Source organism: Phyllobacterium sp. YR531, assembly GCF_000282595.1.
In the GTDB taxonomy this organism is placed as follows: Bacteria; Pseudomonadota; Alphaproteobacteria; order Rhizobiales; family Rhizobiaceae; genus Phyllobacterium.
The window spans coordinates 461,188-518,858 of sequence record NZ_AKIZ01000022.1 but is presented as its reverse complement, the minus strand read 5'-3'; the positions used below and the strand labels follow the sequence as shown (position 1 = coordinate 518,858).

The following is a 57,671-nucleotide window of genomic DNA, read 5'->3' as shown; positions in this document are numbered from 1 at the left end:
TGGCTGTTGGCGAACTCCGAGATCTTCGGGACCACGTCGGATGCCATCGACTGCTCGACAATCGACAGCTTCATCTGAACGAAAACCTTGTCGAGACCCGGCTCCTTCTTTCTGCTTGCAGCATGGATCGATGCGGTGGTCTGTCCCCCGTTGACGATCTGAAGGTTGCTGATCGAGGCGATTGACAGGGTCCCGGCATCCTGCGTAAGCTTCACGCTCTCGGCGGTGGCCGTTATCCCATTGTTGAACGCAAAGAACATTTCCGGGTCGCGTTCTATGGTTGTCCGGATTCCCTTGTTGACGCTGCCTCTGGCTTGAAGAAATACGCGAACATTCTGCTCCAACAGCTGGGCACCCCATCGCTCGTAGATGGCGGCGAGTGTGGTTCCTGGGATGACGACAAGGTAGGCCTCGTAGCCCGCCTCCGAAAGGTGCGCCGGGAGTGCTGGGATTGAGCCCCCGAAGTCTTCGGCGAGATCGATCTCGATCTCCTCTCGCCCATGTCCGGAAGAAACGAAACGGTGCAGTCGTGCGATGTCCCATACCGAGTATGCGACGGGAATGTCCCGAAGCTCGTCCGATTCCCTCCCTTCCACCCTGCTGCTCAGCTGCCGATTGGTAATGAGGACGAGCTTGATCTTGTCAATGGTGTGCCAGCGCTTCGCAATCATGTCCGCGACACCGAAGCCAGGTGAAGTCTCTTCCAGGCCCTGCCTGAACGTCGGGTCGAGCGCCTTCAAGATGAAGTTCGTAAGCCTCTTGAACGCGGCGTCCATCTCCGCACGGGAAAGCGACCTGATCTCCGAAGCCTGCGAAAAGTCCACGATGATGAGCGTGAGCTCACCTTCATTCGAGTTCGGATCGCCTGCATAGCCATCAACACGCATGCCGCGCGCCGACTGATAGAGAGCGCGATCTGCAGTGTCGAGTTCACCCGCATCGATCAGTTGCTTGCAGAAGAGATCGAAGAACGCATCTTCCGTAAACTGGCCCTCGGCATCGGCAGATGCCAGCACTTCCTGGAAAAACTCGTGGTTGAACTCTGCCAGCTCCTCGGACACCCTCACCCCCCGCTGAGACATGATCTTATCGACTCTTCCGCCAGAGCATATTCCTGACACTCCGACAACGCTACCGTGTATTTCACGCGCGCAACCCCCGGGACGCAGGAACTCGCCGTCAGTCGCGGAAAGCCATCGCGCACCTGAAAGATTTCGAACTGACCCTCGACCCATAGCGACGTCGAATAGTTGTCTTCCCATCGAAATCCTGCAGCCTGCAGCCGTTCGTCGAGCAGAAGCAGGGCGCCCTGATCAAGATTCTCGATCCTGGTGCGGATACCGTTGGCGTAGTCGTTAAGGCTTCTCGCCCCCGGATGGCCAGACTGCGCTTCGGAAAGATGCACGACATGGAGAAACAGCTGTTCGAGGCCGGCATCATCCAGCTGATGCTCCGAGGAGATGACGACGGCAGAGATGGCACCGGCGCGGCGCGTCTTCACCTCGACCGCTGTCAGGCCGATCTCGAAATCCTTTGGTGCATCCTTGGGGCCGATCCAGGCGAGCAGCGCATCGCTCGCGCTCATGACGGGAAGAAAATGCCTGTCCAGAGTTATCAGTTCACCGATGAGACCCTTCTGTTCCTCCGGGGACAGAAGTATGGATGAACCTCCACGAAGCAGGTGATGCCAGCGCCATGTTCTGGCCACCGCTCGACCAAGGGCGTCGGTCTCGCTGATCGCCTGGGACGTGGATGCGAGGATACTGTTGCACAGCTCGAGGAAGATGTCCCTCAGGGAAGCGTCGAGCAGGCGGATGAGAAGACGCCCCCCGTTCCCGTCTTCGCGCGACTGGGTTGCTACCTCGATCCCGTGTAGCCGCGGGAGCGACACGACAGTTTCAAGAGCGTGTTGATGCTCTAGGAGAAGCATATACCTCCCCGCCAAATCCTTGGCCCAGAAGAAGTCCCATCGACCACTGGCATCGACGCGCCGGGCACTGGCTGTTTCCGTTCCAACGGGGGTGCTCAGATCTTTCCATGGATCACTGATCGTCACCCGCCATCTCCTCCTCGTCGCCCTCGTCACGGAAGTGCTCCCTGATCCAAGTGGTGTTCACGATGTACTCCACGGTGTCCTCCTCCTTTGCCGTTCTCGGGAAGCTGATGCTGTAGGCAACCACGGGCTGCGGATCGTCGGCCACCTTGGCAGTTTCCGGATCAACTCGCAGGAGGTGTACGATCAGCAGGGGGCGCCGCCGAACAGCTCGGTAGATCTTGTCCGGGAAGTTTACGCGCTCGCCTGCAGCCGGCAGCTTTCCGTCCCGCTTGAGCTTGGCAAGATGATCATCGCGCGCCGATGCGATCTCGTCGACGTCAAGACCTGTCGCTTCGACGCCGCGGGAGGCAACACGCTGCTTGTTCGTTATATGCAGCGTCTTCTGGTTGCTCTGCTTCCCGGCGGTTCGGCGCTGCCGGTTCAGCGATATTCCGAGATTTTCATCAACCGTGTCGTCGGTACCCCGCTCAACCCCGGCAAAGAGAATATCCCAGCGCTCGAGCTCGTCGTCAGCGCGAGCAAGGATATACCGCCGGAGAGGATCTCCGTCCGTCAGCAAGGCACCCTCGTGGTTCTGGAATTCCTTCAGAAACTGCAGAACCGGGGCAACGGGCGCTCCGGTCAGCAGCCTTCCCCCGGTGACGGTCGCGGCTCCCGACAACGGATGCCCCCCTTCCTGCAGGCCGGCCGCGAGATTCTTCGCAGCATCAAGGTTGCGCTTCAGCTTGTCGTTGGTTCGATGGAGAATTGCGGTTTCGACGAAACTGTTGGCAAGACCGACAGAGACAACCAGCCGTTCCCCCGAGCCCATCTTGTTCTTTGCCGTGACAAGCAGCGTGTCCGGGTGGCTTCTCACCTTGAGACCGAACTGCTCGGGGGTGGCATTCGCGGCCTCCATCCGCCTCAGTTCGTCCCTGAGCTCGTCGATCGACTCAGCTACATGGGCATACCAACCCTCTGCCTCTTCCGGCATCCAGACCCGGCAAAGATCATCGTAGCCCGGTCTATAGCCGAACCACCGGCCCATCTGCATGAGCGTGTCGTACATCATGGAATTGCGAAGAAAATAGCTGACCGTGAGGCCCTCGAGGGTGAGCCCGCGCGAAAGGGAAAACCCGCCGACGGCAATGACGTTCAGACCGGAGCCCTCATGATCGGCATAGGCGAGGTTGCCGGCGGAACGGCTGTTCACCTCGACGACGCTGATCGGCGCAGCAGACGAATGAAGAGCCATCTGTACTTCGCTCCACTCGGTCCCCGACGTGAGTGAATACTCCTCCTGCCAGACCGCGTGAAGCGCACGGATTTCCGGGTCTCTCAAGGCGTTCCGCTCGGATTGAGCTCCGTTGACGCTGATACTCGCCTTGATGGCTTCAAGAGTGTCATGGATCTCGTTGCGAAGCTGCTGCTGAACGTCCGTGAACCGCGATGCATTCACGAGCATTGAGTTGTGCGCCGATTGCTGACCCCGAACGAGGCGAATCGCTCGCGCGACGATGAAGGTTCGGATAGCCTTGAGCAGGCTGTCGGGCAGCACGGTGATCACCGTATCCCTGGGATGCTTGAGAGGAAGGATTTCGTCGTGATCCTCGATGTGGCGAATGATCTGCTGTGGTTCGTCGAGGAACACCCTGTTTGCACCGAAATAGTTGGACGGTGGATCAAGACTGACGATGAAGTTCTTCGGGAACAGGTCCTCGCCCCTCATCTCGTCGAAGGAATCGGGATCGATGAAGATGTTGGCGAACGGTGTTGCGGTATAGCCGATATAGCAGCTGCGGTCGAAAAGCTTTAGAAGCGACCGGATCTGCCCGTTGATGTTGGAGACTGCACCTTTTCCGTGCTTGATGTTGATGGACGCATTATCGGCTTCGTCATCGATGACGAGCATCGGAGCCGAGATTGTCCTGGCGCCACGCTTGCGATTGTAGTTTCCCAGCCACTCGAGGAGAATGCCAAGCGTACTGCTGTTCTTCTTTATTACGAAGACCGCTGGTACGGAGAGGGAGTCGAGATTGCCGCCACCCTGGCCGGCGCCGATCGAATTGAAATCGCGGACGGAGGTGGTGAATGTCCACGGATGGCGTGAGCTGTCATAGCGCCCGACGCCAATGATGCGGTCACCCTTGGTTGAGCCGAGACGGGCGCTGTCCCTGCCGACGAAGCCCTCGTCAATTCGCAGCTGCGTTTGGTTGCGCAGGTTGTTGTGTATCCCGGCTATGACGATGATGAGCTTGTAACCTGCGTCGGCGGCCTTGCAGATGAGACCCGTGTAATTGGCGGTCTTTCCCGATTGGACATGGCCTACGACCATTCCCCGGCGGTCCCATTCACCTTCCTTCCGGGGATTTTCCATCAGGCCGAGGATACGATCGGTCACCGCATCAAGTGTCGCCAGAACCTGCCCTGAAAATCTTTTTTCGACGAGGAGCCGCCGATATCTCATCCAGTAGTAACGGTCCATCGTCGGCTTTTCGCTCTCGAGCCACGGCGTCCATTCCCTGTCGACAAGCACCGAACCAATCTTCATCGATACGCCGTGCTGGGCTTCGAGCTCGCGAGCGAGCCTTTCGGCGTCTGCGTCATCGACCTGGCAGTCAGGTACCAGCCTGAACTGGGTGATCCACGATCTTATCGTTTCCGGAGTTGGCATCGCCGCCCTCGCGATGAACGGCTCGACGGCCATCCGCAGATTTTCGTAGTTCTCAGTCATCTCCCCTGCCCCCAAATCTCTCGTTCAGAATGTCTTCCGTTGCAGCCCAGTGCGATCGGAACGGCTCGGTCACCTGCATCATCAGCCTCACCTCTTCGGCGGAGGTGCCTGAACTGATCAGATTCTCTGCTGTGAAGTCGATGATCCTGCGCAGGGTATCATCCGGGATTCCGACGTTTCGCACGTTCTCGGGCTCGCTGCCCATGTCTGCGTAGAGGCTCTCCATCGGGATCGTTGCTTCGATGAGGACTGTCAGGCGATCGAACGCTGCCTTCTGCTCCTCGCTGAGAGTGCCGACGAAACCCGAGATCAGCGGATGCTCTGGATTCAGCCGATAGGAAATCTCATTCTTGTCCTGGTGCCGGTTCCATACCGGAAGGCGGGCATCGGAAACCAGCTTCCTGCCGCGGGCGGTGTATATTCGCTTCGAAGTCGCACCGATCGTTTCAATGATGCGACGAAGTCTCTCGCGAACATTGAACGGAGGCTGGGCCGATGCCTTCTTGACGTCGATCTTCCACTCGGCATCGAGGCCCGTGGGAATATCGATCTTCACACGAGCCAGCTTGGTCAGTTCCGTCTGCCGCGCGAGCCCGAACCATGTTCCGTGAATGATGAGGCGACGTGCCCGGTAGACGTAGAAGCCTTGGTTCTTGAGGTAGCCGGCGCGACCTGCATTGCGTTCCCAGTCCGTCGCAGCAAGCTTCTTGTGGTGGGGAAGCGTGAAGCTCTGGATGGTGACGTGCCTGCCGGAACGGAATTCCTCTGTCGGGCCGACTATTGTCGCCGTATTGCTCTGATCGAACGGATCAAAGGCCCTGAGTTCGCGATTGTTGAGCCGCATCTGCACACGGGAAAGGCCGCGCTCTCCCGAAATATATCGATGGAACACCAGCTCGAGGTGTTCGCGTGCCAGTTCGAGTGCACGGACGAGATCGCCTTTCGGGGCAAGCCGGTCCAAGGCTTCCCAGATCACGAGGGTTCCCTGGCTTCCAAGCTGATCACTCCATGGCTGGGCCTCGCTCTGGTCAGGTAGCTGCAGGAGCCATTCATTCTGCTCCGCCACGAAGTCGAGGTCCCAGATCGCTGCAGATCGCACGCCGTCCTTGGCAGTGATCACCGTCAGACGCCTGCATTGTGAAAACGATGCAGTCTTCAGTCCCAGACCGAATCTTCCGAGATCCGTGCCTGTACGCTCCTCCAGGGGATTTCTGCTTCCGGGCCGCATCGCTGCCATCAGCTCGTCCGGGGACATGCCGCTCCCATTGTCCAGAATGGCAATCTTCGGATCATCGCCCGCGGTGTCCGCAAGAATATCAATCAGGTTGGCGCCGCTTGCGAGCGAATTGTCGATGATGTCTGCGAGGGCTGTTTCGAGCGAGTAGCCAATGTCCCGCAAGCTCTCGATGAGGGTCGCAGCAATTGGTGCAGCCGGAAAGGTCCTCGCCTTTTTTTTCACGACGCCGCCTGCCCCGATCGTATCATATGGTGATGGCCGGCTCGGTCCCCGCCTGGAAGCGGGGCTCGCAGGGACTCGAAGAGTTCCCCTGCTCCCGGACTGGCAATGTCGTGATCAGGCGACATTCGACAGTCTGGCCCTTTCGACTGGTTCCTCTGCAGCGTCGGTATGTGCTGTGAGAATGGAAAACAGCGCCTCGCCGATCCAGCGGGCGAGAAGGGGCGGAACCGCGTTGCCGACCTGGATGTACTGCTCCGTCCGGTTTCCTTTGAAGAAGTAGTTGTCGGGAAAGGTCTGAAGTCTGGCAGCTTCTCGTACCGAAAGGCTGCGACACTGAAGCGGATCCGGATGGATAAAATAGTGCCCATCCTTGGAGATGTGACTTGTCACCGTTGTCGACGGTCCACCGGCAAGCTGGACACGGAAGCGATCGGCGAACTTGCCGGTATTCCAGTTCTGATGGTTCGGAGATAGCTCCTCGGGGAAATCGGTCGCCTTGGGTGATCGACCTACCACCTGAGCAAAAACCGCCGCGAAGAAATAGCGTGCAAGGTCGCTTGGCATGTGGCTTCGCGTTGCATGGTTTGGAAGGTTGGACAGTTTTTCATCAACAAGCCAGCGCCGCAGTTCGGCGGGGCATTCGGCGGAAATCCCGTTTCCCCAGGCTTCACGACCCGGAAGCCGGTTCATCCCCCTTAAGGCGGCGAGACATTCTCGTGCCCGGTCAGTGAAGGACAGCTGCAGGTCGTCGCACTGACGGATGTCGAGATCTGCCACGAGGGCCATGGCATCTTCAACCACGACACGCCATTCGCCGTCGCCATCGATGCCACGGCTCAGCCCGCTCCTGAGCTTCGGCATGCCGTCGAGGACATGCTCAACAGTCGTCTTCAGAGTGTGGCGCACCATGAGGTCAGCCAAGGCCGCTGTCGGCAGACCTTCTGCGACATCGGCGCGCAGTCCCACAACAATGACCCTGTGACGGGCCTGCGGAACGCCGAAATCCTCCGCACGCACGATGAAATCGGCAGCGCGTGGTTCGAAGGCCGACAGATCCAGCTGGCGGCGCGATCTCGGATCAAGCGCAACGAGCCTGTATTCGTTAGCCCGCGGCCTTTCTCCGCGAAGGTCGCGAAGGACCTGATCGAAGATCCGGTTCTCGCCATCCACGGATGACGACAGCATGCCCTTGACGTTCTCCATGACGAAGGCAGCCGGCTGCAGTCGATCGAGAATGCGGATGTATTCCTTGTAGAGGAAGTGTTTCTCATCATCGCTGGCGATGTAATCCTTCTTCCCCTGATTGCGAGCTCGGCCCACGAGCGAATAGGCTTGGCACGGAGGACCGCCGATCAGGATGGAATTGCCACCGCTTTGCTTGCGGATCTCGTCGATGCGCCCATTGAGCCGCTGCTCGGGATCTTCCTTGCCCAGCTCCAACTGCCATGCTTCATCCACGGCCCTAGTCCATTCCCGCGGATATTCGGTCGCCCAATCCGGTTCATCACCGCCGCGCATCAGGAAGTTATAGTACTGCGCAGGGAGCGCGCCATTGAACTGACGCAGGAAACTTCTTAGACGCAGGGTGGAATGTGCAGCCCTTTCCTTCTCGATGGAAAGAGCAACGTCAAAGGCGCGCTCATTCCCGATGCCGGGAACGCTCGAAAAGCCTTCCGCCAGCCCCCCTGGCCCAGCAAAGATGTCGACGACTGAATATGACGGCAAGAATCACGCACTTCGGAGTTGTAGACAATATCTGCAATGAATATCATCTTCGTGTGGAAATGATAGGCAAAACGTCATGATCGACGTAGTGAGTTCAGAAAAACGGTCGCAGATGATGGCTGGTATCCGCGGCAAGAATACGAAGCCGGAACTGACACTTAGACGTCATCTTCACGCCGCTGGTCTTAGATTTCGTCTCCACGATCCGGATGTAACTGGTCGGCCTGACCTTCTGTTCAAATCGAGAAGGGCAGCCGTGTTTGTCCACGGGTGCTTCTGGCATCGGCACGAGGGCTGTCACTGGTGCACCACGCCGGCATCGAACCCCGAGTTCTGGGCCGCAAAGTTCGCTCGCAACATAGCTCGCGACCTCGAGGTTCGTATTGCCCTGAACGCATCCGGCTGGCGGGTGGGTACTGTCTGGGAATGCGGCCTGCGCTCCCCATGGCTCGCGCTGACGCTGGAAGAGGTCACCTGCTGGATCAGGGACGGAGCGGAAAATTTCGAGAGTGCTCTGGTGCGGCAGCGACGCGAGACAGAGAGTCCACAGTGGACAGAAATGTTACCTATCCTGGGTGAAAAATGCAATTACACCCAGGATAAGTAACAAATAATGTGTTACCTATCCTGGGTCCAGATTCGAACTGCACCCAGGATAGGTAACAAGTGGCCGCATTAACACAGCAGGAAAGACTGCGCGATTATATCGCCGAACACCCGATTGTAAGGTTCTATGAGCTGCGAAAGGCTGGCATATTCGCGATGACAATCGCCCGAGCCGTAGAAGCCGGAGAGCTTGTCCGACTGTCGCGCGGGCTGTACCAGCGTCCGGATGCCGATACGGATACGCTACAGGCTCTGGCTGAAGCAGCAAAACTGGTCCCACAGGGCGTCGTTGCTCTGACTTCAGCGCTGGCCTTTCACGGTTTGACGGATCAGATTCCCCGCGAGGTGTGGATGGCGGTAAGCCAGAAGGACTGGGCGGTTGCGCCCACGTATCCGCCTATAAGGATTACGGAATTCCAGGACGCTTACATGAAGCAGGGCGTGGAGCATCATCAGATCTCCGGAATCGCAGTACCAGTCTTCTCAGTCCCGAAGTCGCTTGCCGATGCCTTCCGGAGCAGGCTCGTTGATCGATCGGTTTCTATAGAAGCGCTGCGTGCAGCGCTCCAACAGAGAAAGGCGAGCCCCGCGGCCATAACCGAGACCGCCATGGCGAACGGCGCTTGGAGGAAGATGAAACCGTATCTGGAGGCGCTGACCTCGAATGGCTAGGGAAATCAGAAACAGGGCGACTTCCATCAAGCAGAAGCTCAGCAACCTTGCCCGTCGTGAGGGACGGGTCTTTGAAATTGTCATGGTCCGATATGCCCTCGAGCGACTGCTCTTTCGGCTATCGGTGTCCGACAAGGCCGATCGTTTCATCCTCAAGGGTGGCATGCTTGTCACTCTCTGGCTGGATGGAGACAATCGCGAGACCCGCGACGTCGATTTCCTTGGATACGGTCAGGCCGACGGAGACACGCTGAAATCGATCTTCGCAGACATAATGGCAGCTCAATCCGATGACGGGCTCGTCTTCGATATCGATGGGCTGCAAGCGGAGGTCATCCGGGAGGAGATGGAGTACAACGGAGTGCGACTTCGCACGATGGCCCTGCTGGAGCGCACGCGAATACCTGTCACGATTGACATCGGCTTCGGCGATGCTCTGACGGGAACCGAGATGACCACCTACCCGTCCCTGCTCGGCATGGAATCTCCACGCATCCGCAGCTATCCTCCCGCAGTCGTCATTGCCGAGAAATTCCAGGCAATAGTGCAGCTCGGCGTCATCAACGGCCGGATGAAGGACTATTTCGACCTCTGGGCCATCCCTCAGGTCGCGAGCATCCCGGATCTGGAGCTCGATGCAGCGATCAGTGCGACGTTCGAGCGCAGACGAACGCCAATCCCGTCGGCACGACCACCGGGTCTGTCCAGTATGTTCTTTGAGGATATCGGCAAGCAGGCTCAGTGGCGAAACTATGCCCGGTCGATCCAGGTCACTGACTTGGCGCTTGGCGAAGTCACAGACGCGATCTGGACCCTGGTCGGCCCATGCTGCGCCCGCCTGCTTGCCGAACCGGACGTCGACAAGGAGCCCTGATCGCTAGAAGCGAAGTGTCCCCGGTCGCATCGCATGCGAAGCAACGTGAACAAGGATCGTCGTCAGCAGCTGTTCGCGCAGCCGAAGCGTGGCTATCGGCCAGTTCTGAAGCTCCTGTGCCACGGTCGTCGTGCTGAAACGCGCATGGATCAGAAGACTGACCGGCTCCTGATAGCCGTCGAGCTCGAACTTCTCGTCGCAGACGTGGATCGCCGGCGACCGCTTGTTCTGGGAAAGCGCCGTGCTCGGGACCAGAAGACCAAGAAGCAATGGAATGGGTCCGCTCTGACTCTGGGCCTGGTCGCAGGCAGCACCGGCGCGCACAACAACCAGTTGTCCCTCCGTCCGACGTTCAGCTCTCAGCTTGAATTCCCGATCACGGAGATGGTCTGCCGCGACGCCGAACCTTGCATTCATGGCGGCGTCGCTCAGCTGATCGTTCCCGAGAGGAACGATCGCACCCCAGTCGTGCCGGTTGACGGGCTCCGCCGGTGACACGGCGAGATGGAGCATTCTGTTCATTCGCGCCTTCTGGGCAGCCTGAAGTTCCGGTCCCTGAGGGAAGGTCACCGCCTGCTCCCACAGGGCGTTTGCATCTGCATCCTGGGGGCGGTTCGCTATTCGATCTGAAAGCAGCGGCGCGAGGGCAGCGGTTACCGCGCCTTTCCTGTCATTCCGGGCATTGGCATTGCCCGCCGAGGCGACGGCAATATGACTGAGGACTCCATCCAGCGCGCCGGCATATTGCGCAACGGTTCGCTGTTCGGCGGGCACCAGGCCGCCGATGACCGCCAGGGTCTCATTCGCTGCCGCGAGAACATCGCGTTCCCAATTTAGAAGCGCCTGGAGCTGAGGCATGGAACCGACGCGCGCCTCGATTGCTTCCTGCAAACCCGCCGCATCCCATACTGCTCCGTGTCGAAACTGAACCTTGTCGAGTGCAAGCACAGCGATAGGTTTCTTGGATGCGGGCAGTATTTCTTCGAGACGCGCTGCGAGCGCCGCCCTCTCGTGCTCATGCGATGTCCACAGGACAAGCAGGTAAGGGCCATGGCTTTCTGGGACACAACGATCAAGAAGCCCTGCAAGAGTGTTGTAATGCTGCACTCCGGCTGGCTGAGCCTTCACAAGATGCAGATCACTGAAAAGGACGCGCAGCCCCTTGAAATGCGCCGGCTTCGGAAGATCAAGCGGATCGAAACGAATTCCGATGCAGGGCGCACCCAGAACATGAAGGGCATCAACAAGAGTTGCGAGTTCAGAGAGTTCATCGTCCAGAACGATATAGCGTGCAGGCGTAAACAATCAGGCTCTCCCGAAAACGAGCGCTGCGACTGCCCCATCATAGCCGTTAGGTACCTCCGCCTGATCCATGGTCGGAAATACAAGTCTACCTTCGTTCAAATCCATCACCAAGTTCGCAAAATAGAGCCCAAGACCGCTCCCCCCTGGTCGCCGGGTAAAGAACGGGCTGACCATGGTCGCGGGATCATCGAGGAAACCGGTACCGTTGTCGGCTACCACGATGGCCGGGCCGCCCTCGTAGTCAGGAATCACATTCACGTAGATCCGGCGTTCGCCTGGCTCGGGATGCCGCACCTTGACCCAGTGCACCGCATTGTCGATCAGGTTGGTGAGGGCGCCCAGTACAAGCCCCGAGGCAAAGGTTGCGGTCGCGTCTGGGCCGTGATCCTCTAGCGCAGGGCATTCGAGCTTGATGCCATGCAGTCGAAAGCGCAGTAGGCTCAGATCGCGAGCCGTGCGGACCATGTCTCTCAGAGACCCCGGTTTCGTCGTCGTGTTTCGAAGAAGCTGCGAGGAGGTCTCGAGCACGCCCTGCAGCTGGCCGGCCTGATCGCGAAGACTTTCGATCGTCATGCTGGGGTCATTGATCGAACCTGTCAGAACCCTGACACCACGCTCGACCTCGTGGAAGATGATCGCCAGACCCGCATGCGACACGCCGGAGCGTGCGAAGTTTTCGCGCAGGGTCTGATAGTCCTCCTCGATCCTGCGTATGGTCGGCTCAAGCACGTCACCGACGCTGTTCTCGCGTGCGAGACGGCGAAGTTCGGTCAGCGGGCCCGCCAGTCCCTGTGGCACGTCGCTCGCACCCCCGGTCACCTTGCGGATTCGCTCCTTGTCGAGGTTGCGCTCAACCTGCAATATCCAGAGCGCGCCAAGAACGACGCGTCGCAGGCGCTCGTATGCAGCAGTCTCGACAAAACCTTCGCGGTTTGTCTTTTCCCGCAATCCCGGGCTTTCCGCTAGGCCGAGATCGACAACGCCGATCGTTATGTTGCGGCTGAGGCGTTTGGTCGGCTCGTTAACGCGGCGCAGATCGAGGCCAAGCCAGTCGTCACTGGGTTCACCATAGTTGTAGACGCGGACCCCATCGCGATAGACGCGCACACCGCCGTTCTGGTTCAGGAAGCGCTCGAGAAAGCGGGTGTCGCCGTAGTTCGGCAGGACCTTCTTGTCTCGGTCGAAGATGTGGAACTTTCCTGAGACCTTGCCGATGCCTTCGAGAGTCGAAGGATTGGCAGTAATGCGGGCCCGGCGCTTTGGTCTCGGTTCATCGATCGGGTCAAGGTCGTCCGGCTCGTCCGCAGGCGGCACCTGAAAGTGAACTTCTTCCCGTTCGGAGACGCGTCCTTCCAGCTTGACCCCCGGGATGCCGACAAACTCGTAGCGATAATGCAACCGCGAACCGTCGAAGTTGAACTCGAAGCGGTACGGGGCCATCGCGAGAAGCTGGCGAAGTCCTGGGAGCGTTGAAAGCCACTCCGGATGTTCGGGCACCTCCAGCTTGACCTCGAAATTGCCACCTCGGTCTCCAAACGGCGAGGCTATCGATGTAACCTGGCGGTAGAGGTCGCGGATCGTGCCTCGCGTCCAGTTTTCGCTTCTCAGGCGCGTGACCTCGATCAGCGTGCCCGTACCGGACGAAAATACTTCCGGCGCACGCTCGCGGACGGTAATTTCCGCATCGTTCAAATAGGTTTCCTGGAGCAGTCTGTCCCAGTCGAATTCCGCCACGCACTCGGGTTGTCCTTCGGCTCTGGTCACGAGCCTGATCGTGTCGCCGAGCTTGTGCACCGCGAAGCGGCCAACCCCCTTTTCACCGAGCGGAAGACGCTGGAACTTTGGAGATCTGACAGCACTCCCACGCTCTCGCTCGCGATGGTCGTCGCCCGGAACAAGCCAGATGTTCTCGATGACATCCAGAGACATACCCTGGCCATCATCCCTGATCGAGATGGCAGCGTCCGGCGTCTCTAGCTTCGTGAAGGTAATCGTCACCTCGCTCGCATCAGCATCATATGCGTTCTTGACAAGTTCGAAGAGCGCCAGCCGTGCCGATCCGATAAGTTGATCACCCAGCAGCTGAAGCAGGCGGGCTCGTGGCCTGAAAGCGCGTTGTAAAATGCGTTCGTCCGTCAAATCAGATCCCCAATCTAATGTCCCTGTCTATCAGAAACCACAGCTCGCGTGCAGAGGTTTAAGCCAGCCCAACCCCGAACCGTTTCGGGGCCAGCATGTGAAGCCGGTTTTCTTCGTACGGCCAATAGACGAGGAAGGTAGCCTCTGGAAAATCCGCGGACGTACATTCAAGCTCGACGGGAGCACCTCGATGTATATCGACGCCATTCGCCTTAGCCTGAGTTCGCAACAGCTGCTCCAAGGCCGGCGGCACTTCGATCATGGCCATGTCTGCAAGCGGGGGACGTTGATCTATGAACGGATAAAGTCCGTCCGGCAGGTCAACATCCATCATACTACCTCCCAAATTCATGACGACACTGGTTTCAACCTGGAGCGACAGAGAGTCAAGTCTAGCGTACATCAATAAGACAGCCCGCAAAACCTGCGACGCTCTCTTAAGTCTGGGTCAGGTGTTTCTACCATGGGCGCCGGTATCTGCCTACATGATCCCCACGCCCGAAACCGCCCCCTCCCCGTCATCTCCCACAACCCCAGCTCTTCTACGATCCGAAGCGCTGCCCGCGGGGTGATGGCGAGTTCATTCGCGATCATGCCGGCCGACACCAGCGGCCGCGAGAGCGCCAGCTCGATCAAACCCAGCAACTTTGAGGATGTGCGCTTCCGACCAGCCGCCGCTCCATCATTTTTCGCGACAGAGCCAGCCGGTCGTGCTCCTTCAGACCGAGCTCAGCGGCCGCCATGAAACCCTGTGTCATGGCGAGCAGCCGGGCCTCCCGATCGCGATGGCGGCGGCGATCGACGGCGATAGTTTTGAGCCCGACATTAAAGGCGGCCAGATGCGCTGCCGTCGTCAGCCCAGCATCACGCAGGATCGACGCTGCCAGAAGCCGACCAAGCCAAGGCACATGCTGCAGCACGCACAGCTCATTCCAGGCATCAAGGGAGAGCACCGCCTGCAGCATCGGTGGCAGGTCTTGCGTCTGCCGCAGCACGCCGCGCCATTCTTCCAGCCACTCGTCCTCGTCCCAGTCGAGATCGTAAACTAGCGGATTCTTTTCCGCGGAACCGGTGCTACCGGGCCGCCTTGCCTGCTCGATCGCTGCGTTAGAGCGGGCGAGCAGCGCATCAATGGCGGCAAGTTCGGTGTCAAGCGTGTTTACACCATCTTCTACCTCTTCAACCTCCCCTCCTCCGAATAACTCATCGGCACCCGGCGCCGGCTCGCTCGCGCCCGCGATGCCACCAGATGCCTCCGTCGCAGCCTGGCCTCGTAGGCTGCGGGGACCGTCGGGCGACAGCGCCCAGCCGGGTGCCTGTGCGGCGATGCGCCGACGGGTTTTCAATACATCGCGGGCGATTGTCAGTTCATGCGTCGATGTGCGAATATCGCGCGTGGCGTTGTGTTCTCGAGGTGGACCAACTCGCCGTCAATCCACAGCGAGGCACAGGCGTCGGCGAAATGCGAGCGTTCGACAAACCCTTTCGCTACCGGGAGACGGGCAATACGCTCGTCAAGCCCAGTCAAAGCGGTTGTTGCGCCGAAATCGGCCCCAGCAAGTTGAGATGGGCGATTTAGCAATATCGTAAGAGATTGAAATTATGGTAAATACAGACTTAACGCGAATCTATCTAGCGAATAACTTCTGTTGTATAGAGTTCACGCTAACTCCGTTCTAACCATCGATAACTAGCCATTATTAATTGCCAGGCTGGGCTACCGTGCACTCTTCGTCGTGGAAACGCCTATTTCCTGAGGATCAGCCTATCTCGTTAGCCTCTCGAGCGATTCCGGACTCCATTATCGGCATTTTCAAACGACCGTTTTCTCATAGCTTCCAATAGTGTACAAAGGCCTTGCAAAGCGTGATACATGTCGATAAAAATAAATTTCATCGACATGTTTTATCAATGTGTCGTTCCTATCGACATGTTCTGACAACGTGTCGACTAATCTCAGGAAAATCGACATGCCGTTTCAAGCGCAACGCCCGTATAACGGTCTTCCTCTTCTGCCACCCCAAAAAGATGTAGAAACAAAAGTGGTCTTGAAAGCATGCATCGAAGCACGTGCAGCGTTGGCGGAGCTTCGAGTTTCGGGCCAGCTTATTCCAAATCAAGCAGTTCTTATCAACTCGATTCCACTCTTGGAAGCTCAGGCAAGTTCTGAAATCGAGAACATTGTGACGACAACAGACCGGCTGTTCCGCTTCGTTAACGAACCCGGAAATCATGCGGATGCTGCGACCAAGGAAGCTCTGCGTTATCGTACAGCTCTGCATCAAGGTTTCCTTATGCTGGAGCAGCGACCCGTTTCCACCTCCGTCGCAATTGAAGTTTGTCGAACGATCAAAGGCATTGATCTCGATGTTCGGGCAACTCCCGGAACAGCACTCATGAATGATGCAACAGGCGCTGTGATTTATACTCCGCCCGAAGGCAAAGCGCTGTTGCTGGAGAAACTTACAAACTGGGAACGTTACATACACGAGGCCGAAGAAATCGACCCACTGATCCGCCTGGCGGTCATGCACTACCAGTTTGAAGCAATCCACCCCTTTACCGATGGCAACGGCAGAACAGGTCGTGTGCTCAACCTCCTCTATCTCGTTGACAAGGGACTGTTAGAAATTCCCATTCTCTATCTCAGCCGCTACATCATCCGCAACAAATCAGCCTATTATCAGCGGCTCCTGTCCGTAACCACCGATGGAGAGTGGGAGGAATGGATTCTTTTCATGTTGGAAGCTGTACGGGATACAGCACATTGGTCGACTGAAAAAATTCGCTCCATTCGTAATTTGCTAGATGAAACGGCTTTGCGCATACGGAATGAATTGCCAAAGATTTATTCCCGAGAGCTTGCGGAGATTATTTTCATCAATCCCTACTGCCGCATAGGTGATCTTGTAGGTGCTGGAATTGCCAAGAGGCAAGCTGCGGCCACCTATTTGAAAATGATTTCCGAAATAGGTGTGCTTGAAGAAATAAAGTCTGGCCGGGAAAACCTATACATCAATCCCAAGCTCCTCGGGCTTTTGTCGGAGCGAAATGAACTGAAAATTGCCGCGAAATGAAACTCGTCCAATCACGTCTCATTGGATATGCCCGCGTTTCCACCGAAGATCAGATGCATGATGCGCAACTCATCGAACTGAAAGCGGCGGGTTGTCATGTAATTTACGAGGAACACGGATCTGGTGCATCTCGGACGCGGCCGGTTTTGGCACGGCTGATGCGCGAGATCAGTCCCGGTGACATTCTGGTAGTCGTGCGTCTTGATCGCCTGGCACGCTCCGTCAGTCATCTGCTTGAGGTGATCGAGCGATTGGAAGTGGCAGGTGCGCATTTTCGCTCGCTGAGCGATCCCATTGATACCTCCACGTCGCAGGGGATGTTTTCGTTGCAAGTTCTGGGTGCAGTCGCGCAGCTGGAGCGTTCATTAATATCCGAGCGTACAAAGGCAGGGATCAAAGCAGCCAAAGCACGCGGCAAATTGCCGGGCAATCCGGGTTTGCGGGCAAGACAGCCAGATGCGATTGCCAAAGCCTCGCGGGCAAGACAACGCGGACATCTGGGTGATCTGACGGCAACCATGGCAACGTGGCTACCGATCGTACAACGCATGCGACCCGATCATCCATGGGAAGATGTCGTGCGAAACCTCAATCGTGAAACCGGGCAGAAGTGGTCTGTCGACAGGCTGCGTCGGTCAGTAAAAAGGCTGGTTCAGGAAGGGTTAGTCGACGCGAGGCTGATGGTCCCCTCCCCTCGGCGCGCGCCCGAAGATCGGTTGATGTCATTGATCACGGGAATTGCCAATGCTAATCCGCAGCTCACCTTGCGAGATATTGCTACGCAACTTGAAACAATGCATGAACGGACGCCACGCGGATCTTCAACGTGGGCTGCCTCATCGGTCAAAAGTCTGCTGGACAGGGCAAAGAAGCTGGGGTTGGTGTCAGCTACTTTAAGCGATTGAGATGTCTGGGGTAATAATTGTCAGAGTTGGAAAATAAGTTCGATATCGACGAATATCGCGACTTGGTAGAGTAAATCTGCCTACAGCCGCTTGAGCACCGATTGGGAAATCGGGCAGAGGCAATCGCAATACCAATCCGCAGCTCACCTTGCGCGATATGGCTTTAGAACTTGAGGCAATGCATGAACGCCATCAGGGATCTGGTGGCCCCTCCTCTGTCAAGAACCTGTTTCATCGTACAAAGACGCTGGGGCTGTTCGCGAGATGGGGATATTCATTTCGGGCGCTCATTATGTTGCAAGCGCATCAATTGCCGTTCCGAATTCACTGGAAAAGTAGCGATAATCCACATCGCAACTCTTTCCTGCAATAATGTCGACAACTTAAAAGTCCCAGAGAGATGTCAATTTCAAACCAATCGTAGCGAAGTTACGAGTGTTTTGGGTAGCCCGCCATTAATGCGTGCTATAGCAACAACCATATCATCCGGTGCTGGCATCCCTCGTCGCTGTTCACTCGCGATGCCCCAAGGATGCTCGTGTTACACGATGCAGTGGTTGAGAGGACTGACGAGAAGTTTTTGCCATGGGATACTTCAGGCAGAGATTGGTTAAAGGGTCCAGTCTGTGGGGTTTTTTGGCATGGCTTCATCATTTAGGCATTGTTGGCTGGCCGATTAGTGTCGACATTTTGATGGCGACAGTGTCGTCCTTGAACCTGTCGCCTAGGATCGATCTTGCAATAGGCGCCGTAGTACAATTGGCCGCAGATACCTTAACCAACCGATTGCTGTGGCCCAACAACTTGGATGAGAATACGTTTCATCCACAGCCACCCAAAAGCTCCTTAAACCAGCCACCACCTATTAAGAGACAACGGATCCGAGAAGTCCATTGAACATTATTCGTTGATGTAACCAGTTCGAAAGTGGCCCCCCTCGTTGACAATTGATTTCGGGAACGGGTGCTGTTATGTTTTTCATATATTTAAGCAAGATATGTTTGCATGCAAAACCTTAACCAAAATTCCATTAGGCGGGTAACCGCGAAATTCGTTCTTTATTGATTGGGGTTCCTCTGAATGGTGCCGAAAATTGCCGCAGGCGGCGATAGTTTCATAGCGGCAGGCGGCTACTATCTGGGGGGAGGGTCGTCTTGACGATGATTCTGCAGGTGGCATTTCCGGCTATCTGTTCTCCGAGATAGTGAATCCGCTTTCTGGTGCCATGGCGGATAGTTTTGCCGGATCGCGTGTTGCGTTTGCGGTTACACGCAATTTGCCAACCGATGATGCCCGGCAGGGGTTTAGCGCCGGACGGGAAGCAATGTTGCTGCTGCTGTGGATACGCTGAAAATTCTGGAGGTAGACAACCACTAGGCAATTATTGTTTCTCACAATGACAAGCCTTACAGGCATGTCCACATTGTGGTCAATCGCATCCGGCCAACGATGGACAGAACTGCGACAATGTCGATGGATCGGCTCCGTCTGTCTCGCTGGGCAGAATCCTATGAGACGAAGCACAAATTCATCCATTGCAAGCAGCGAGTGGAGAACAACCGGAGGCGACGAGAAGGTGAGCTTGTCAGCGACAGGTTTTCGCGATCACGCACGCAATCGAGGCAGAACGGCGTGGTGCCGGGCCGGTCAAAACGCAGCATTTTGAAAAACAGCGTGCCATGTTGGAGAAGCTTCTCGCATACCGAAATGATACTCTTCGCGACAGCCATGAGCGGGAGCTACGCGCCCTGCTGGCGAATATCAGTACGTCAGTCGATGCAGATTTTTTCCAATGTTGCTCGCTTATACAATCCGCGCTGGAGCGTCTATTTCAAGCAAAGCGCTGTGGAACGTGAACGGATCAAGTCTTTGAGGGGTGGGTCAGGCGAGCTTGGCCAATACATCTTTGATCATCTCGACAGGTTGCTGACGTCTGGGCTTTTGGATGAGAGCGCGATCCATAAACTTAGCCAATCCAGAAGTGCTCTGCTGGAGCATGTAGAAAAACTTCAGTCAAAGGACAGGATTGCTCTGGGGCGGGCCTTGCAAAACTGAAGCGCCTTGATTATCCGACTGACACGCTTGTCGGAGATGAACAGATCAGGACATTACGCATCAAAGCCGACAAACAGCTTCGGGAATTGGAGCTGCAACGACAGCTCAATGACGCCACGCGCAGAAAATTACAGGCACGACTGGACAGCGAAAAGCTTCAGTTGGATCGCGCGCGCTGCCGCCAAGGGCGTGGACGCGTTGAGTAGAGAAAGCAGAAATCTGCTTACCCAGAATCCCGATATAACATTAGCGCTGATCTGGATAGCAAGCTGGAGCAAGCCAAAGGCTTGGAATTAGATATAGCGGATATTCTACCACAAGAGCATCTGCGTAAAATCCGTGAGCTAGGCATGTGTTGCGAACAGGCGATGATCCGGCAGTATGATGATGCTGCCAAAGCTGAAGCGCAAGCAGCGCTAATAAGCGCCTATCAACATTTGTCGAGTGCTATTCACTCAAAAGATGATGCCGAAATTGTAACGGCAGGAAAGAGGTTCCACCAAGCCTTCGAAAAGGCAAAATCACTGGCGCTGCCTTTTGTTGACGAGTTTGATTTCCAGACAGAACTGGAGCTGCTGCTTCCAGCGATCGTTGAAGCAAGGCAACGAGAGAAAATGAACGGAATGCTCAATGGAGTTCAGGCCCCGGAATGTAGCTTTGAAGGGGTGCCAACCTCGAGCTGCTATTCTTGAGTGGTTGGAATTTCTCAGGTGCCCGCTTGTAAGTCGAGCTTTCGCCGAACAGCGCTGCCTTCAAATTATAGACAGTGACAAAACCAGTCGTAAAGTCTTGTGTCTGACTGGATTATAGGCTTCGGACGTTCGTGTCGTTTGTTGTCGTTTGGCAGGTGACGACTTCGTACGCTTTTATCTGCAGAACTGCGTAGAGAGTCCGTCGATCTAACCTCTGTTATATTCTGGAGTTGGTGTATTGGCACACACGGCAAGCCGACGGGACATACGGTCAGCCAACGGAAGATCAACGTGTGATTCTAAGCATCGACAATACCGCAGTGAAAATCCTGGCGCGAAGATTGTCTGATATCAATGGTATTGGCATCACAGAAGCGGTCGTCACCGCACTGAAAGAGACAATTCATACTCGTGATCATAAACTCGCCGTGTGCAGCATTCCTGGCCGCATCCTCGAAAATCGCCGATTGGCTTGCGTCGCTGGACACAAGCTGATCTCTTTCGAAGCGGACCACGATCTGGACCATGATTTTGCAGGAGACGACGGCTGATCGGTATGCCTCAATGTATTGCAACTGTCAGAAGAACGGCCCTGTCTTTTGCGATGCTTCAGTAGAGAGCACGACGTCGATATGCGGACAATGCAGCGATCATTCCAAGGCGCAATGTTTGAAGAAATGATCAGCAGTTCTCCAGTGTCGTTTTAAGGTCAGACTTTCGTTTAATTGACAGTATGTCGTGCGTTGCGCCAAAAAGATAACGTGGCTGTTTTACACGCGGCAGGAACGTATTTAGGGTGAAGGTCAGGCGGAGCTGTCAGAACCTGTTCTGTAAATGCAGCCGTTATTATTACATTTTGTCACTGTCTATTTTTGGATCACATCAAGAGTAATGCCCTATTCCGCTGGGAATGTGGCGACAAAAAATAAAACTCAACTGTACCTCAGGACTTTTATCGTGAATTGACTCTGATGGAGCTAAATCGCTTCCCGGGGTTCCTCCGTCACTCTCCATGGGCGTAATTTCGATGTTCCACAGATTTTCATTACGGCACTGAAACGCAAGCTCGTCTCTACCAAAGTATATCACGAAATAGATCAGGCCCCTGCAGGACAACAACGACCAATCCGTATGCCAACATCTCAATTGTCGCGAGATGGCCTGTCTCAAAATGAGGCTCTAACGATGCCACAGAATGCTGGCCTACCGTGGACATTGGCTGAAGAAGAGAGTCTCTACGATGAGACGGGGAAAGGCTGGCGCGTTTCCGAGATAGCGGCGGCGCATGGCCGGACAACAGGAGCGATTCGGGCGCGCCAAAAGAGGATGGGATTACGGAGCGAAACCGGTGAGTTGATCTCGCCACTACCCGAATTCCAATCCTATTCACGCACAAGAAAGGAACCAGCCGCCCGCTTGCGACCAAAGCTGACGCCGACGAAGCGGACAGCTAACATTGCCGTGGAAGTGAAGCCTTTAAATTCTATCCGACGGCAGTCGCAACCTATTGGTTGGCCGGAGGAGTTTCCGTTAGATAGTAGTTGTGTCGAGATGCTGTGGTATGCGCTGCGTCATGACATCGAGGCGCTGCCACCAAAAGGTCGATCTAGAGACATGTTAGAGAGACGGAGTGAAGTAGCACTCGCCCGACTCTCGCCAGGAAACGAATTCCATCCGCTGGCAAAGCTCAGCGAGCTTGGCCAGCGTTACAGCGTAACTCGCGAGCGGATACGGCAAATCGAGAGCAAAACACTGCGCAGATTGAAAGCAGGCGTGCAATACGGTCGCAACCTCACGGCACGGGTTCTGGATCTAATCAAGGAAAAGGCGCTGGAGGAGCATGCAGAGGCTCCACTGTCATGGTTCACTGGCGAGCTGACAAGGCAGAGATGCAGCTCTGCCTTCATCGAATTCGTACTGACGAGCTACCTCTCGCGTGAGAGCGTTTCTCAAATGGAAGCCCACCGGCTTGTCTCGCAAGCGATTGCTGCCATACGGAAAATCCGGCGCAAGGAAGTCGCTGTGGGGCGCTTGGACAAAGCATTGGACGCAGAGCCAGAGTCTGTGCGCAAGGCAAATGCCTTCGTCCTCAGGATACTGAAAAAAGCAGTTTGGCCGGGGCATCTGGGTCACCAACGCCTCAACCTTGCGGGCCTTCCAGTCCTCAGACAGTGCCGATATGAGCAACCATACTATTCGAAGACCCTACAGCGCCTCATCGGGTTCGACAGCATGGGAGAGCGCCGGCTGATCAGAGCGCTGGACGTCTGCACGGTCGTAACGGAATTTGCCGAGCAACCCCTTGAAATCCGCTATCAGCATGATGGTGCGGACCGCATCTATATTCCAGATCTTTTGGTGAGGACAGATACGAACCTCTTCTTTGTCATAGAGATCAAAGGGAGAAATCGTCTTGCTGATGGGGTTACGCTAGCTAAAGCGCTTGCTGCGCAAGATTATCTTGGCCAACGTGGCATTGGATACTGTCTGGTGGACGCCAACGGATTCGGTCTTGACGATCTGCGTGCCCTGGAGCCAGACAAGGACTTCGAACGACAGCTAGACGATCTGTTACGACGAAACGGGGTATTACGACGATCGGCCTTCGAAAAACTATTCGATCCTGAAAGGCGGCACTGGGCATACGACCAGTTGCAGGGAGCGGTGTTGAGGCGGGGTCTGCGCTATGAAACCTCGTTGATACCGCTTCCAGATAATCCTCACCGCTACTGCTTTGATTTTCGCTTACGCGCTCGCTAGCAATGCGTTTGGATATGGAAGCAAGACGTCGACGTCATATCTAATGAAAGAGGTGCAAGGCGACTGAAGCAAGAACTCAGGTCACCAAGTAACATTTTCAGGGGACAAGGCGTCTACAAATCGAGTGGCTATTCAGTGCGCAGGAGAGGACGACTCCTCCTATGTCTCAACATTTGTAACCATGGAGAGATGGCCTGTCCCTTGAGATGTTGCAGCAGAGAGCACGAGACCATGTGCACGATCATGCAGCGATCATTTCAACGGGACAATGCCCGGAGAAATGGTGTGCAGTTCTTCGATGTCGTTTTAACGTCAGACTTTCGTTGAATTGACAGTATGGCTCGCGCTGCGCCAAGAAGAGTCACAAACGATGTTGTAACGGACATATACAGTAGATCGGTTTGCAAGGAAGAGCGTTTCTGAGCGATGTCTGCGAGAGATGCTGGGACAGTTTAACAAACGTTGGGTTTTACCGTATGTCGTTCTCAAAACAAAGCATTGACCACCACTTCGGACTCTAAAAAGCAAGATTCATTACGACATCATTTGCATTACTTATTTCGAAAATTATTTCCCTGAATTTATTTTGCCTGCGCGAGGCTACTCGCAAAAAGGATGATTGCCATGGCATATGCCAATTTGACCAAAAGAGCTTTTTCCGCGTTGGTCACGATTACAATTCTCGGATACTCGGTCGCATATTCTTCTGAAGGTTTTGCTCAGGACGCTACACCCCCAGAGGTAACTGAGCCAGCTGCCGCTCAAGCACCAGCATCGACGGAGACAGCAACGCCGCAACTACCGGCCGTCGCTGAAACCACGCAACCCTTGCAACAGGTGGAAGCACCTATTGAGGCATCAGCGCCAACAGCTCCTGATATCAGAACGACAAAGTTTGATGATTGGTATTATCGTTGTGTTGACACGAAGGAGTCAGATGGCAAGGTCGTTGCAGCTTGCGAAGTGGCGCAGATTTCTCAGGTCAAGCAGAACGATCAGGACGTTAATGTCCTGACGCTGGCAATTGCCAAGACTGCGCCTGATCCTGTTGTAAAAGGCAAAGAACAAAAGCCGGAGCTTCTCTTGACGGTCCTGGTGCCGCTCAATGTGTTTCTGCCGGTTGGTTTTGGCATTACAGTAAGCGACAAGCCTGTCATGCAAGTCGCTTACCGCAACTGCAATCAAGCTGGATGCTGGGCGCAGCAAAAGCTTGATGCAAAAATGCTGACTGCATTGCAGAAGGGAGCGGAGGCGACCGGCAGCCTGCGTCTGCTCAATGGCCAGAACATCAACATCAAATTTTCGCTGAAGGGCCTAAGTGCAGCGCTGAGCGAATTGCAAAAGCCCGCTGGAAACTAGAATACGCATGAAGCTGCACCATACCTGTGCCACTTTCACGCTCGGAATTGTCCTGCCCGTATTGACAGTTGGGGCAGCATTTTCGCAGTCACCTGCGGATGATTTTGCCCGCCGTCAGGCCGAGCAGGAACAAGCCATAAGGCTTGAGACGCTAAAGAGGCAGACGCCGGATTCGGGCCCTGCGCTAGCACCACAATCCGGATCGCAAGTGAGTGCTAGTGGTCTGACCACAGCAGGTGAGACGCCCGCAGACGGCACGCCGTCCACTGAGAAGGGCCATTGTTTTCAAATCCAGCGCGTTGTTGTCGAGGGCGTGAAGCAATTTGCACCCAAGGCTATCGATACAGTTACAAAGCCTTACGAAAATAAATGCGTAGGTCTGGCTGAGATCAATACGCTGATGCGTGATTTGACCTATGTCTATCTCGATAAAGGTTACATCACATCCCGTGCCTATGTACCGGAGCAGGATATTGCAGGCACGAAGACACTGCGACTGATTGTGGTGGAAGGCATACTTTCGGACGTTTATCTCAATGGCGCGCCATTGGAAAAATACAAAGGTGTGTTGACGACGGCGTTTCCTGGGATGAAAGGCGGAATTGCCAATATTCGCGATATCGAGCAAGGGCTCGACCAGATCAACCGCCTGGCTTCCAACAATGCCAAATCCGCAATGCTGCCAGGAAAAGCAGACGGAACATCCATCCTCAATGTGGAGAACAAGTCAGACCTGATTCCTTGGCACTTTTCTATCGCCAACAGCAATCTTGGCCAGAAGCAAACGGGCTATTCCAAAAGCTCTGTGTCATTCCGCATGGATAACCTGTTCAGTCTCAACGACCTCATCGCATTTTCTTACGACCATACTGGTCCAGACTATCCTTGGGCCAATGACGGGATATGGGGCGATGACGAAAAGGGCAAAAGCAACAGCTATTCCGGCAGCATCAGTATTCCCTATGGCTACTCCACGTTTTCCCTGAATGGCTCTTGGTATGAATATGACAGCGAAGTAGCGGGGAATTTTGGACCGATCAAAACATCGGGGGATTCCAAACAGCTGGGTCTTGGCATTGATCGTGTCGTTGGCCGCGACAAGGATTCCATCACGACAGTCCATACTGGTCTAACTTACAAGACCACCAATAACTTCTTGCTTGGCAGCAAGATCGAAGTCGGGAGCCGGGAATATACGGTTGGCAGTCTTGGCATATCGCATTCACGCCGAATGTTCGGCGGGCTGTGGGCCTTTGATGCGAGTTACGAGCAGGGTCTGGACATTTTTGGTTCAGTTCAACCGGGTGAACCGGGAGCCGGTAATGCCGATCCTACCTTTGCCAAGTTTAATGCTACGGTTAATGCAACAAAACCATTCGAGCTCGCAAAGCAACATTTTGAGATCAGCTCGGTGTTGAGCGGCCAGTACACGCCCGATAATCTGTTTGGGGCCGAGCAAATATCGCTTGGAAGCTATTCCAATGTGCGTGGCAGCCGCGACAGTCTGCTGTTTGGCAACAATGGCTTTTTCAGCCGTAACGAACTGACTTGGCGCAGCATGCCCTGGTCAAGCAATGCCTTGCTGACAAAGCGCCTGGGCGAATTCAGACCTTATGTCGGGCTGGATTACGGGCATGTATACGCACAAGAGCGCTACGGGATGCCCGGCGGTGACATGACCAGCTGGAGCGCCGGTGTCCGGCTCGCCGGGGGCAATATTTCTGCGGATGTCGGTTATTCGGGCATCCTCGAAACCACTGCCGACACAGATCACAGCGGGCTATTTTATTTCTCAACATCAGTGCGTTGGTAACAGGGATTACGGGTATGAAATTCCAACTCAGGCAACCATTCAATAACCTGCATCTATATGCGAGCTGGACTTTGCTTGTTATCGTTGTGGTTGGTGCGGTCCTGCTTGCCGGATGCGTTACGCAAGATCCACGTCTTACGGTCGCATTGAAGACAGCCCGTGTGACCGATGTGAGGATTGAACTGGCTCCCGATTTGAAGATGGGCTCCCCGCTATTGAATGGTGTCAGTCAGCAATCCCAGGTCACTCTGGTATCGCACGTCCTGCAACAAAAACTTTCGCAGGGCTTGAAGGGCTATCCAGGCGGCACCGTGCCGGCAAGATTGGTTGTCACACTTCATGATCTGGATGTTGCTTCAACTCCCGGCAGAATTATTGCGGGTAACAACAGCTTCATCGATGGAACGGTACGTCTTGAGGATATGCGCACCGGTAGCTTGATTGCCCAGGCTCAACAGATTCGGGCCAACGACATAACTGTCAGAGGCGGGGGTTTAGCTATCATCCCGGCGATGGTCATCAATGCGGCAGTAACACCCAATCAAACGGCAGTCGCAACCCAATTGGCTGAAACCTTCGCAAAGAAGGTCAGGACATGGCTGACGCCGCGCTAGGAACTGACGCGAAACGAAAAGACCGAAACAGAGATAGTTACCCTCAGTCCGGTTGGCTTGAACGTCAACAGGCTGGAACACAAACAGGATAAAACGATGATCAGGAAACAGCCAGGTATTTTGACCGTCGCGAATGGCAACAGAAACTATCGCAGTCTTGGCAAATTAGTGCACCAGTTCACTGCTGGTTTCCTGAGTAGCCTTCTTGTCTTCCAGCCGGCCCTGCTTCAAGCCCAGCAGGTTACGCCTGATGTTAGTGCTCCTGTGATCAACCAGCCAAGCATTGGCGTTGCGCCGAATGAGAAAAATATTCCGCTCGTTGATATCGTCACGCCCAATGCACAAGGCCTGTCTCATAACAAGTATGACAGTTTCAATGTCGGAACGCCGGGGCTTATTCTCAACAATCACAATGCAGAAACCGGAACATCGTTGCTGGGGGGTATCACACCTGGCAATCCCAACCTTAAAAATTCTGGTCCTGCAACTGTTATTTTGAATGAGGTAACCAAAGCCAACCGCTCATCACTCGAGGGGCAGGTAGAGGTGTTTGGCGGGCGGGCCGACGTCATCATTGCCAATCCGAACGGCATCACTTGCAATAGTTGCGGTTTTATTAATTCGCCGCGCGCCACGCTGACGACCGGCACACCCGATATTGACGCGACGGGGCGGCTTTCCGGATTTACCATCAATGGCGGCAATATCACTTTTGGTGAGAAGGGCGGTAATTTTGCTGCCGGCAATGGCGGTGTTGATCTTTTTGATGTGGTTTCTCGCTCGATCAAGGTTGATGGAAAAGTTTATGGCAAGGACCTGCGTTTAACGGCAGGACGCAATAAGTTCGACTATACAACGCGGGAAGCAAAAGCCCTTGAGGCTATCTCCGGGACGCCCGAATATGCCATCGACGGCTCGGCACTTGGTGCCATGCAAGCCGACCGGATCAAGATCGTCGTTACCGAAAAAGGTTCTGGTGTCCGTATGAGTAACAAGCTGGCGGCAACCGCTGACGAACTTTCACTTTCTGCTGATGGAAAACTGTCCATTGGCGAAGTATCCGGCAGCGAGGGCGTCACGCTAACCTCGAAAGACAAAATCACAGCCAAAGCTGTTACGTCGCCAAAGCGAGTGGTCGTCAAGGCAGACAAGGGGATCACGTTGCAGACAGTTTCTGGTGATGGTGATGGCTCGGTCGAGCTTGGCAGCGGTTCGGGCCTTCTGAGCATTGCAGGTGATGCAAAAAGCGGCGGAACGTTTACCCTCGCTTCGAATGGTGGGGTTTCGCTTCAAAGTGTTGAGGCTGGTGTGAGCGTTATCGAGGCCAGCTCCGGCAATATCGACATCAAGGGCGAGACCAAAGTTGCTGACCTCGTTATAACCGCAACCGCCGGAACGATCACCTCCAAGGCGCTCACCAGTTTCAACAATATGACGCTGACGGCAGGCCTTGATCTGAATACATCAGGCGGTGACATTGCCGCCGCTGGAAGATTGTCTGCATCAGCTCGCTCGATCACATCCGGAGCTATTGTATCGGGTGTCAATATAGTGGCAACGCACGCCTCCGCACAGAAGACGCCGGTCTTTGGCGCAGTCGGTGATTTGTCGCTTGTTGCGACGACTGGGAACATTTCCTCAGCGCTTTTGTTTTCTGGGGGAGCGGCAAACGTTGCCGCTTCCAACATCAATGCTGACGGGATCAAAAGCCGAGGTGATATCAAGATTACTGGTGCGGCCACTGTCAAAGGCCAAGTTCTGGGCGGTGCCAATGTCTCGATATCCGGCACAACGCTTCAATCCGGCGATATCTATTCAGGTGTTGATTTCGCCGCTACCGATACAAACGGCGGCAAGATCAAGCTCGGATCATCCGGCAATCTGACGCTGACGGCGGCATCCGCATCGCCTGCAGGTTCAGGCATCATCACTGCCGGTGCGCTTGTTTCGGCAGGCTCGTTGACTGCTATGGGTAAAGAAATCACTGCGGATAAGGTCAAGGCTCAGGGTGACATTGCGCTCGGCGGGAATCTGAAGGTTAGCACCGAGATTCTTGGAGCGAGCAATATTGCACTGACTGGTACAACCATCAAAACCGGCATCATTGCCGCTGGCGTTGATCTTGCCGCCACTGATGGTTTGCCAAACAAAAAGATTATTCTTGGCAGTAATGGTGATCTTACCGTCAATGCAGCAGGGGGAAGTCTAACGGCTGCCGGCATGCTCGTTGCCGGGAAGTTGACCAGCACAGCATCATCACTTTCATCGGATACCATTAGTGCGCGCCGTGATATTACGCTTAACGGTGATGTAAACGTCAAAGATCAGATAAAGGGTGGACACAATGTTCGTATCAACGGGCAAAATGTTATTGCTGGATTGGTTGCTTCAGGGATTGATTTTGTCGCCACAGCGGCCTCTCCGTCCGGAGCTATCCTCGTTGGGCCATCGGGTGACATCGTCATCAATGCAACATCATTTGGAATCGTTAAAACGTCAGCTCTGCTTTCTGCAGGGCTACTCGACGTTACAGCCTCCTCTCTCACGGCTCAAAATATAATCGGCCATAGCAGCGTTCATATCGCAGCCAACACCAATGTTAGCGGTCAGATTCAGGCTGGTTCGAATATTTCCATCACAGGTTCCGGTATCAAGGCGGGTGCCATTATCTCCGGGGTGGATTTTGTAGCAACGTCGAACTCCCTATCAGGCGACATTATTCTGCGTAAAGCGGGTAGTGCGACCATCGCGGGCGATCTTGATCTCAGCGCCACTTCCGGCAGTGTTGATGTTGGCTCTCTCTTGGCGGCAGGCAATCTGACTGGTGATGCGGCACTGAACATCAACGCCAACGCTGTCAGTCATCAGGCACTAAATCTGACCGCAGGCAATGCAATCACCCTCACGGGTCAATCGCTTTCAGGGGGTGATTTCTCCCTGAGGGCTGCCTCGATCAACGTGGATACGCTCGTATCAGGTGTTGATTTTGCTGCCTCAACCGATAGCAGTCTGGTCCTCAAGAAAAACATAGGCGCTGCAGCTGGCGCAATGACTCTGCAGGCCGACCAAGGCTCGATCAAAGCCAGCAATCTGACGAGTGGCGGCGATCTCTCTTCACATGCATCCCAAGACGTGACCTACAATAGCTTGCAGAGCTTTGGGGCTGCCTCTCTTGCGGCAGATCGGGGTTCGATCAGTCTTGACAAGACGACGCGTGCAGCAGGCGACATCACCCTTACAACCAAAAGCGTCGATTTTTCCAGCAATCGTGGCAGTAATCTCGGCACATCCAAAAGCTTGATCATCAATGCCGATACCGCATCCTTTACAGGTAGTACCTATACCTGGGGTGGACTTGGACTCACCCTGACTGGAAGCGCCGACTTTACCGGCGCGACCTTGAACGCCATTACCAACAATGGCGGTTCTGGCAACATCAATGTCAAGGCGGCTGGCATTACTCTGAGCAGCCCGAGTGCGCTTTTGGCGCAAAACGATCTGACACTCAGCCTTGCTTCACTCTCCAATCCCGGCCAGCTCGCCGTAGGCCACAATCTCACATTCAATATCGCCAGTGATCTGACCAACAGGCCCACGGGTCTGATTTATGCAGGCAACGACGCAAGAATGTACGTAGCTGGCAATCTCCTCAATGATCAGGGTGCCATTCTGGCTGACCACGATCTCACCATCGCCGCCAATGCCAGCAATGCAAAAAATCAATCCGTCACCAACATCTCCGGCCTGATCCGGGCGGAGAATGATGTTTCAATCTTTTCGGAAAATCTGACAAACAAGCGCCTGACCACACCGACATGGGAAAATGTTTTGGTATCAGAAGGTCAAACGACCGGGTTCAATCTGAATCCGGGCGTTCTGGACAAGCCCTACATGCATCTGTTTGACCGGCCTTTCGGTGACATGGACCAGTATCGGCTTTATCCCGGCATTGCACCATCCCTCTGGGATGATTATGTCGGACTGCTGCCCGGGCAGGTAAAGCTTGCTGACGGGACAATGTACAGGGCATGGACATGGAATTCAAAAGAAGGGCCAAAAAGCGCTGGCGATATTCTGGCATGGGCGCGAGATCATGCTGTCAAGGATGCCAGTGGCAATCCGGTTATCGATCCGAATAATCCGAACAAAATCATTATAAAAGAGGTTGTTCTGCATCCGGGCGCAGATCACAGCGTTATCTACACATGGGATGAAGACTCCAACCTCAGCCAGAGCGTTCGCGAGGACCGGTTTGACGGGCCGTTTGCTCCCGAAGCGTTAATCCGCGCGGGCGGAAATCTTAAAATCGATGCGACGGAACTCAACAATTCCTTCTCGTCGATTGAGGCGGGCGGCGACGCGTCACTTAAAGGTTCGGTGCTCAACAATGAAGGCGTTACGCTCAACCGCACCAGCACGACGACCTGCAACGCCCAAGGTGCCTGCGAGGCTTATGATGCTGACGGCAACCGCGATCCTTCAAAGGATATCGCCAAGGGCACGTCAATCCTTTCCAAGGTCGAAGCCATCGGTGGAGCGGCTGGCAATATCCGTGCCGCAGGCGATATGGACATCAGCGGCTTTGCCACGGTAAATAACACCTCTGCACCCAGTTTCATCACCGGCGGTGCCAAGCTTGCCGCAACAACCGCGCCAGGTGATCCAACAGCCGCACTGACAGGCCTTACCGCAGGCGCGGCACTCTTCACCCCCAATGCGGCGTTTGCGGAGTTGCAGGCAGGTGCAGGTCTGTTCACGGCTACCGGCCCGCTCACCACCGGAAACTCGGCTTCGCTCTCCCCATCTGCTGTTGCTTCAACCTCCAGTGATTTTGCCGAGGTCTTGCGGGTCAATGGCGCTGCGCTCGCGGCTCTTTCGAAGCCCAATTCCGGCGGGTTTGGTGGAACAGTTCCCGGACAAATTTTCCTCTATGAGACCCGCGCTGCATTCCTTGATGTCAATAAGTTCTACGGGTCGGGCTATTTTATTAATCGCATCGGTTACAAGCCGGAGCATGAAGTGCCGTTTCTTGGCGATGCTTATTTTGAGAACCAGCTGATCAATACGCAGCTGCGCCAGCTTGTCGGACAGGGGCTGCACTCACTTCGTTGACAGAGAGTTTGCATCAGAATCGTATCAACTTCACGATCATCCCAGGAACAGGTAGCCAGGTCATTACCAAATACCGTGCCCGCACACATGAGGCGATGCTGCTCTATTGGGGTGCGGACTTCATGGACCCGGATTCCAATGCCAAAGCTTTCGCCTATAACACTGACAATTCGGACAACAATTCTCAGTCGACAATCACATGGCGCAACAGCTGGGCTGTACCCGAAGAAATGAACAAGGAAACTCTTGCCGTTCGCGCAGAGCCTGACCATACCAAGCGTAACTAGATGTATGTCGAACTGCACAGAAAAGTGCAGGTCAAGTCACCAATAGTGGTGATGTTTCAGGCAGCAACACAAGTCGCACTTTCCAAAAGTGTATCCGGCTACGTGAACGGAGCGATGTCAGACTTCGTGTTCTGCCGCCTTGTGACCAAGAAATAACATCATGCCAATAGGAGGGTCGCCCCAACGCGACCCCCATCGACTAACCGCACCCCGGGGACTGGATATGTTTACGACACGAATGGCGCGTCTGCGCAAACGCATGATTGATACCGGAACCGATCTAGTTGTAATCGGCCCTACCTCATCTATGGTCTGGCTTGCAGGTCTATCACCGCATGGCGACGAGCGTCCTGTGGTGCTGATTGTCTCTCAGGATTTCGCCGGCTTCATAATGCCGGCGCTGAACGCCGAAAGTGCCCGCCAGCATACTGATCTTCCCTTCTTTACATGGTCAGATGCCGACGGCGCGACGGCGCACTTGCCGCGTTGCTGAAGGCGACTGGAGTGAAGAAATCCGGGTCTGCGGATTGCACTTGATGAGACAATGCGGGCCGATTTCGCACTGCTTGTGCTTGATGCATTGCCGGGCGCGCAGCGCTCCTTCCTCAACGACACAGTCGGCTATCTCAGAGCCAGCAAGGATGAGTATGCGGTTCTGAATGCCAACGCCCTTATCAATGACGGTGCCATGCGTGCAGCCTTTGATGCATTAAAGCCCGGCATATCTGAAGTTGAGGTCGCAAACGTCGTCCGCGAATACTATAAGGTCAATGGTGCAAAGCCCGAATTCACCAGCGTCTGCTTTGGCGAAAATGGCGCCTTTCCCCATCATCACACGAGTGAACGCAAGCTCAACACCAACGAAGCCGTACTGATTGATATTGGCGGTCGAAGCGATGGTTATCCCAGCGACATGACCCGCGTTGCGTTTTGCGGTGAACCGAGCGTCGAGTTTCGCAAAGTTCATGCCGTGCTCGAGCGGGCTGTCGCCGCTGCCGTGGCAGCCGCCAAGCCTGGCACAACCGCAAAAGATGTCGACAAGGCCGCCCGCGATATCATCACCGAGGCAGGATACGGTGCGTATTTCTTGCATCGCACTGGCCACGGCATGGGTATTGATATACACGAGCCTCCTTATATCACGGCGACTGCCGCAACGATCCTTGAGGAGTGACATGTCTTTTCGATCGAACCGGGCATCTATCTCAGCGGCATGTTCGGAATTCGTCTGGAAGAGATCGTGATTGTCCGGGGCAATCGTGCCGAGATATTATCCGAATTGCCAAGAGCTGCCTTTGAGATAACGATATGAGTGGCTATCAACCCCTCATTGCAGCTGCGTCAAAACCTGACGATCCTAAGCAATAGCCGACTCAAACCTGCTTTGTGCGAGACGCCGGAACCAGCTTTCTGAAGGCCGACGGCGTCAGACCACACTCCCGTTTGAAATGACGGTTGAAGTTGGAAATGTTCTTGTAACCAACATTGAAACATATCGACGTGATCGGTTCCTCCTGTTGGTTGATCATGTTGCAGGCACGGCCAATACGAAGCTTGTGTACATAGTCCACGAAGTTCTTACCGGTCGTTTTCTTGAAATAACGCGAGAATGTTGACGGCGTCATCCCGGCAAGATCAGCTGCAACCGACATGCGCACATCGTCATGAATATTGCCAAGGATATAGGCTGTTACGCGCTGCATGATTGCTGCGCTGCCGGCATCAAGATCGGGCGCGTAATCATGGCTTGAAAGAATGATTTTCTCGTCGGTTTCTACCATCAGTGAGATCAGTTCAAAGAACAGCGCGAGCCGCTGCAATCCTTGTACCTTGCCGATCCTGTACATGAGATCGATACCCTGCTCTTCCGCAGTGCCGTAGAATTGCAATCCCCGTAGCGCCTGTTCGAGCAGAAGACGGGGAGCGGCCATTTCAGGCATGATATCGGCGGCGCGCGAAAAAATTGCCGGGTCAAACTGCAGTACCATATCCCGATTTTTAAGTACCTCATCCCCATAATTGGTACTTACCCATTCGTGCGGCAGATTTGAGCCGACAAGGCAAAGATTGCCGGGCTGAAAGTCACCAATATAGTCGCCAGCAAAAACCGTACCGCTTGATTGGGTAATAAGATGGATTTCGTATTCGGGATGGTAGTTCCAGCAGGCGAGCCTGTACGGATAGTCATGCGTGAACCAACGGAAAGATTGTCCCGGATCGCGGAATATATGCTCTAGTTCAGCATTTTTTGCAGCCCCGATCAGCATTGTCCCCTCATATCAGGTCTGAAGTGCCGGGCGGATCAAACTCCGCTCACTCTCTTTGTCGAAGATATGAATATGCTTTTCGTCCACGGTCAATCGGCATGGCTCTTTAAGTTGCGGGCACTCATCTGAATCAAGCAGTGCACCTATTTCCACACCTCCCCAGCTGAAGTTGATCAATGCCTCGTTACCAAGATATTCGATCAGATCAACAGTCCCGGAGAGGATATTGGTGTTTGTGGTTGAGGAAGCAACTTCCAGATGTGCGGGTCTTATCCCCACTGTGACGGTCTTGTGCCCTTGGAGATTATACCGATTTCCTGTCACCACCAGCTTGGAGTCGCCGTTGGACAAAACAAAGCTGGAGCCATCGGGATTCACAGTCATGTCGATGAAATTCATTGGAGGTGTTCCGATGAAGCTGGCAACAAATTTCGTCAACGGATTTTCATAGATTTCCCTGGGTGTTCCCAACTGTTCAATAAGCCCATCCTTGAGAAGGACAATTCTGTCAGCCAAGGTCATGGCTTCCAATTGATCGTGGGTTACATAAACAGTTGTCGTCTTCAGCGATTGATGCAGACGGGCGATTTCGACACGCATGTGATTGCGTAATTTCGCGTCGAGATTGGAAAGCGGTTCGTCGAAAAGAAACACTGCGGGTGTTTTGATCATCGCCCGGGCGATTGCAACGCGCTGTTGCTGCCCGCCGGACAATGCAGCAGGTTTGCGATCAAGATAGGGCTCAAGCCCAAGCAGCGAAGCGACTTCTTTTACACGCCGCTCAATCTCTGGTTTTGACACTTTCAGACGTTTCAAACCGAAAGCGATATTGCCGAAGACACTCATGTGCGGATAGAGCGCGTAGTTCTGGAACACCATCGCAATGTCCCGATCGCGCGGTGGCAGGTCATTGACGACTTTACCGGCAATCGTGAGTTCGCCATCGGAAATTTCCTCCAAGCCCGCCAGCATGCGCAGTATCGTTGATTTTCCGCAGCCGGATGGACCGAGGAAAACCACGAATTCATTTTCCTCCACCGAAAGGTCGAACTTGTGCACGACCTGATGGTTGCCATAGCGCTTTGTTATCGCATTACAGACAATCGCAGCCATCAGGATGCATCCTTTCCCAAATGAATCTGTATTTTAACGTCGGCAGGTCGTCCCTCCGCGGCCCGCTCAAAAGCCGCAATGCTGTCTTTGAATTGATATGTGTCAGCGATGAGCGGCTTCAGGTCGACTTTGCCAGATGCTATAAGGGCGAGAGCCCGATCATAGACGTTCGCATAACGGAACACTGTTTCCATCCGCACTTCCTTGGACTGTGCCGCGACAAGATCGAGACTTATCTGTTCTACAGGCATGCCCACAAAAACAGCCGCCCCCCCCGGCCTGACAAATTCAAAAATGCCTTCGAATGCAGTTGGGTGACCGCTCGCCTCAAAAACGATATCGACGCCCCAATTGTCGGTCCTGTCCCGGACGAAAGTCTTCAGGTCATCGTGCCTGCTGTTGATGGCAACGATCCCCTCATAGCGGGCGGCTATAGCCAGCTTCGGGTCCTGGACATCGGAAATGATGACGCTGCTGCAGCCTCCAGCAAGCGCGGCAAGAGCCACCATGATGCCGATTGGCCCGGCACCGATGACGAGCGCTGTATCCCCCGGTGCGACGCGAGCCTTTGCGACTGCTTGCATGCCCACCGCAAAGGGCTCAACCATCGCGCCTTCGGCAAATGATACATTGTCGGGCAGGCGGAAAGTCAGATTGGCCGGATGAATAACAAATGGCGTTAGGCACCCATGGACCGGTGGTGTTGCCCAGAACACAACGTCGGGATCGAGATTGTAAAGCCCGAGACGCGTGGCCCGCGATTTGTCATTGGCGATCCCGGGCTCCATGCAGACGCGGTCGCCCTTCCGCAGTGTTCGGACATTCGCTCCGACTTCAACTACTACCCCCGACGCCTCGTGACCCAAGACCATAGGTTCGGTGACAATATAAGGTCCGATACGCCCATGCGTGTAATAGTGGACATCACTGCCGCAAATACCCACGGTGTTGATCGCAATTTTTACATCGTCTGGTCCGAGGTCGAGCACAAGTTCAATATCGCGTAGTGAGAGGTGACGCGTCTTTTCCAAAACAAGAGCCTGCATGCTCTGTCAGTCCTTTTTCTTGAGTGCTGAATTGATGAAACCGCTCATGATGCCGACAAAAATCAGGGGCGGCAGAGAAAGAACGATGACCGACGCATTGAGAATTCCCCAAGGAACATTGCGGCCGAGAAGCGTGAATTCCGAAGCGATGATGGGTAATGTTTTGGCGTCTGATGTCGTGAGCATCAATGCGATAAGGAACTCGTTCCAGACGAGAATGAAGCTGAAGACAACGGCGCCGACAAGAGATTTCGCCGCGACCGGAAGTGCGACCTTGAAGAAAACTGCATAGGGCCCATAACCATCAACGATTGCTGCTTCTTCAATCTCGCGTGGTACACGTGTGAAAGCGGGAATTGCCAGCCATATTATCGTCGACATGGTCAAGAGCGTGTAGGTCGTGATGAGCGCCGTCCGCGTGTCATAGAGGCCAAGATCAAGCCAGATGGCAATCAGGGGGATTGCCACTGCGACCGGTGGAAGGAACCGCAATGACAAAACGAAGAACTGAATGTCATCGGAGAACCGGTTGGGATATCGCGCCACGGCATAGGCTGCCGGTATACCAAGCACCGCTCCGATCAGCACCGCCGTCCCGGCTATGATGACCGAATTGATCAGGCCATGCTGCACATTCTCTCGCCCCAGCACATAGACATAATTATCAAGTGTCGGCGTGAAGAAGAATTTGGGCACTGAAGAAACGATGTCGATGAGTTGCTTGAATGAATTCAGAAACACCCAGAAAATCGGAAAAATCGCAATCAGCACGAATGCAACAAGCAAGATTTTTGAGATGACGGATTTTGACTTTACTGCCATTTGCGCACCCATTTCCAAAGAACTGTAAAGGCGACGATGGTGGCAAACATCATCAGAACGGCCATGCTGGACGCATAGGAAATTTTACCAGCTTCAACGAAACCTTGCGAAAACGCGTACATATCCAGCGTCTCTGTAGCGATGCCCGGACCGCCACGGGTCATGACATAAATAAGATCGAAGGCGCGCAGCGACTCCACCATCTTGACAAAGACCAGGCTGAACAGCGGCGCGGCAAGCATCGGGATGCCAATGTAGAAGTGCACCTCCCACGTCTTGGCATTGTCGAGCCGGGCGGCTTCGAAAGGCTGTGGCGGCAGCGTCTCAAGCAGCTTGAGAATGATGATCGAAAAGAACAATCCCCACTGCCACACATCAACAATTGCAACGGATGCCAGCGCCGTTGCCGGAAGCGACAGGAAATCGATCGGTGCACCTGTCACCAGCTTGACCGGATAGTTGATAAGCCCGAACAGCGGGTTGAACATAAACTTCCATACGAAGGCCGCGGAAACACGCGGCAGCATCACAGGAATGAGAAAGAGGATCGAAACGAGATTACGCATGCGGGGCGATGCAGTCTCGTAGAGAAAGACTGCCAGAAGAATGGCCACCATCATCGTCGCCGTCACAGTGACCACTTCCCAGATCAGCGAGATTTTGATTGCATTGATAAAACGCCTGTCATCAAACAAATCGATAAAGTTGGCGAACCAGACATAGCTGCTGTCTGGAAAGCTCAACTCCCGATTCTGCAAGGCAATATTGATCGCCGCGATTGTGGGAACAAAGGCCAGCACGGCCAGCACAGCCAGCGGCGGTATTAAAAAAAGCAAAGGTAGATTTGTTTTCCGATTCATACCGGCAATCCGACAAAACTGATTGAAAATGGAGGGGTGGGGCTTCACACGGGAGTCGATGCGAAGCCCCAGTCAGCGGCACGAAGGATGCCGCCTGGTATTAACGGCGGGCTATCAACTTGTCGGCATAGGCCTCGAGTTCATCCAGACCGCCTTTGATATCAGTGCGGGTGCCGGTGATGAGTTCTTCAAGGATGATACCCCAACGGTCACCGAGGTCGGGCCAATCCGCATTCACCCAGAAATTCACGTCGGTATATTGCGCTGTTTCATTCAACGCGTTGCCAATCTCGGCACCGTATTTCTTTTTGAATGCCTCGCTGTTTATGACACTCGTGCGATTGATATCACCGAAAATGCCCTGCTCCAGCCGGCGCTCTTCATTCTGTTTTGATGTCGCCCAGGCAATGAATGCTCCGGCGCATTTCCGGGAAGCGTCATCGGCATTTGCCTTTGCTCCGATGGCAAGACCGTGACCATATCCGCCGCCAACAAGCGGGCGGGGCGGAACCGTATAACCAACTTTCCCCGCAACGGATGATTGCTTTGGATCTTCTGTCTGCCCTGCAAGCGGGCTCGACTCGATGATCATTGCCACGTTTCCGGAATTGAAGGCTTCCGTAACCTCGGTCCAGCTGCCGGTCTGCGTACCCGGTGCGGAATATTGGAACAGGCGTAGATAGGTTTCCGTTGCCTTTAGTGCCGCGTCGGAATTGAAGGCAGGCTTGCCATCCACAAACCACTCGCCGCCAAAAGCTTTGAAGTATGTCATCCAGCGCCAGACATTCGCCCCTGACCCACGGCCGCCGCGCAATGCTGTTCCGTAAAATCCTTTGGCCGGATCGTTCAGTTTCGCCAATGCTGCCTCATACTCCTCAAGCGTCTTGGGCGGAGTAATTCCGGCTTTCTCAAGAATATCCTTGCGATAATAAAGAAGGTCACCACCACCTTGAATGGGCGAGAAATAGGTGACACCATTGTAGCTCGCGACTTTCTTCCGCCCGGCATCGAAATCATCATAGTCGGCGTCGGCCGGGTAATAATCGAGCAGCGGCACGATCCACTTCGATTCCGCGAAAAGAGCTACATTCGCCTCATCAATATAGTAGACGTTGTACTTGCCTGTTGTCGCGGCCTCAGCTCTTGATTTTGCCCGGCGATCATTTTCATTAAGATAATCGAACTCAAAGGATGCGCCCGCAAGCACCTTGAACTCGTCCTTATAAGTTTCCAGCAAAGTGAGGCTGTCGCGCGGCTGCGCCAGAACCCGAACCGTCTCAGTACAGATTTGGGCACTCGCACCATTTGCAAAAATGAACAGAACAGCACTACCCAACAGGGCGGTGCGATAAGGCTTATCAATCATTGGTTATCCTCCTAGAACCCTCATTTTAAAGGATATGACAGGCATTTCTCCTCCGCCTGTTCAATCCGGAGGTGAAAATTGACAGGAGGGTAATCGATTGAATAGCGGCAAATTTTCAACGAAACTGATACGAATTTGCAGTTTGAGAAATGCGTTCGGTAAATCCTGTTCTTCAGGTTTGCATGCTGATGAGATGGCGTATGTTGTGCGCTTGTTGAAGTTGCGAGAAAACCAATCCCCTTCTTCTTGATTTCCTTCCTACTGGAAGGTAGAAAGTGTTATGAGCAATCTTAAAACGACACCAGATGATATTTTGGCCTGCGCGCGAGCACTGGTCACGAGCGGTGGATATAATAGCTTCAGCTACGCTGACATTGCCGAAGTCGTCGGCATTCGCAAGGCCAGCATTCATCACCATTTTCCGAGCAAAGTCGACTTGGTACGCACGCTTGTGGCGAGATATCGTGAAGATGCGGCGGTGGGCTTGGCGGCTCTGGAACAGAATGTTCAAAATCCCCTGGAAGTACTCAGAGCCTATGCCGACCACTGGGCCATGTGTATCGAAGATGCAAGCAGGCCATTTTGTGTATGTGCTTTGCTTGCGAGTGAACTGCCGACGCTTCCGCCGGAAGTCGCATTGGAAGTCAAAGCCTTTTTCCGCTTCATCTCATCGTGGCTGACCTCGATCATGGAGCGAGGTTCCAAAGAGGGGTCTTTGAACTTGGAAAGTGACCCACGCATTGAGGCTGAAGCGTTCATGGCCTCCGTCCATGGTGCCATGCTTTCAGCCCGCGCCTACGGTACACCGGACGTGTTTGCCACTATTCTGGCACCCACCATGGCACGCCTCTCTCCCGCCAACGCTCACTAACCCTCGAAGTGATCCGAAGCATCGGCTCCGCAAATATTTCCTGTGAGCAGTGTGGGTGTACAGAGCGAGGTTTGAAAGGGCACAAGCTTGCCGATTGCCCTCAATGCGTCTTGCAAACCCCGAGCTATAGAACGTCAAAAGCACGAACTATCCGATAATCAGCAATATCTACCAAAGAAAAAGGCGGCCAAAAACCGCCTTTTTCTTTCTGGGAATATGAACTCTTAGAGACGGAACAATGCACGTGGGTACCAATACCCATCGTGGTGGCGGCGATAACCCCGACGATGTTCACGATATCCGCGATGTCCATTCCAATACCCACGACGATCCCGGCGGCTTTCATATCTGTGCTCGCGGCGATCCCTGCGATCCCAACGTTTGCGCCGATCATCGCGGCGATCCCAACGCCTGTGTTCACGGTGTTGCACCTGTTCAACCTGAGAGGCAACGGGCACAGACTGCCCGCTTATCGGCGCGGCGCTGGCGGCACCAAAAGAAGTTAGACCCATAAAGACAGCCAAAAAAGCTGCGGTGATTGTAGACGCTATAGTTTTCATGATTTCTCCTATCACGACCATAAGCCGTCAAACGCTCCTTTGTTCCCGTAGCGGAGAGTTTTTCGCGATATAAGTTTTCGAAGGCTTTGGACCGGCATTATGGGTGAGCATGGCCCAAGCATCTCGTTGAAGAAACTCCCGGGCCTCTGGCGTCAGTGGATCATCAGATGGCTCTTCTTTTCTAGAATTGTATGCCAAGTCTGGTCGCGAATGTATGGTCCTGACTGTCACCATCCGTCCCGAATGCAGTGCGATAATCAAAGCCAAGGTTCCAGCCCTCACCAATCTGAGCGTCAAACCCCAAGCCTACTGTAATGTGATCGCGCGAAAACGCATCAACATCGAACGCATAGGGCAACGTTCCCAGATCAGCATATCCAACGCTGGCTCGGCTCGACCCTTCGAAATCATGGGTGTATTCCAACCGGGCACGAGGTGTGAGCATGCCCCATTTTGTACGTATTGCGTGCTCAAGTCGAAGGCCGAATGTTCCTGACAAAGTGTCGATGTCCTGATCGTCATAGGTAAGATTGTAGATGTCCGCACCTTTTTCGGTGAATGCATCTAACGTGGAGTGCGACCCTGACAATTGTCCGTAAGGAGAGATGAGCAAGCCTCCTTTGCGATATTCATAGCCTGCGGTGAGCGCAGCAAAGAACTGGTCGCCATCCCGTTTGCCCGATGCGAAATCGCCAGTCGATGTTACATATCGCTCGCTGTCAAAGCTCATGGTGCTGTAGCCCGCAAGCCCATCGAGGAAGAAGCCGGGTACGGGGCGATAGCTACCGTAGGCAGCAATTGAAAATGCTTCCGCACGGCTTTCGGTCCCGTTGTCGCCTACGTCGGTGCTGTCGCGTCCAAAGCCTACACCAACACCTGCGGTCAGTTTTGGCGTGAAGCGGTAATCGACACCGGCGCTTACGCCCACCAATGTATTATCGAGCTTGATTGCGCCATCATCATTGGTGCCGAAATCGACATAGCCACCGGTCCAAAAGGCGAATTCGCCCAATGCGTGTCCATTTTCAACTGGTGCAGCGACCTCTGTACCATTGGTTGTGGGTGACGACACTTTACCAATTGCTTCAATTGACGGGTCGCTGGCAGACTTTTTTCGGGATTGATCTGAACTATAGGCCATCAATCCTGTTTCCGGACAGGCGCTTCCTATGCGGATTCTTTTCCCTGTCGCGCTTTGTCCGGTTGTGATGGGCGTCGATTCTGGCGTTGCATCCTGCTGTGCATTCAGGCCGATTTGACGATCATCAACACATGCAGCGCCCGAACCGACGACAACCGCGCCAGAGCCTTGGCGAGCAACAGCAACTGAAGATTGCTGCTGAGAATAATCTTGCGATTCATAAGGTTCAGACTGTGTCGAGTCAGTTAGAACGCTGACGCTGAGCCCCATGGAATTACTGCGCTGTTCACCTTCATTGTGAAGTTGCTCCAGCCGATGGCTGAAGTTGCGGATTTGCGTGTTGGCGAAGCGCTTGGCGCTTTCCGTCTGCGCCCGGATTAATCCAATGACCTCTGGATCACGTGACGGATCGGGGCGCGCAGTCACGGTAATCGTGACCGTCGCAGGTGCAGATCTGCGTGCCCCGTTTGATAGCGTATAGGTCAATTTGGTGGTGCCCGCAAAAGTGCCGGCTGCCGCGAACTCCAAGATATGTGTGCCGTCTTCTTTCGTGATCCGTGCCTTGCCTGTTTCACTGGGAGGAGAAGTCACGATTGCTGCTGCGGAGAAAGGCCCGCCTGTCGCGCCTTGAGTGAGATCTACTGTACCAGTCGTACCCGCCAGAACGCTCAGTGTATGGTTTTGTGCTTCGGGGGGCGGCAAGTCTTTGACGGTGATTTTATATTGCCGTGTACCGGTAAACCCGTTCGCATCTGTTGCTGTGACGCTGAAATTGGATGCGCCAGCCGCCGTAGGGGTTCCGGATATGTGCGTATCGGTCAAACTCAACCCGGCAGGCAAAGCGCCTGAAGTAACCTGGAAACTGTAAGGGGCTGCGCCGCCATCAACAGTGAGCCCTACCGGGCCATACTTTTCCGGGATTTTTCCGCCCGGAAGAACATCAGGCCCAACAGTTATCGTAGGGGCTTCAATCGTCAAACTGTACTGACGCTGCCCGGCGAAACCACCAGCGTCAGTAGCGGTAATTGTGAAATTGAAAGTTCCTGCGACCTTCGGCGTGCCGGAAATCTCAGCGCCAGACAGACCGAGCCCGGCAGGCAGTGCCCCTGTGCTCACTTGGTACGTATAGGGCGCGGTGCCGCCATCTGCTGACAAGGTGACGGCAGGATAAAGGTTCGAGGCCTCCCCAGCGGGCACGGCATCCGGCCCGATCGTTATCCCCGGCGCAGCAACAACGATCGTATATTGGCGCTCACCGGTGAATCCATTGGCGTCTGTTGCTCTCACCATAAAGGTGAATGAGCCAGCAGCGCTGGGCTTTCCCGAAATCTCGGCATTCGTCAGGTTCAATCCAACAGGCAATGCTCCGGCGCTTATCTGAAATGTATAAGGTGCTGCTCCGCCATTCGCGGTCAGCGTCACCGGACTGTAGTCGTTCGGAATCTTTCCGTCCGGCAAGGCGTCAGGTGTGATGTTGATGCCCGGCGAAGCAATCGCAATGGTAAACTGCTGCTCGCCGGTAGCCCCGTTTGCATCAGTCGCAGTCACGGTGAAGTTGAAGGAACCAGCAATGGTTGGTGTTCCGGAAATCACTGCTCCGGCCAGATTCAATCCTGCCGGCAAAGCACCCGCGCTTACCTGAAAACTATATGGCCCCGTTCCACCATCTGCCGTCAGCGTCACCGAGCCGTAATCGTTCGACGCATTTCCGCCGGGCAGATTAGCGGGGCTTACAATGATTGTTGGCGGCTCAATTGCCACCGTGTACTGGAGTTCGCCCGTAAACCCGTTGGTATCGGTTGCTCTGACTGTGAATGTGTATGAGCCCGCCGCGGTCGGCGTGCCCGAAATCTGGTCGCCAGCCAGAGCAAGCCCGGCAGGCAACGTTCCTGCAACCACCTGATATGTGTAAGGTGCCGCGCCGCCAGATGCCGAGAGCGTTGCCGGACCATAAGCGTTGGAAGCTTTTCCGTCAGGCAGGTTGGCAGGTGCAACTGTAATGACCGGTACGGGAACTGCGACCGTGTATTGCCGTTCACCGATAAAGCCATCTGTATCCGTTGCCCTGACAGTGAAGGTAAAGCTTCCCGTGGCATTCGGTGTGCCGGACAACAGACCCGCAGACGATAGGACAAGACCGCCTGGAATGCTGCCGGAAGCAAGGCTGAAGCTGTAAGGGGCCGTGCCACCGTTGGCGCTGCTTGCCGCTATTGTCTGGCTATAGGCTTGTCCAAAAACACCATCAGGCAGTGTCTCCGGGGTGATGTCGACCTGTACTGTCGTGCAGGTAAGGGCGAGATTGGTCACGTCAGCATTCGAAATGGTGCCGGATGAGGGCACGAGCGTACAGACTTGCCCATCCGGAGCCAACAATACCCGTGCATTCCAGCCTGCACCATCTGGCACACTGTTGGTGAAGGCAAAACTCGCGCTGCCTGCAGGCACATCAATTGTCTGGACGCTTGCTGGACTTGTCGTGGCAAGTTCGAGACGTGCCGTACCATTTAAGCTGCTTGCTGTGCCGCTAATCACAAATGCCGGTGTGGCGAAGCAGATTAATGCCGAACCGTCACCGGAATTTGCACCATTCACGATTGAAACCGATTGCAATGGTCCTGGACTTGATAAACCGCCACCACCACCACCGCCGCCGCCATTCCAGTTCTGTTGGCAGCCAGTTGTGCCCACACCTGCGCCACCACCGCCACCACCGATAGTGTTACCGCCACCACCGCCACCCCCAAAGCCAGCGCCAGCAAATGAACCTGAGAAATTATTCGATCGTCCACCCTGCCCGTTCGCTTGACCGGGCGTAGCGGGAAAGCTGCCACATCCGGCACCTATGACGCCGCCCGTACCGGGCGAACCGCCGCCACCGCCAAATGGCCCTGGTCCTCCGGGCACTGTAGCACCCGCTGAGCCCAAGGCACCGCCAGCACCGCCGTCACCACCCCTGATAACATTGGCGGTGCTCCAGCCAGCATTACCGCCACCGCCACCGCCCGCGGCAATCGCTATCCTGCTGCCGCCTAAACTCAGGTCAGTTCCGCCACCACCAATGCCGCCATCACCACTGCCACTTGTACCTCCAGGGTTAACCGCAAGCGAAGCTCTGCCGCCGACGCCGACCGAAAGGACATCACCAGGGGATACACTTAATCTGCCGCTGACACGACTTCCAAGGCCACCTGCCCCGCCGGGGCTTAACGGGCTGCCACCTATCGTTCCAGCTCCGCTTTTACCGTCGCCGCCTTGTGCGCCAATCAGGTGAACTGTGATCGAACTGACACCGCTAGGGACGACAGTTGATTGTGAACCACCTGTAAAACTGAAGGAACGGCTTGTCTCGTTAGGCGCGCAAGTCTGCGCAAATGCGGATGGGGACCATCCAACACCTAACGAAAATAACATTGCGCTCATGACAAGAGAGTAAAAACGCAAAAATACTTTCGAATACATGACGCCCCCCAGCGTATTTTTGATATTTCCCCCATAACTTCATAGCAAATCCACTGCAATAATAATTTTTAAAACTAATCACTATTTCTTAGTTCATTTAAACTCTAGCGAAAGATTCAGACAAAAAACGACATTTTATTGAATTATTTATTGAACCGATAACTATACGATACATGGCGCCATTATTATAAATACGAAATTCTTTAAGATGATTTTTGCTGACTAAATTCGTCATCAAAGCTTGCAATACAAAGATATTTTTGAAAAATACTGTAGATTCTATCACTAGAAATAATATAAATATTTCAAAATAAACCATATGCGTCTCAAATAATCAAAACTTCTGCTTGGCGAATCGCTAGCCAAGCTATTTTGCGTCCTATTTTCAACGGTTCTCGTCCCAGTTTCTTAAGGCTGTAGCTTGGCCGGGAAAAGACGTTTGCAGCCCCGTTGAGGAACACACGCAGCGTTGGCGCAAGACGCAGGTTGGTTGTAAAAATTGTGTTGACCGTTTTTAATGGTGAAGCGAAACTTACGATCCAAAACAATGCGGGAGGAAAGCGATGGATGAGACTGACCGTTGGCGGCACATGGCAGTCGCACCGAAAGACGGCCGCAGAATCCTCGTTACAATACGCCCATCAGAACAGGGGGCAGCAGAAGTTGATCTCGCCTATTGGTCGAACGGCGATCAATTTGGCCCGGAAGGATGGCGAGCCTCGGACTCGTCGCCCGGCAGGCTCGTTGAATATGCCGAGCCTGAATTGAAGTGCTGGATGCCAATGCCGACTGCCAATCTTGGTGGCAGCTCCATGCCATCACCCTGGGAAGGCGATGACGCCCAGCAGCTGGACGGAACAGGGATTTGAAATCAGCTTGACAGGCGCTCACTCACATTCCGTTGCGACCAGATCTGTTTGTTGACGAGGTGAGCATCAGCGGTGTGATAATCATCAAGTCAAGCGGGTGCTCAGTAATTTCTCACCGGTCATCACCACCTTCGTAGCAGATTTCCTTGCCAATCCTGCTGCATTGATTCGACCAAGGTCCAATTGGCATTAGAACTCAAATTCGGGCAAGGCCACGCGACTGGCTTATTATCACTTCGAACAAATCGGGAGAATGACCGCGATGGCAAGGATACTCGGCTACATCGCCACAAGCCTGGACGGCTTCATTGCGACGGAAGATGACAGTTTGGATTGGCTTTTCAGGTACAACGATATTGATTTCGGTGAGTTCGATTACACGTTGTTTCTCAATCGGATCAAAACCATAGTCATGGGGCGTAGTACTTACGATTTTATAGCAAATGACCCGACTCCCTGGGCTTACGGGAACCAGAAAGTTTTTGTCGTCACTTCCACCCCAATTCAAAACCCGAAGGGGCAGATTGAGATCCGCAACGAGGTCGACGGCCTGATCTCGGAACTAACGGCCTTGGAAGATGGCGATGTCTGGCTTATGGGCGGGGGGAAATTACAGATGACCTTCTTGGAGAAAGGCGCTCTGGATGAGATTGAAATCTACGTCATGCCTGAAATTCTAGGCGGAGGGCGTCCATTATTTCCTGCAAAGGGGCACCGCGAAAGTCCGACATTGCTCAGTGTGCATGCTCTTGAGCGAGGTTGCGTTCGTCTGCAATACTCATTCAGATAAGTCAGCGCGAAACGTGCGCTACGCTGGCCAACACTATACAATGGGGATGTGCAAAGGTGGATTCCAATCTTATTGACAATCTGATCGCAGCAGTGCCCCGCGCCTTCGCGCTTCGCTCCGCACTGGAACTTGGCATTTTCACCCGTCTGGGTAACAATTCATTGACAGCGGAGAGCCTCGGAACCGCACTGAATATTGATCCTGACCGTCTTTCACGACTCCTTTACGCGCTTGCCAGCATTGGACTTCTCGAAGTCTGGGAGGGTCAATTCAGAAATGGAGCGGAAGCGGCAGCCTTTCTTGATGCGTCCAAGCCTGCCTATCGTGGTGGCGATCATGAGTTGCTGCGCGAACTCTGGGAGGCTGACCTGCTGACCGCAGAATCGCTGCGACAGAACCATCCGGCTGCGCTGCACGATTTTTCCGAAGCCGGACCGGAATCCGCAGCTGCCTTCAGCCGCATGCTCGCGCCTGGCGGAGTAATTTTCGGTCGTCATCTGGCTCAGGAGATTGACCTTTCGACAATCGGCTCCGTGATCGACATCGGCGGAGGTTCCGGGACCATTCTTGTCGGTCTTCGCGAACGGCATCCGCATATTGCAGCGACGTTAATGGAACTTCCAACTGTGGCAGCAGTCGCGCCTATGATCCTGTCGGAATATGGTGCCGATGACGTTATCGTTGAGGAAGGTGACATAACAGTCGCGCCATCTACCGGACAGCATGATCTGGCGATTTTGAAAGCTGTTGTTCAGGTTCTCCCACCGGAGCAGGCACGTAGTTCGATTCTGAACGCGGCACGTTGCCTTAGACCAGGAGGCAAGATCGCAATTGCCGGACAAGGCGTCGTTGATGACGACCGCCTCGGTCCAGCGGAAGGCGTCTTTCTGAATCTGACCTTTTTGAACCTCTATCGCCATGGCGAGGCTTATACCGAAGGGCAATATCGCGGGTGGATGACCGAGGCCGGTTTCCGCGATATCGTCAGATCGCGCCTGCCGGATGGCAGTACATTGTTTCGCGCGCATCTTGCAGGTTGATCATGACCGGAGCCGCTATCCAACCTTAAATTTGCAGTATGAGTGGCTTATGATCTGAGATCTCAGGATGATCGACAACCTGAAAGGAGACGATTTCAACCGCTTCGTTGACAAACATGTAGTCGGCAAATCGTCCATCTTTTCCATAATGGGAAGTGCGGGTGCCAGGAAAATTGTTCCCGGTTACAAGGTCCCTCAACCCTATTGCGGCAAGTACATCAAACGTCTGGCTGCCCGGTTCGATATTGAAATCGCCACAGATGACAAGCCGATCTCCTTCTTCTGCAGTGCGAAGAACCATCTCGGTCAGGCGGCTTGCCTGACTGAGACGTTCAGGCGTATCCATTTTACCGCGAGGGTCTCGCAGCCCGTGCATATGTGCGATTGTGATCGGCCAGCGCCTTTCAGAATCGTAGAGCCGGACAGCATGTGCATTGCGCGACCGTGGGTGCTCTCCATAACCATCAGCCGAGAAGCTTTTGTGCACAAAAGCTTGCGTCTGCGCGATAATTGGAAAATCCGATCGCACAAAAGTCGCCAGCCCCCATTGCGATGGGATTGCCTTATTGCCATCCCACAAAGCACCTTGTGCTGCCGGGCAGAAGGCGGCCACGTGGTGCGGCAGAGCTTGTGACACTTCGAGGAAAAGATTGGCACGCTGGGGAAGTGGACGCTCACCATCCCGGTATTCCAACCAGTCTTCGGTTGCCGCCGGTGTATGCACCACTTCCTGAAGGCAGAGAACGTCAGGAGCCGACCGGCGAATATAATCAAGCAAACCTTCATGAAGCGCTCCGCCCCAGCCGTTCAGGCACATGATACGCACAATCTGACTCCAGCAGGTTTAATAGATCACACAATACCGTTTTACCCACCGGCGAACTATATGCTCAAGGAGAGCGCGACCAGCAGACAAGCCAGTGTAAGAGTGAAAATGACAACAGTGAAGCTTGGGTGATGAGAATTTTGGTGCTTTCCAACAGGTCTGAAATGCTGTTTCGGCTCAGACTGCAGCACAAGCAATATGACAACTATCACAGCTATGAAATATGTCAGGTCGAGCATCTGAAACCACCTCTTGCCGTCAATTGGTGACCTGCCAGCTTGCTGCCAGAATGAAAGTTACGAAAACCATTATCACTGCCCAAATGCGCAGAGTGTCTGCCGAGCCTGCATGCGCAGAAGTGCGGAAGCGCCTAACCCGCACAGATACAGATTCTTTACCAGCAATTTTACAACGCTGAAGCACTGCCCACTCCTATCGGATTCCATCGACAACACCTTTACGTCGTCAAAGCTTCCACTGGCGTCATGGTAAAATGCGGCGGCGTATTTTTTCGATGGGATAAATTCTGCCGGATGTAAGATTATTATAAGGATTTGCAGTTGAGACGAACGCCGATGTGCCGCGCTCAATCTGTGAGCATTCCCAAATTTAACGACTGGTTTGCTGGTTATTACAACGTTATCCGTAGATAAATAGCCACTTGACCTGTAAGAGTGAGATAACCCCATCGAGTGGCGGTCGGTGAGACTTCCATCTGAGACCCAAACGGCGGGGTATCCGGACTTCCTCATACAGCGTGCACCATCATGAAAAGCAAGACCTTGGGATATGTTTTTGTCTTGCTGGCCATCACCATATTTGCTGCTCAGGATGGGTTCACCAAATTGCTTAGCGACCGATATCCACCATTGATGGTCACGATGGTGCGCTTTTGGGCCTTTGCATTTTTTGTGATTGCACTGGCGGCGGCATCTCCGGCTGGCCTGAGGGGGGCGATGATAACAAAGCGACCGTTGTTGCAGATCGCGCGTGGGCTCCTTCTTGTTGGTGAGATTGTCCTGGTGGTCTTTGCTTATATGACCGCTGGTCTGGCGATGAGCCAGGCAATCCTTCAGGCAGCGCCTCTTCTGGTCACGATACTCTCGGTTCCCTTTCTGGGGGAAAAAGTCGGATGGCGGCGCGGAATAGCCATCTCTGTCGGTCTCTTTGGTGTTCTGGTGATCCTCAACCCTGTAAATGTCCATTTTGACGTATCGTTGCTTCTCCCACTCACAGCGGCATTGATCTACGCGATCTACAGCGTCGCGACCCGCGCGGTCAGCCGGTACGATTCCTCGGTGACGAGTGTCTTCTATGCCGGTCTTGCCGGCGCAATTGCCATCTCTCTAATCGGCCCGTTTTACTGGCAGCCGATAGTAATATCCGATTGGCTTCCTATGGGTGCTCTTTGCGTGTGCGGCGCAATAAGCCACTATTTCCTCATCAAGGCATACAGCTATCTCGAAGCTGTCGAAGTGCAGCCTTTGACATATATACAGCTCGTTCTTAGCGTCGGGGTTGCTGTAGTCTTCTTCGGTGAGGTGGTGACCTGGAACATGGCTATCGGAGCCACAATAGTGGTCGGTGCCGGTCTTTTCACCGTACGGAGAGAGCACCAGCTGGAGCGGCGAAAAGGAATGATAAAACGTTGAGCTTTAGCGCTCGATGAACGCAGTTATGCTTGCTTCTTCAGCATCAAGATCAGAAAGTATGGCCCTCCGATAAAGGCGGCAAGCAGGCCCGCTGGTATTTGCCAAGGAAACAGCAGCATCCGGCCGAGCCAGTCCGCGCAGATGAGTATAATTCCCCCCAAAAAGGCCGATACATAAATCTGCGGCAATGCCCTGTGAAACCCCATCACGCGTGCGAGATGGGGAGCCATCAAGCCGACGAAGCTCAGGGGGCCGATGAGCAATGTCGCTACCCCTGCCGGAATCGCTGCAAGAACTATGAGGATCAGGTTCACACGCCATGGCTGCAGACCCAGCGCATTGCTGCTCGCTTTGCCCAGCGGTACAATGTCGAGCCATCGCGTGGTCAATGGAACAACAGCAAGCAGGCCCAGCGCTGTTGCGCATGAAATTACAGCATCTGCCAATGTCGAACGGTAGGTCGAGCCGGACATCCACGCCAGTAAAAACTCGATACGCTGATCGCCGGAAGCAATGAACAAAGCTGCAAATGATGAGGCGATAGTTGCAAGAGATACTCCAGCCAGCAGCAGTCTGTCGCCGGAAAAATGCAACCGGCCCGACGTAAGCAAAATGAGAAGCAAGGCTGTGAATGAGCCCGCGAGTGCGGCTGCGAACATCATGGGCCGGTCTATGCCGATGGTGAAGAACATCACTGTGAGTACGCCGATAGTGGCACCGCCGGAGATTCCCATCACCTCGGGCGCTGCCATGACATTGGTTGTCATGCGCTGCATCAGCATTCCGGACATGGCCAGCATGGCGCCACAACCCAGCGCAGTCAGCACGCGAGGTCCGCGTAAAGGCAGCAGCATTTGCATTTCCGTTGGCGGCGACCAATTCCATGTGCCACCGCTGCTTCGACCAACCATGAACGCAATGACCATAGCAACGGCAAAAACAATTGCACCGACTGGAATAAGTTGCCGGAGGCTTTGACGCTTTGAGGGCTTCAGCCCAACCTGCCCTTGTTCTGGCACCGTACGCAGACTTGCGATCATCACAAGAAGGAGCGGCGCACCCAAAATTGCTGACGCCGTTCCTGTCGGGATTTCTGACGAGAACGGCACGATCTGCACAAGACAGTCAGTCAACCACAGGAGTGACGCTCCTGCCAAAGGTGCAAAGGTCAAGCGTTGCCGCAGGCTTCGCGCGCCGGCCAAGCGTATCAGAGCGGGTGCGACAAGAGCGATGAAACTGATTACGCCTGCATAAGCGACGACAGCCGTGCTGATGAGCACCGCAAGACCCAGCGCAGCAGCGCGCACTGTCGAAGGTTTTGCACCCAGATTCTGTGCTGAACCATCGCTCAGCTCCAAAAGAATGAGCGGTCGCAAAAGAAAAGCTGCGGAGCCCACACCTGCGCAAAGCCAAATGACCAGAGCGATCACCGCAGTATCACTATTTTGCACCAGCGATCCGCTTTGCCAGATGAAAAGCTCCTCGGAATATTCACGGTTGATAGCCATGAGTAATGTGCTTGCAGAACTGCAGGTAAGGCTGATGATAAGTCCGGCGATAATGAGCGCTGTGGGTGAAAACCCGCGACGGGCTACAAGCAGAAATATAATGGCAGTTGTCGTAACGCCTCCCGCAAGGGTAATCCACACCTTGCCCCATTCCAGAAGCCACGGCGAGTATAGCGTTGCAACGGTCAATGCCAGACTGGCACCGGCATTGGTCCCGATCGTTGTAGGCTCAGCCAAAGGATTTCGCAAAACGTGCTGGAGAATTGCGCCTGTCAAGCCCAACGCCGCACCTATCAGCGGCGCGATGAGGACACGGGGAACCATTGCGTGACGAAACAGCAACTGGCGAGAATCGTCCAGATCAGTTGCATTTAATGCCGTCCACCACATGTCCAACGGCAACTGTTTATTCAAGGCAAGAAAGCTGAGTATGGCTGCGAAAAGTGCCGGGACTGATACCACGATGCATAGTCGGCGGCGCTGTATAAGCGCAAAGGGCAATTTCATGTTGCGGCCACCAGCGTGGCAAATCGTTCGGCTGCACGCAGCCCGCCAAATGGCCAGATTGGCGCTATCCGGATGACCTTGCCATTTCGGACGCAAGGGAGATTATTCCACAAAGAGCTTTGATTGATCCGGATTTGTACGTGGGCGGGTATTGGATCGAGCGAGATGATGGTGGCATCTCCAACTGACACAAGCTGCTCGATTCCAACCTGTGCAAATCCCCAGGAATTGGTTGCACCTTCCCACGCATTGATCAGGCCGAGCTGGTTCATGACATCTTGAAACAGCCCGCCCCCGCCATAAATCCGCACATGCCGGTCATCGAACATGCTGACGACGCATATTGGCCGGTCGGCCTTCGGTTGAAGTTTAGTGCGTGCCATCGAGATTGATGCCTTAACAGTTGCAATGAGCTGTTCTGCCTCGTTTCGCCGGCTCAACAAATTTCCAAGCTGCAAGGTTTCGTCTACAGCCTGTTTAAATGGCGTTGAGGTTCCGTCGTAAAAGGGCACATTGAAGGTCGGGGCAAATCTTGTGAAATCAGCCTGATCCAGTCCATAACCGTAAGCACCAGCGATGAGATCGGGTTTTAACTCTGCGAGCAGTTCCAGATTGGGCTCACTGCGTGATCCCAGATCAAGTGTTGTAACAGGGAGTGCAGGGCTGACAACCCAGTCGCGATAGCCTGCTATATCACCCACAGCAACTGGTAGAATCCCCAGCGACAAAAACATTTCCGCAGATGTCCACTCTAAACATACGACGCGTTTTGGCCTTGCGGGAGAGGAAGCAGAAGAAGTTCCTCTCATCCACGACAATGCCAATCCCGCCAGACAGGCTCGCCTTGTAATCGGCAGTGACAGCACTGGTATCACAGCTCGATCTACCAGCTGTATTTCACGCTACCTGTTACCCGCCGCCCCTCACCGTAAAAGCAGCCGAAGCTTTCGGCAAAGCAGGAAGCTACATAGGTTTTATCGAACAAATTGCTGGCGTTGATTTGCAGCTCGACATTTTTCCAATTGTAGCTGACAGCCGCGTCAACCAGCGTAACGGCTGGCACTTTGAAACTGTTGGCGTCGTCTCCATATGTCGACCCTACGTAACGGACGCCGGCGCCCAAGCCGAGCCCTTCGAGAACACCGCTTTGAACCTTATAATTCGCCCAAAGCGACGCGCTATGCGTCGGCACACCAAAAGGTGTGTTACCTTCATTATTCGCTGCATCATCAATGCTGGTGGCTTTTGATATCTCAGTGTCGAGATAGGTATATGCAAGGCGCAGATCGATACCGGAATCAAGGCTGGCAACACCCTCCAGCTCAATACCGCGGGACCGGATTTCGCCTGTTTGCGTTACATCGTCGGGGCGACCTACTCCGCCATAACGTGGAACATTTCCTCGGGTGAGGTCGAATGCAGACAAGGTAATGAACGAGTTCCAGCCATCAGGCTGATATTTTATGCCTATTTCGTATTGCTTGCCGGTTTCGGGTACAAAGACATTGCCGTTACTGTCGATTCCGGGGATCGGCTGAAACGATTCCGAATAGGCGGCGTAAGGTGCCAGCCCGTTATCCGCCAGATAGACCAATCCTGCGCGACCGGTAAAAGCCGTCTCCTTTTGTTTGTAATTACCTTCAAACGGATCTTCGACAGTGTTGTTTGACCAGTCGTGCCGACCACCCAAGGTCAGACGCCATTTATCGAAAGCGATTTGGTCCTGAACATATATGCCGACCTGCCGCTGCAAGGTGTCGGTATCCTGATAAGGAACCAGTTCACCGATGGTCTTGCCATATTTGGGATTAAAAATATCATCTATCGGATCAACAGAACCCTCCGCTCCATAATCATTATAGCTGTAGCGCGTGAAATCCACGCCAATGAGCAATGTATGGTCGAGTTTGCCTGTATCGAAATTCGCCTGCGCTTGCGTGTCGATAGTCACGCCCTGGTTCTTTGATCCACCGGCGTCCGCATAGCGATCATAGGTGTGTCCGTCTTCCCGCAGTCCACCGCCAAAAACACCCTCTTCGTAGTGTTTCAGCCATACGTAGCGTGCATTCTGCTTGATCTTCCAAGTCTCATTAAAGCGATGTTCAAATTCATAACCGATCGACGCCTGCGTATTGTTGTAGGTATCAAAATCTGGCTCACCGACGAACATGCTGGAGGGTAGCTTCTTGCCACCTGGCCCCGGAAAGACTGTGCCTTTGGCTGGCAGATATTGCATAGCCCAACCGGAGCGATCACGCTGATAATTGGCAAGAACCGTCAGACTGGTATCCTCATCAGGCTTCCAGCTGATGGATGGTGCAATGAAAATGCGATCATCATCTACGAAATCAATTTGGGTGTCGCCTTGGCGAACCAGACCAACCAGCCGATATGACAGGTCGCTGTCTGGCGCAATCTTGCCGCCAAAATCGAATTTTCCCTCGTAACGATTGAAGTTTCCAACGCCGAACGAGACTTCACTGATACGTTCATCAGTGGGCCTTTTACTGACATAATTAATGAGGCCGCCCGGGCTGTTTTGCCCATAAAGAACTGATGCTGGTCCACGCAGGATTTCGTAGCGTTCAGCACCATAGGGATCAAGGCCGGTAAACAGCGCGTAGTTACTTTCTTTTAGCTGCAAACCATCACGATAAAACACGCCATTTGCGTTCGATATGCCCCGTAATTGCACACCCAGCCCACGATTGTCAGTGCCATAAAGATCGCCGCTGGCTCCCGGCGTGTAACGCAGAACGCCGTTGAGACTTTCAACATTCTGCTTATCCATTTGGTCCCGAGCTATAACGGAAATGGACTGGGGCGTTTCGATGATGGGAGTATCGGTTTTCGTGCCAGCAGCGCTTCGGCTGGCAACGTAACCGTCTACAGGCCCCCACGCACTTTCAATGCGCGATTTGATGGTAATCGGGTCGAGAAGAATGGAGCCCTCTGACGAAGGAGCAGCGGCAGTAGACGCTGTTGTTTCGACGAGTGTCACCGTGTTGGCATTGGTGAAGCGATAGCTCAGGCCTGTTCCAGCCAGCAGCTTGGATAGTGCGGTTTCTTTCGCAAAGCTGCCAGACAAGCCGGGTGAGTTGCGCCCCCGAGTCAGATCCGCCGCGTATAAAACCTGAATGTTGCTGCGGTCACCGAAAAGCGTCAGTGCTCTACCGAGAGATGTGGCAGGAATTGAGTAGCTTATTTGGCCCGCGGATTGCTGCTGAGCAAGTGCAGGTGAACCGGCCGACAATGCGATGGGCGAGACAAGAAGTACGGAACACAATCTATACAATATAGGCCCGAATGCTCCTGATGCACGTACCCCAAACCTCAGCATGCCAACCTCGCGGAAATGAAAAAGATCAATGGCGCAAAACGCCTGTTAATGGCATGACGAGTCTCGATGAGGAGCACCTCACCTAAACATGAAAAAAAATATCATAATATCAGAACTAGCAATCAGGCGGGGCGCAGCAGTATCAGATAACGAGTCAATCTAATGGTTCGCACAGGCAGTGTTTCAGTGATTGCATTCAGAACGCCATCGGGATTGCGGATGTCGAAAATGCCGCTAACCCGCAAATCCAGCAAACTCCTGTCCGTGATGCGGATTGTGCCGCTGCGATAACGATTCACGTCTGCGATGACACGGCGCAAAGGCTGATCTTCAAAAATCAATTTGCCCCAGAGCCAGCCTGTTTCTGCAGCAAGTGTCTCTGTTTGGATATCGCTTAAACGCCCCTCCCGGTAGGAGACACTCTCTCCTGCCTCGATACGGGTATGCGCAGCTCCCCTCTCAGGGACAACGGATACTGCACTTTCCTGCACGGCAATGGTGACATACTCATCCGTCAAATGCACGACGAACTGCGTACCCAATGCAGTTGTGCTGCCTTCACCGGCATCGACTGTAAACGGGCGCTGTGAATCCTTGGCAACCGTGAAAAAGGCGCGGCCACGCTGTAAAGTGACCCAACGCAACGATGAGCTGTAATCGACGGACAGAGCGCTGTCCGCATCCAGATTGACCACGCTACCATCAGCCAGCGTTATCATTTTCACTTCGGATATGCCCGTGTAGTGGTCGCTTGCAAGAATATCCGGAAGACCATTCCAGGCAATGATACCGCCTGCAATTCCCAGAGTTGCGCCGCCTAAGAACAGCCTACGATTCACAAAGCCCCTCGGCGCGTACTGAATAGCTTGTACAAGTCGTGGGTCGCGAATTCTGTCGGCATCCGCCCACACGTCAGCCAGTATTTTATACTCTGCCCCGTGCAGCGGATCAGCGGCAAGCCATGCCGCAAGTTCTTGCTGATCATCAGCCGTGGCATCGCCGGAGTTCATCCTGACGAACCATGCCAGTGCCGTATCGCGAGCGATCTGCCTGATTGTTGAGTTGCTGCTTTGAGTCATTTACTACCGATTTAAAATGGAATGCAGCGCACCTTGCGGCCACTCCTGAACTGTAAGACGGATGGCGAGCGTACTATCCTCACTACCATCGAATATTAATCCAGAAGATCACTCATGCGGTCCCGACAATGGGCGAGCGCCTTCATGACATGCTTCTCCACCATACTTCGGGAAATATTTAACTCACGGGCAATATCAGCGTGCCCGCGACCATCGAATTTGTGCATGAGGAAAACTTCGCGGCATTTTTCGGGAAGCTCGGCAATCGTCTGCTCAAGAATGGTCAAGCGCTGCCGATAGTCGATTATCTTGTCCGGCAGGGGCGCATCCAG

At 54.2% G+C, this 57,671-nt stretch carries 42 protein-coding genes and 2 pseudogenes (2 of these 44 only partly in view); 21 read left to right on the top strand and 23 right to left on the bottom strand.

The genetic code is table 11. From position 1 onward, the window contains the following. The 5 genes from PMI41_RS15970 to PMI41_RS15950 form a co-directional block, all read right to left on the bottom strand. Positions 1–1,061: the 5' portion of an AIPR family protein gene (locus tag PMI41_RS15970; protein ID WP_157179410.1), read on the bottom strand. The gene continues 1,015 nt to the left of window position 1, outside the view; the window shows 1,061 of its 2,076 coding nt (coding positions 1–1,061); the start codon lies at positions 1,059–1,061; its stop codon lies beyond the left edge, outside the window. A gap of 2 nt (positions 1,062–1,063) precedes the next feature. Next, positions 1,064–2,056 (bottom strand): PD-(D/E)XK motif protein, encoded by a 993-nt coding sequence (locus PMI41_RS15965; RefSeq protein WP_008126524.1) that lies wholly within the window; start codon positions 2,054–2,056, stop codon positions 1,064–1,066. Further along, entirely contained in the window at positions 2,043–4,769 is a 2,727-nt protein-coding gene (locus PMI41_RS15960) for a Z1 domain-containing protein (protein WP_008126523.1), read from the bottom strand. Before PMI41_RS15960 ends, PMI41_RS15965 begins: the two co-directional genes overlap by 14 nt. Further along, positions 4,762–6,228 (bottom strand): ATP-binding protein, encoded by a 1,467-nt coding sequence (locus PMI41_RS15955; protein WP_008126521.1) that lies wholly within the window; start codon positions 6,226–6,228, stop codon positions 4,762–4,764. Before PMI41_RS15955 ends, PMI41_RS15960 begins: the two co-directional genes overlap by 8 nt. Before the next feature lie 114 nt (positions 6,229–6,342). Then, positions 6,343–7,953, bottom strand: coding sequence for a DNA cytosine methyltransferase (locus tag PMI41_RS15950; RefSeq protein ID WP_008126518.1), 1,611 nt, complete (start codon positions 7,951–7,953; stop codon positions 6,343–6,345). Positions 7,954–8,029: 76 nt separating this feature from the next. Here PMI41_RS15950 and PMI41_RS15945 point away from each other — a divergent pair, with 76 nt between their 5' ends. From PMI41_RS15945 to PMI41_RS15935, 3 genes are read left to right on the top strand one after another with little or no spacing between them, the layout of a single operon-like run. After that, positions 8,030–8,560, top strand: a complete 531-nt coding sequence (locus PMI41_RS15945; RefSeq protein ID WP_008126516.1) for a very short patch repair endonuclease — start codon at positions 8,030–8,032, stop codon at positions 8,558–8,560. 59 nt (positions 8,561–8,619) lie between these two features. Next, the gene (locus PMI41_RS15940; RefSeq protein ID WP_008126514.1) at positions 8,620–9,231 is read left to right on the top strand and encodes a type IV toxin-antitoxin system AbiEi family antitoxin domain-containing protein; all 612 of its coding nucleotides are present in this window, start codon (positions 8,620–8,622) and stop codon (positions 9,229–9,231) included. After that, positions 9,224–10,105 (top strand): nucleotidyl transferase AbiEii/AbiGii toxin family protein, encoded by an 882-nt coding sequence (locus PMI41_RS15935; RefSeq protein WP_008126513.1) that lies wholly within the window; start codon positions 9,224–9,226, stop codon positions 10,103–10,105. The genes PMI41_RS15940 and PMI41_RS15935 overlap by 8 nt, the downstream gene beginning before the upstream one ends. A 3-nt stretch (positions 10,106–10,108) precedes the next feature. On the opposite strand, the gene PMI41_RS15930 is transcribed toward PMI41_RS15935, so the two are convergent. The 4 genes and pseudogenes from PMI41_RS15930 to PMI41_RS25280 form a co-directional block, all read right to left on the bottom strand. Further along, positions 10,109–11,410 (bottom strand): hypothetical protein, encoded by a 1,302-nt coding sequence (locus PMI41_RS15930; protein ID WP_008126512.1) that lies wholly within the window; start codon positions 11,408–11,410, stop codon positions 10,109–10,111. Further along, positions 11,411–13,549 (bottom strand): ATP-binding protein, encoded by a 2,139-nt coding sequence (locus PMI41_RS15925; RefSeq protein WP_008126510.1) that lies wholly within the window; start codon positions 13,547–13,549, stop codon positions 11,411–11,413. Between the two features lie 58 nt (positions 13,550–13,607). Beyond that, positions 13,608–13,883, bottom strand: a complete 276-nt coding sequence (locus PMI41_RS15920) for a hypothetical protein (protein ID WP_244423950.1) — start codon at positions 13,881–13,883, stop codon at positions 13,608–13,610. A gap of 155 nt (positions 13,884–14,038) precedes the next feature. After that, positions 14,039–15,153: pseudogene (locus PMI41_RS25280) on the bottom strand (RHE_PE00001 family protein); the annotation flags it as partial. Positions 15,154–15,519: 366 nt separating this feature from the next. Between PMI41_RS25280 and PMI41_RS15910 the strand changes: the two are divergent. From PMI41_RS15910 to PMI41_RS25455, 13 genes and pseudogenes are all read left to right on the top strand, one after another. Next, positions 15,520–16,626, top strand: coding sequence for a Fic family protein (locus PMI41_RS15910; RefSeq protein WP_008126505.1), 1,107 nt, complete (start codon positions 15,520–15,522; stop codon positions 16,624–16,626). Next, complete coding sequence (locus PMI41_RS15905) at positions 16,623–17,531, top strand: recombinase family protein (protein ID WP_008126504.1); 909 nt, start codon at positions 16,623–16,625, stop codon at positions 17,529–17,531. Before PMI41_RS15910 ends, PMI41_RS15905 begins: the two co-directional genes overlap by 4 nt. A 2,163-nt stretch (positions 17,532–19,694) precedes the next feature. Beyond that, positions 19,695–19,883 carry a hypothetical protein gene (locus tag PMI41_RS15890; RefSeq protein WP_040855082.1) on the top strand — a complete coding sequence of 63 codons (189 nt, stop codon included), beginning with the start codon at positions 19,695–19,697 and terminating at the stop codon, positions 19,881–19,883. Then, complete coding sequence (locus PMI41_RS15885; RefSeq protein WP_008126501.1) at positions 19,874–20,278, top strand: hypothetical protein; 405 nt, start codon at positions 19,874–19,876, stop codon at positions 20,276–20,278. The genes PMI41_RS15890 and PMI41_RS15885 overlap by 10 nt, the downstream gene beginning before the upstream one ends. Before the next feature lie 341 nt (positions 20,279–20,619). After that, the gene (locus PMI41_RS15880) at positions 20,620–20,829 is read left to right on the top strand and encodes a hypothetical protein (RefSeq protein ID WP_244423949.1); all 210 of its coding nucleotides are present in this window, start codon (positions 20,620–20,622) and stop codon (positions 20,827–20,829) included. Between the two features lie 634 nt (positions 20,830–21,463). Continuing rightward, the gene (locus tag PMI41_RS15875; RefSeq protein WP_008126497.1) at positions 21,464–23,038 is read left to right on the top strand and encodes a TnsA endonuclease N-terminal domain-containing protein; all 1,575 of its coding nucleotides are present in this window, start codon (positions 21,464–21,466) and stop codon (positions 23,036–23,038) included. A gap of 624 nt (positions 23,039–23,662) precedes the next feature. Then, positions 23,663–24,397 (top strand): invasion associated locus B family protein, encoded by a 735-nt coding sequence (locus PMI41_RS15870; RefSeq protein WP_008126495.1) that lies wholly within the window; start codon positions 23,663–23,665, stop codon positions 24,395–24,397. 7 nt (positions 24,398–24,404) lie between these two features. After that, positions 24,405–26,210 carry a ShlB/FhaC/HecB family hemolysin secretion/activation protein gene (locus PMI41_RS15865; RefSeq protein WP_008126493.1) on the top strand — a complete coding sequence of 602 codons (1,806 nt, stop codon included), beginning with the start codon at positions 24,405–24,407 and terminating at the stop codon, positions 26,208–26,210. A 14-nt stretch (positions 26,211–26,224) separates the two neighbouring features. Continuing rightward, positions 26,225–26,824, top strand: a complete 600-nt coding sequence (locus PMI41_RS15860) for a hypothetical protein (protein ID WP_008126492.1) — start codon at positions 26,225–26,227, stop codon at positions 26,822–26,824. Positions 26,825–26,920: 96 nt separating this feature from the next. Next, complete coding sequence (locus tag PMI41_RS15855; RefSeq protein ID WP_008126491.1) at positions 26,921–31,936, top strand: filamentous hemagglutinin N-terminal domain-containing protein; 5,016 nt, start codon at positions 26,921–26,923, stop codon at positions 31,934–31,936. A 23-nt stretch (positions 31,937–31,959) separates the two neighbouring features. After that, positions 31,960–32,379, top strand: a pseudogene (locus tag PMI41_RS24790) (ABC transporter substrate-binding protein); the annotation flags it as partial. A gap of 67 nt (positions 32,380–32,446) precedes the next feature. Continuing rightward, positions 32,447–32,716 (top strand): aminopeptidase P family N-terminal domain-containing protein, encoded by a 270-nt coding sequence (locus PMI41_RS25460; protein ID WP_008126489.1) that lies wholly within the window; start codon positions 32,447–32,449, stop codon positions 32,714–32,716. A 51-nt stretch (positions 32,717–32,767) separates the two neighbouring features. Further along, on the top strand, positions 32,768–33,397 hold the full coding sequence (locus tag PMI41_RS25455; protein WP_008126488.1) for a M24 family metallopeptidase: 630 nt from the start codon (positions 32,768–32,770) through the stop codon (positions 33,395–33,397). Between the two features lie 199 nt (positions 33,398–33,596). On the opposite strand, the gene PMI41_RS15840 is transcribed toward PMI41_RS25455, so the two are convergent. The 6 genes from PMI41_RS15840 to PMI41_RS15815 form a co-directional block, all read right to left on the bottom strand. Further along, positions 33,597–34,490 carry an AraC family transcriptional regulator gene (locus PMI41_RS15840; protein ID WP_008126486.1) on the bottom strand — a complete coding sequence of 298 codons (894 nt, stop codon included), beginning with the start codon at positions 34,488–34,490 and terminating at the stop codon, positions 33,597–33,599. Positions 34,491–34,502: 12 nt separating this feature from the next. Then, positions 34,503–35,603, bottom strand: coding sequence for a sn-glycerol-3-phosphate ABC transporter ATP-binding protein UgpC (ugpC, locus tag PMI41_RS15835; protein ID WP_008126484.1), 1,101 nt, complete (start codon positions 35,601–35,603; stop codon positions 34,503–34,505). After that, positions 35,603–36,649: an NAD(P)-dependent alcohol dehydrogenase gene (locus tag PMI41_RS15830; RefSeq protein ID WP_008126481.1), complete on the bottom strand. Its 1,047-nt coding sequence runs from the start codon at positions 36,647–36,649 to the stop codon at positions 35,603–35,605. Before PMI41_RS15830 ends, ugpC begins: the two co-directional genes overlap by 1 nt. 6 nt (positions 36,650–36,655) lie before the next feature. Beyond that, positions 36,656–37,471 (bottom strand): carbohydrate ABC transporter permease, encoded by an 816-nt coding sequence (locus PMI41_RS15825; protein WP_008126480.1) that lies wholly within the window; start codon positions 37,469–37,471, stop codon positions 36,656–36,658. After that, positions 37,462–38,331 (bottom strand): sugar ABC transporter permease, encoded by an 870-nt coding sequence (locus tag PMI41_RS15820; protein WP_008126478.1) that lies wholly within the window; start codon positions 38,329–38,331, stop codon positions 37,462–37,464. The genes PMI41_RS15825 and PMI41_RS15820 overlap by 10 nt, the downstream gene beginning before the upstream one ends. 100 nt (positions 38,332–38,431) lie before the next feature. Then, entirely contained in the window at positions 38,432–39,697 is a 1,266-nt protein-coding gene (locus PMI41_RS15815; RefSeq protein WP_008126477.1) for an extracellular solute-binding protein, read from the bottom strand. Positions 39,698–39,977: 280 nt separating this feature from the next. Here PMI41_RS15815 and PMI41_RS15810 point away from each other — a divergent pair, with 280 nt between their 5' ends. Continuing rightward, positions 39,978–40,568 carry a TetR/AcrR family transcriptional regulator gene (locus PMI41_RS15810; RefSeq protein WP_008126475.1) on the top strand — a complete coding sequence of 197 codons (591 nt, stop codon included), beginning with the start codon at positions 39,978–39,980 and terminating at the stop codon, positions 40,566–40,568. Between the two features lie 124 nt (positions 40,569–40,692). Here the strand turns inward: PMI41_RS15810 and PMI41_RS25085 are convergent, their stop codons facing one another. Then, positions 40,693–40,989 carry a hypothetical protein gene (locus PMI41_RS25085; protein WP_157179407.1) on the bottom strand — a complete coding sequence of 99 codons (297 nt, stop codon included), beginning with the start codon at positions 40,987–40,989 and terminating at the stop codon, positions 40,693–40,695. Positions 40,990–41,309: 320 nt separating this feature from the next. Then, positions 41,310–45,728 carry a putative Ig domain-containing protein gene (locus PMI41_RS24330; protein WP_008126470.1) on the bottom strand — a complete coding sequence of 1,473 codons (4,419 nt, stop codon included), beginning with the start codon at positions 45,726–45,728 and terminating at the stop codon, positions 41,310–41,312. 563 nt (positions 45,729–46,291) lie between these two features. Between PMI41_RS24330 and PMI41_RS15785 the strand changes: the two genes are divergently transcribed. The 3 genes from PMI41_RS15785 to PMI41_RS15775 all read left to right on the top strand — a co-directional run bounded on the left by PMI41_RS15785 (position 46,292) and on the right by PMI41_RS15775 (position 48,427). Beyond that, the gene (locus tag PMI41_RS15785; RefSeq protein ID WP_008126468.1) at positions 46,292–46,597 is read left to right on the top strand and encodes a hypothetical protein; all 306 of its coding nucleotides are present in this window, start codon (positions 46,292–46,294) and stop codon (positions 46,595–46,597) included. 262 nt (positions 46,598–46,859) lie between these two features. Beyond that, positions 46,860–47,387 carry a dihydrofolate reductase family protein gene (locus PMI41_RS15780; protein WP_008126467.1) on the top strand — a complete coding sequence of 176 codons (528 nt, stop codon included), beginning with the start codon at positions 46,860–46,862 and terminating at the stop codon, positions 47,385–47,387. 56 nt (positions 47,388–47,443) lie between these two features. Beyond that, complete coding sequence (locus PMI41_RS15775; RefSeq protein ID WP_008126466.1) at positions 47,444–48,427, top strand: methyltransferase; 984 nt, start codon at positions 47,444–47,446, stop codon at positions 48,425–48,427. 25 nt (positions 48,428–48,452) lie between these two features. On the opposite strand, the gene PMI41_RS15770 is transcribed toward PMI41_RS15775, so the two are convergent. Next, positions 48,453–49,253 (bottom strand): endonuclease/exonuclease/phosphatase family protein, encoded by an 801-nt coding sequence (locus PMI41_RS15770; RefSeq protein ID WP_008126465.1) that lies wholly within the window; start codon positions 49,251–49,253, stop codon positions 48,453–48,455. A 767-nt stretch (positions 49,254–50,020) separates the two neighbouring features. On the opposite strand from PMI41_RS15770, the gene PMI41_RS15760 reads away from it, so the two are divergent. Further along, a complete protein-coding gene (locus PMI41_RS15760; RefSeq protein WP_008126463.1) occupies positions 50,021–50,905 on the top strand; it encodes a DMT family transporter in 885 nt (294 codons plus the stop codon). A 23-nt stretch (positions 50,906–50,928) separates the two neighbouring features. On the opposite strand, the gene fhuB is transcribed toward PMI41_RS15760, so the two are convergent. The 5 genes from fhuB to PMI41_RS15735 form a co-directional block, all read right to left on the bottom strand. Beyond that, positions 50,929–52,920 carry a Fe(3+)-hydroxamate ABC transporter permease FhuB gene (gene fhuB / locus PMI41_RS15755; protein ID WP_008126462.1) on the bottom strand — a complete coding sequence of 664 codons (1,992 nt, stop codon included), beginning with the start codon at positions 52,918–52,920 and terminating at the stop codon, positions 50,929–50,931. After that, positions 52,917–53,729: an ABC transporter substrate-binding protein gene (locus tag PMI41_RS15750; RefSeq protein ID WP_081497149.1), complete on the bottom strand. Its 813-nt coding sequence runs from the start codon at positions 53,727–53,729 to the stop codon at positions 52,917–52,919. Before PMI41_RS15750 ends, fhuB begins: the two co-directional genes overlap by 4 nt. Before the next feature lie 74 nt (positions 53,730–53,803). Continuing rightward, positions 53,804–56,215: a TonB-dependent siderophore receptor gene (locus tag PMI41_RS15745; protein ID WP_244423948.1), complete on the bottom strand. Its 2,412-nt coding sequence runs from the start codon at positions 56,213–56,215 to the stop codon at positions 53,804–53,806. 167 nt (positions 56,216–56,382) lie between these two features. Next, positions 56,383–57,339, bottom strand: coding sequence for a FecR family protein (locus PMI41_RS15740; protein WP_008126459.1), 957 nt, complete (start codon positions 57,337–57,339; stop codon positions 56,383–56,385). A gap of 95 nt (positions 57,340–57,434) precedes the next feature. Next, a protein-coding gene (locus PMI41_RS15735) for a sigma-70 family RNA polymerase sigma factor (protein ID WP_008126458.1) crosses the window boundary here: on the bottom strand, positions 57,435–57,671 show its 3' end. 276 nt of this gene lie beyond the right edge of the window; only the last 237 of its 513 coding nucleotides appear in the window; its start codon lies off the right edge, out of view — the gene reads right to left on this strand; it ends in the stop codon at positions 57,435–57,437.

Bases quoted from the DNA above. Each gene is read 5' to 3' on its own strand.
- PMI41_RS15960 (WP_008126523.1), bottom strand. From the start codon at position 4,769: ATGACTGAGAACTACGAAAATCTGCGGATGGCCGTCGAGCCGTTCATC.
- PMI41_RS15945 (WP_008126516.1), top strand. From the start codon at position 8,030: ATGATCGACGTAGTGAGTTCAGAAAAACGGTCGCAGATGATGGCTGGT.
- PMI41_RS15935 (WP_008126513.1), top strand. From the start codon at position 9,224: ATGGCTAGGGAAATCAGAAACAGGGCGACTTCCATCAAGCAGAAGCTC.
- PMI41_RS15920 (WP_244423950.1), bottom strand. From the start codon at position 13,883: ATGATGGATGTTGACCTGCCGGACGGACTTTATCCGTTCATAGATCAA.
- PMI41_RS15910 (WP_008126505.1), top strand. From the start codon at position 15,520: ATGCCGTTTCAAGCGCAACGCCCGTATAACGGTCTTCCTCTTCTGCCA.
- PMI41_RS15905 (WP_008126504.1), top strand. From the start codon at position 16,623: ATGAAACTCGTCCAATCACGTCTCATTGGATATGCCCGCGTTTCCACC.
- PMI41_RS15890 (WP_040855082.1), top strand. From the start codon at position 19,695: ATGACGCCACGCGCAGAAAATTACAGGCACGACTGGACAGCGAAAAGC.
- PMI41_RS15875 (WP_008126497.1), top strand. From the start codon at position 21,464: ATGCCACAGAATGCTGGCCTACCGTGGACATTGGCTGAAGAAGAGAGT.
- PMI41_RS15870 (WP_008126495.1), top strand. From the start codon at position 23,663: ATGGCATATGCCAATTTGACCAAAAGAGCTTTTTCCGCGTTGGTCACG.
- PMI41_RS15865 (WP_008126493.1), top strand. From the start codon at position 24,405: ATGAAGCTGCACCATACCTGTGCCACTTTCACGCTCGGAATTGTCCTG.
- PMI41_RS15860 (WP_008126492.1), top strand. From the start codon at position 26,225: ATGAAATTCCAACTCAGGCAACCATTCAATAACCTGCATCTATATGCG.
- PMI41_RS15855 (WP_008126491.1), top strand. From the start codon at position 26,921: ATGATCAGGAAACAGCCAGGTATTTTGACCGTCGCGAATGGCAACAGA.
- PMI41_RS25460 (WP_008126489.1), top strand. From the start codon at position 32,447: ATGTTTACGACACGAATGGCGCGTCTGCGCAAACGCATGATTGATACC.
- PMI41_RS25455 (WP_008126488.1), top strand. From the start codon at position 32,768: ATGCGGGCCGATTTCGCACTGCTTGTGCTTGATGCATTGCCGGGCGCG.
- PMI41_RS15840 (WP_008126486.1), bottom strand. From the start codon at position 34,490: ATGCTGATCGGGGCTGCAAAAAATGCTGAACTAGAGCATATATTCCGC.
- ugpC (WP_008126484.1), bottom strand. From the start codon at position 35,603: ATGGCTGCGATTGTCTGTAATGCGATAACAAAGCGCTATGGCAACCAT.
- PMI41_RS15830 (WP_008126481.1), bottom strand. From the start codon at position 36,649: ATGCAGGCTCTTGTTTTGGAAAAGACGCGTCACCTCTCACTACGCGAT.
- PMI41_RS15825 (WP_008126480.1), bottom strand. From the start codon at position 37,471: ATGGCAGTAAAGTCAAAATCCGTCATCTCAAAAATCTTGCTTGTTGCA.
- PMI41_RS15820 (WP_008126478.1), bottom strand. From the start codon at position 38,331: ATGAATCGGAAAACAAATCTACCTTTGCTTTTTTTAATACCGCCGCTG.
- PMI41_RS15815 (WP_008126477.1), bottom strand. From the start codon at position 39,697: ATGATTGATAAGCCTTATCGCACCGCCCTGTTGGGTAGTGCTGTTCTG.
- PMI41_RS15810 (WP_008126475.1), top strand. From the start codon at position 39,978: ATGAGCAATCTTAAAACGACACCAGATGATATTTTGGCCTGCGCGCGA.
- PMI41_RS24330 (WP_008126470.1), bottom strand. From the start codon at position 45,728: ATGTATTCGAAAGTATTTTTGCGTTTTTACTCTCTTGTCATGAGCGCA.
- PMI41_RS15785 (WP_008126468.1), top strand. From the start codon at position 46,292: ATGGATGAGACTGACCGTTGGCGGCACATGGCAGTCGCACCGAAAGAC.
- PMI41_RS15780 (WP_008126467.1), top strand. From the start codon at position 46,860: ATGGCAAGGATACTCGGCTACATCGCCACAAGCCTGGACGGCTTCATT.
- PMI41_RS15760 (WP_008126463.1), top strand. From the start codon at position 50,021: ATGAAAAGCAAGACCTTGGGATATGTTTTTGTCTTGCTGGCCATCACC.
- fhuB (WP_008126462.1), bottom strand. From the start codon at position 52,920: ATGAAATTGCCCTTTGCGCTTATACAGCGCCGCCGACTATGCATCGTG.
- PMI41_RS15750 (WP_081497149.1), bottom strand. From the start codon at position 53,729: ATGAGAGGAACTTCTTCTGCTTCCTCTCCCGCAAGGCCAAAACGCGTC.
- PMI41_RS15740 (WP_008126459.1), bottom strand. From the start codon at position 57,339: ATGACTCAAAGCAGCAACTCAACAATCAGGCAGATCGCTCGCGATACG.